The organism is Bradyrhizobium sp. CAR08, from assembly GCF_052871955.1.
This window is the reverse complement of the sequence record NZ_JBIXJX010000015.1, coordinates 115344-172471: the sequence shown is the minus strand read 5'-3', so window position 1 is coordinate 172471 and position 57128 is coordinate 115344. Positions and strand designations below refer to the sequence as shown.

Genomic DNA, 57128 nt, shown 5'->3' with positions numbered 1-57128 from the left:
CAACTGTTCATGCAGGAGAGCGCGGATGCTGCCCGCTGGCATGAACATCCACGGTGGAGAAAGCCGTAAAGACAAGGAGGCGATCCCTTGCTCAACCTGTCACATGACTTCGACGCAAGTAAACGAACCGGCTCCCGCTCCGCCCCGCGCCGGCATCGACTGGCAACTCGCTCCCGTTGACTTCATCCGGTTCGGAAAAAGCGGCGCCGAGATCTGCGCGCAAATGAAGGATCCCAAGCGCAATGGCGGCCGCGATGCCGCCGGGCTGGTCGAACATCTGCGCCATGACGCTTCGTTGAACGGCTTCATTCCGCGCGGCTGAGCGCCCGGCACAGGTCGGACGACGCCACCAGGCAGCTTCGAGAATCGTGTCAAGGACGTCGCCTTATGGGGGACGGCCTGACAACCTTGTCCGAATTGATTAGATTCGTTTTGCCGCATGCGAAGGCTGGATACGAACATATGACCGGCATGATCTGTGGACTTGAGACGGCCGTCGCGCCGCGCGCACGGGCGCCATAGCTGAGCAGCAACGCGTTGAGTCCGATCAGATCAGGCTCGACCTGCCGCGGCTGAGAATGTCGCCTGCGCCTTTGTCGCCGACGATCCTGCCGTGTTCGTACACCACCCGGCCACGGGCGATCGTCGTTACCGGCCATCCGGTGACGTCGAACCCTTCCCATGGCGTGTAGTCCGAACCGTGATGCAGATCGGCCTGCCGAATAGGCTTCTTCAATTTGGGATCCCAGAGCACGATATCCGCATCGAAGCCGACGCCGATCGAGCCCTTGCGCGGATAGAGGCCGTAGATGCGCGCATGGTTGGTCGCGGTCAGCTCGACGAATTTTTGCAGGCTGATCCGTCCCTTCGACACGCCTTCGGAGAACAGAATCGGCAGCCGGGTCTCGACACCTGGAATGCCGTTCGGCACCCAGCGGAACGAGGTGCGGCCGTTCGGCGTCAGCTTGCCCCTGGGATCGTCGTAACGGAACGGGCAGTGATCGGACGAGAAAGTCTGGAACACGCCCGTGGTGATGCCTTCCCAGATCGCCTGCTGGCTTTCCGCGTCGCGCGGCGGCGGCGAGCAGACATATTTCGCGCCTGACATGTCCATGTTCAGACCCTTCATGTCGTCAGCCGTCAGCGTAATGTATTGCGGGCAGGTCTCGGCATGAACAGGCAATCCGCGCTGCTGAGCCCAGCGCACCTGCTCCATCGCCTCGCGCCCGGAGACGTGCACGATCATGATGGGGACGCCGATCACCTCGGCATGACTGATGGCGCGATGCGTGGCTTCGCGCTCGACCGCCTGTGGCCGCGACACGCCGTGATAATAGGGCGCGATATGGCCCTCGCGTTCCAGCTTGGAGGTCAGGAAACGGATGGCGTCGTAACCCTCGCAATGGACCATCACCAGCGCCTCCTCGCGGCGCGCGACCTCGAAGACCTCGAGTAGCTGCTTGTCACTGAGCACGAGGTCGTCATAGGTCATGAACACCTTGAACGAGGTGTAGCCGTCCTTGACCAGGGCCGGCAGCTCCTGCCCGAGCACGACCGCGGTCGGATCGGAGATGATGAGATGGAACGCCGTGTCGATATAGCACTCGCCTTCGGCAAGCTTGCGGTAGTTCTCGACGCAGGTCCGCAGCGACGTGCCCTTCTCCTGCAGCGCGAACGGCAGCACCATGGTGTTGCCGCCGGCGGCTGCCGAACGGGTCGCTGAGGCGAAGTCGTCGGCCATCACCACGTCGGGGCCGGAGGCCTGCGAGATGTGGACATGGCTGTCGATCCCGCCCGGCAGGGCCAGCTGCCCGGTCGCGTCGATCTCGCGCGCTGCGCCTTCGAGATGATCGGCAATGCTGACGATGCGGCCGTCGCGAATGCCGATATCGGCGCGGAACTCGTCGCTGGCCGTCACGATGGTACTGCCGCGAATAGCAAGATCGAGCTGCGTCACAGGAGTCTCCATGACTTGATGACCGTCGATGTCTGGAAGATCCGCCCCCAGTCGGCAAGAGCCCCGGCATCGCCGCCGGCGAGCTCCAGGGTTCGCCACAGCGTGACCGCTACCGAATCGACCACCGCGACATTCAATTCCCGTTCGAGCGAAGCCGCCAGCGCGGCGCCGTCGAGGTTGGTGCAGAGGATGACGACAGCATCGGCGCCGTCAGCCGCCACAGCGCGGATCATGCCAGCAATCGTCGCAGGCGCGACCTCGCCGAAAGAGAAATTGTCGCGCAGTCCGAGGTGCCGCTCCGCGTGCGGGGCGATCCCCTCCTCGGCCCAGACGTGACCGATCCGCCGCTGCACGTCGTCGGTATAGGGCGAGACCAGGCCGACACGTTTGGCGCCGAGCGCGCGAGCGGCATCGATGCAGGCGAGCGTGGAGGTCGTCGCCGGCACGCCGGTGCGCACCGTGATTGCCTCGCAAAGGCTCCGGTCTCTGCCGATGCCGAGCCAGCTTGCGGACGTACCGTTCCAGGCGATGGCATCGACCTTCGCATCGGCCAGCAGGTCCGCCGCAGGCAGCATCACCGAGGCGTCGAACTGGTTCAGCGCGGCGGCGTCGAGTGCGATCTCGGTGACGCGGAAACGCGAGAAATGCGCGGTGACATCGGCCACGCCGGCGAGCATCGCACTGGTGACGGGCTCCAGCACCGAATTGGAGGACGGCGTGATCATGCCGAGGCGTTTGCGCACAATTGACATCGATCGCAGTCGCTCCGTTGCGGCGAAAGCGCTCCTCCGCTTCCTCAAAAGGATCATCCGCGTCCGCATCGGTCCACGCAACCCGCAATCTGCATGCTGCATACGATTTATTCGATATGCACGTGTTTTGAGCCACATACGTCTTCTATTTGGGCACCTCACGTGAAGGAAATTAGCTACGATCGCACGTCAGCAGGAAGGCCGGCGTGCCGCAAAAATCCGAACCGAACCCGGGCCGAAAGTCGCCCAAACTCAAACGGATGGGCCTGCATGAGCGCGCCGCCGCGCGGATGCGGACGATGATCATTCGCGGCGAGCTGCCGCCGGGATCGCAGACCCAGGAAACCAGGCTGTCGAAGGAGCTGGGCGTATCGCGCACTCCGCTGCGCGAGGCGATGAAAGTGCTCGCGGCCGAGGGATTGATTGAGCTCCGCCCCAACCGCAGCCCGCGCATCGCCGACCTCGCCGTCGACGGCATCTCGGAATTGTTCGAGGCGCTGGCCGGCATCGAGCGGCTGGCCGCCGAGCTCGCCGCCGAGCGCGCCACCGAGCGCGATCTCGCCCGCCTGCGCACGCTTCAGACCCGCATGGAAGGTCATCATCGCAACGGCAAGCTCGACGAGTACTTCGCCATCAACGGCGAGATCCACGACACCATCGTCCGCATGGCGCGCAACACGCCGCTGCGCGAGGCGCACGTGACGCTGATCTCCCGCGCCGAGCGCGCGCGTTACCTCGCGCTCGGCGCCGACCGGCGCTGGAGCAATTCGGTCGACGAGCACGCCGGCGTCCTTGCCGCGCTCGAGGCGCGCGATAGCGAAACCGCAGGACGCCTGCTCGGCGCCCATGTTCGGCGCACCGGCACGGCGCTGCTCGAAGTCATCGCGGCCTCTCAAGCCAAGCAGACGGCGGCGCAATCATGAAGCTGCTGCTGCTCAACCCGAACACCAGCACCGCAGTCACCCAGTTGATGACGGATGTCGGGCAGCGCGCGGCTGCGCCCGGGACCGAGCTGATCCCCTGCACCGCGACCCGCGGCGTGCCCTATATCTCGACACGCACCGAGGCACAGATCGGCGGTGCCATTGCGCTGGAGATGCTGGCCGGGCAGCATCGCAAGGTCGACGCCGCGATCATCGCCGCCTTCGGCGACCCCGGCCTGTTCGCCGCGCGCGAAACCTTCGACATTCCCGTGGTCGGCATGGCGGAAGCGGCGATGCTGACCGCCTGCATGGCCGGACGGCGTTTCGCCATCGTCACCTTCGCCCAGGCGCTCGGCCCCTGGTACGAGGAATGCGTCCGCGCCCACGGGCTGTGGGAGCGCTGCGCCGGCATCCGCATGCTCGATACGCCGTTCCAGGCGATCTCCGAGGTCGGCACCGAGAAGGAGGATGTGCTGGTCGATCTCGCCCGGCGCGCGATCGTGGAGGACGACGCGGACGTCTTGATTTTTGCAGGTGCGCCGCTCTCGGGCCTCGCCGAGCGCGTGGCCGACCGGATCCCCGTCCCAGTCGTCGATCAAGTCATCGCGTCGGTGAAGCAGGCCGAAGCCCTGGTCGCGCTTCGCCTGCGCAAGGCAACCGCAGGCACGTACCGCCGGCCCGCCGCCAAACCCACCCTTGGTCTTGCCGATGCGCTCGCCGCCCGGCTCGAGCATCGCGATAACTAGGGGAGCTGCGGCCAGCGATGCGAAAAACCAAGCTTGTTCTCAATCGCACGGCCGAAGGCAAACAGGCGGGATTCGCATCCCAGCGGTGCAATGATCTGGATACCGAACGGCAGCTCGTTCTCCGCTCGGGGGGCCGGCAGGGTCAGCACCGGGAAACCGACCAGCGACACGATGAAGGTGACGGCGAGATAATCGATCGGCGTCTCCAGCGCCGCGCCATCGATCGTGGTGACGTCGCTGATCTCATTCGGCCAGGGCAAAACGGACGCCGCCGGCGCCACCAGGAAATCGGCGCGGCTGAACAGCTCGCGAAAGCTGCGGTAGATCGCGGTGCGGCGCTGCTCGGCGTTGAGATAGTCCTCCGCGGAGAGCTTTGCGCCCGCCTCGATATTCCAGATCACGGTGGGCGTCAGCTCGGCGCGGCGCGACTTCAGCAGCTCGCCATAGCCGTTGGCGATGTGCGCGGCGCGCAGCGTCCGAAATGCCTCGATCGCACCGCCGCAATCGGGCGCGGACGGCACCACATCGGCCACGGCTCCGAGCGCCTCGCAGGCCGCGGCGAAACGTGCACGGACATCGCGCGAAACGGCCGCGATCCCGAAATCGGGCGTCGCTGCGATCCGGGGACGCACTGCAACCGGCCGATCCTCATTGACGACACCGATCGAGAGTGGGTCGTGCGCATCGCCTCCCCCACAGATCGACAGCGCAAGCTCGGATCGTCGACGCCGCGGGCGAGAAAACCGTGGGTGGCGAGCATGTCCCAGCCGAGGGGGCGATGCGGCGCCGGGATGCGACCGGGCGTCGGCCGGATCGAGGCGACGTCGCAAAAACTTGCGGGCGTGCGCACGGAGCCACCGAAATCGGTGCCATGGGCCAACGGCACCATGCCGGCCGCGACCGCAACCGCGGAGCCACCGGAGGATCCACCCGAAGTCAGTACCGGATCGAACGGATTGCGCGTCGGCCCGCACAATTTGTTGGTACAGACCGCGCCGAAGCCGAATTCGGGTGTGTTGGTCTTTCCCAGAATGATCGCGCCAGCGCGCCGCAATCGCGCGACCACGAGATCGTCTTCGGCCGGAATATGATCGCGGAACAGAGCCGATCCGTACGTGGTCGCAACCCCCGCAGTGTCGGTGAGGTCCTTGATCCCTATGGGCCCCCATGCAGCGGGCCGACCCGCGTTGGCGCGGCGTCGCAGATATCAGCGGCACGGCGGGCCCCCTCCGCATCGACAGTCACGAAGGCCGCCAATTGGCTATCAAGACTCGCGATCCGCGCCAGATGCGCCTCGACCGCGTCGCGCGAGGAGAGTTCGCCCTTCGCGAGGGCGCGTGCGAGGGCCGTGGCATTGAGGTCGCAAACCGATCGATCCGACGTCATCACCCCACCATGCCAAACCTCGCGGCGAAAAGCGACCGGTGCGGGCATGAGACTTGCTTTCTACTCCGGGACAACGGGAGGCAACACCATGGCTGAAGCGCAAGGCGGCCGATCGCTCGTCGTCGACGCCGTCACCCACCGCTATCCGAGCGGCGCGCTCGCGGTCGAGAACATCAATCTCGACATCAAAGGGGGCGAGATCATCGCCTTGCTCGGCCCCTCCGGCTGCGGCAAGACTACCCTGCTGCGCATCATCGCCGGCTTCATCGCGCAGACGCAGGGGCGGATCATCATCGGCGACGACATCGTCGACGCACTACCGCCGAACCGCCGCGCGGTCGGCATCGTGTTCCAGAACTACGCACTATTCCCCCATCTCAGCATCAGCGAGAACGTCGCTTATGGGCTTGCCGCGCGCGGGATCGACAAGGCGGCCCGCCAGCGCGAAGCACAGCGCTTGCTGGATCTGGTGCAGCTGCCGACCATGTCGGAACGGTTGCCACGGCAGCTCTCCGGCGGCCAGCAGCAGCGCGTCGCGCTGGCCCGCGCGCTCGCGATCAAGCCGTCAATCCTGTTGCTCGACGAGCCCTTTGCCGCGCTCGACAAGAATCTGCGGCTCGACATGCAGATCGAGGTCAAGCGGCTCCAGCGCGTCTCCGGCATCACCACGCTGATCGTGACCCACGACCAGGAAGAAGCGCTGTCGATGGCCGACCGCGTCGCCGTCCTGAGCCACGGCAAGCTCGAGCAGTTCGGGTCGCCGTCGGACGTCTACGACCGGCCGCAGACCCTGTTCGTCAACACGTTCGTCGGCGCCAGCAACCGCATGCCCGGCGTGGTCGTCTCGGCAGACCGCACGGCCGCAAAAGTCCGCCTCGATGCCGGCGCGGAAATCATTGCGCGTCCCGCCGGCGGCGCTCTCACCGAGGGCGGCCGCGTCACCGTGTGCATACGCCCCGAGCATCTGCAATTCGTTGGCGACGAGACCGGCTTTGCCGGCGTGGTCGGCATGTCGCTGCCGTTAGGAGCCACCGTCGTCCACGAGGTCACCACCGCGGACGGCTCCGGCGTCAAGATCTCCCAGGCGCGCATCGGCGAGACGCGCACCCTGGAGAGCGGCGCCGCGGTGCGCCTCGCGCCGCTCGCCCCGTCGCTCGCAAACGCTTTTCCTGCAACGCTTTGAATTCAGTTTTTGTCCAGAGGGAGTTCGACCATGATCATGAACCGCCGAAGCCTGATGACGACCGCACTCACACTCGGCGCCATGAAGGCGTTTCCCGGACTGAGCTACGCCCAGGCCCGCCCGCTGGTGTTTGCGACCTTCACCGGAAGCTGGGAGGAGGCGCACAAGGCCGTGCTGGTGCCGGCCTTTCGCAAGGCGAACGCCGATGCCGCGATGGTGCTCGACCCCATGCTCTCGGTCGACCAGATCGCCAAGGTGAACGCCGCCAAGGCCAATCCGCCGATTGACGTCATGCTGCACGATCCCGGCCCGGCCCTGGTCGCAATCGGCCAGGATCTGGTCGAGCCATACCCCGTCGAGAAGAGCGCCTATTACAAGGACCTGATCGCCGAGGCCCAGGAGCCGATGGGCCCTGCCCCCTTCTTTCAGGTCGTCGGCCTCACCTACAATCCGGAAGCCGTCAAGACGCCGCCGACCTCCTGGGCCGATCTGTGGAAGCCCGAGTTCAAGGGCCGCGTTGGCATCACCAACCTTAACTCGACGCTCGGCACCGGCTGGCTGGTCGAGATCGCCAAGATGCGCGGCGGTTCGGAAGCCAATGTCGATCCCGGCTTCAAGGCGATCGAGGAGCTGAAGCCCAACCTCGCCGCGGTCGCCGCCAATCCCGGCGCGCTCGCCACCCTGTTCCAGCAGGGCCAGATCGATATCTCGCCCGGCAATTTCAACGCCATCCAGATCCTGAAAGCGCGCGGCGTGCCGGTCGAGTTCGTGGCCCCGAAGGAAGGTGCCATCGCCTTCAAGACCACGATCCACATCGTCAAGAACTCGCCCAACCGCGAGCTCGCCTTCAAGCTGATCGAGGCGTCGTTGACCCCGGAAGTGCAGACCACGCTGATGAACCCGCCCTACCTGATCGTGCCGACCAATTCCAAGGTGGCGATGGGCGGCGAGATCGCGCGCGTGCTCGCCAAGGACACGGCCGAGCTGAAGCAGAAATTCGTGTTCCAGGACTGGAAGAAGATCAACGAGCAGCGCTCGGCCTGGATCGAGCGTTTCAACCGCGAGATCAAGATCTAGAGCTTCAATGACTCATGATGGGCACAGCACAGGCATCACGAGACGTCACGTCCTACGGGATGGGATTGGCAGCGCCGCTGGCGCTGTTCTTCCTAGTGTTCTTCGTGGCGCCGCTGCTGCAATTACTGTGGCTCTCGTTGCACAACGACACGGCCGCGCTCCATTGGGGACTCGGCCAGTATCTGCACTTCCTCACCGATCCCTTCAGCCTCAGCGTGCTCGGCTCGACGCTGCTGCTTGGGGCCGAGGTGACGGCCGTCTGCCTCGTGCTCGGCTTTCCCATCGCCTGGCTTTACCAGCGGGTCGGGCCGCGGCTTCAGACCATCATCATCCTGATCGTGCTGCTGCCGCTTTTGACCAGCGTCGTGGTCCGTACCTTCGCCTGGATCGTCATCCTGGGCCGCCAGGGCATCATCAACGCGACGCTGCAATCGCTCGGCATCATCGAGACGCCCCTGAAACTGCTCTACACCCAGTTCGGCGTCGTCCTCGCGCTGGCGCAGGTGCAGATGCCGCTGATGACGCTGCCGCTGATCACCGCGCTCGGCCGGATCGATTCCAATCTCGACGACGCCTCCTGCTCGCTCGGCGCCGGAAGCTGGCGCACGTTCTTCCGGATCGTGCTGCCGCTGTCGCTGCCCGGCGTGATCGCCGGCTGCACGCTGACCTATGCCGCCGCGATCACGGCCTTCATCACCCAGTCGCTGATCGGCGGCGGACAGATGCTGTTCATGCCGATGTATCTTTACCAGCAGGCTTCGACCCTGCAGAACTGGCCGTTTGCCTCCGCAATCTCGATCATCTTTTTGCTCGCGGTGCTCGCGGTCGTCTCCGTCTTCACCACGCTCGGCCGCCTGTCGCGCGGCTATGGAGGTGCGTGATGAGCGGGCGCAAGCGCACCCTGGAGGCGTTCAGTTTCGAGCTGGTCATGAGCCTGATCGCCGCGATTGCGCTGATCATCATCATCGCGCCGTCGCTGGTGGTGCTGATCGTCTCGTTCACCAGCGGCTTCTCGCTGCGTTTTCCGCCGCCGGGCTATTCGCTGCGCTGGTACGCCGAATTGTGGAACGCCTGGCAGCTGCACTTCGCAGCCAAGAACAGCCTCATCGTGGCACTGTGGGCGACGGGCCTGTCCGTGGTGCTCGGCGTTGCCGCCGCGCTCGCGATCTCGCGCTCACCGACGCTGTCGGCGCGGCTGCTCGATTCCCTCTTCATGTCGCCGCTGGTTCTGCCGGCGCTGGCCTTTGGCCTTGCCGCGTTGATGCTGTTCTCGCTGGTCGGCCTGCCGGTGTCGCCGTTGACGCTGGTAATCGGCCACACCGTGGTCTGCGTGCCCTATGTCGTGCGCAATACGATTGCGGCGCTTGCCCAGCTGGAGCCGACCCTGCTGGAGAGCTCGGCCGTGCTGGGCGCCGGCCGCATCTACACGTTCCGGCGCATCGTGCTGCCGCTGATCCGGCCGGGCATCATCGCGGGCGCCTTCATCGCCTTCATGTCGTCCTTCGACAACGTGCCGGTGTCGCTGTTCCTGCGTGATGCCGCCACCGACATGCTGCCGATCCGGATGTGGCAGGACCTCGAGGGCAAGCTCGACGTCACCATCGCCGCGCTGTCGGGCGTGCTGATCATTGCAACCGTCGCGTTGGTCGCGATTATGGAGCGCGTCACGGGGTTATCGCGGCGGCTGACCAACTGATCAGGCGCCGCGGAACAGCGAATAGCCCCAGCGCGTGAATTTCAGCGGCAGGTGAAAATGCTCGTCAACATTCTTGATGCGAAAGCGGAACGGCGTCACCGTGAGAAACCCGTCGCGCTCGCCAAAGAACTCGCCGAGATGAAACAGGACCTCATACTCGCCCGCCGTCACGCCCGCCCCCTGCGCAACGGGATGATCGAGCACGCCGTTGACACCAAGCCGTCCGTCGGCGACGCGCAGCGAGTCCGGATCGATCCGCCAGATCTCGACGCGCAGACCCTGCGCCGGGCGTCCGCTCGCCACATCGACCGCGTGAATGGAAATGCCACCTGCCACAATGTTCCCCCCGAGAGCGCTGCACCATGGTAGACGCAAACACGGCCGTTCGACCAGCGCCCGCATTGCTGCCCGCGCTTGGCGCCACGACCTCATTGCAGGCGCTGGTGGCTCTGGCTCTGTTCGCGCCGGGCGTGGTGGCACCGCGCGCCCATATCGAGGTCTGGCAGCTCTCGATGTTCTCCTGCGCCGTGTTCGCGGTCGGCATTCCCGCCTCGTTCTGGGGCGGCGGCTTCATCGCCCGCCTGGGCTCGATGCGGATCGCGAGCCTCTGCGCGGCGGCGATCATCGCCAGCATGGCGCTGGCTTCGCTCGGCTCGACGGCGGCCCTGCTCGCAGCCGGCCTCTGTCTTGGCCTCGCCTTCGGACCGGAGACGCCCGCAAGCGCGGTGCTGCTGGCGCGGCTCGTGACGGCCGAGCGGCGCGCGTTCGTGTTCTCGGTTCGCCAGACCGGAAACCAGATCGGCGCCGTCTGCGGCTCGCTGGTTCTGCCCGCGATCGCAATCTCGCTCGGGCCCGCCTGGTGCTATGCCGCCGTGGGCGCCTGTGCGCTGCTGGCGATAGCGTGGTTCGAGCGCCTGCGGCCCGCCTACGCCGTCAAGGTCGTGCCACTGCCGGAGCTTAGCCTTCGCACGCGGCTGGCACTGGTGACCGCGGACCGGCGCATCGCAATGCTGGCGCTGGCCTCGATGCCCTTCAGCGCGATGCAGGTGTCGCTCAATACGGTCTTCGTCACGCTCGGCACCCGCGAGCTCGGCCTCAGCCATGTCGAGGCCGGCATGGCGCTTGCCTGCGCCCAGGCCGGCGGCCTGATCGGCCGGCTCGGCTGGGGCTTCGTCGCAACGCGCCTCAATGCCTCGCGCGGAGTTCTCGTCGTCATCGGCCTCGGTATGACGTTCTGCGCCGCGCTGCTGGGTCTCGATGGCGTATCGCTCGGGCGGACCGGCCAGTTCGCGATTGCAACTCTGTTCGGCCTGACGGCCTCCGGGTGGAACGGTGTCTTCGTCGCCGAGATCGCACGCCTCGCCCCGCAGGACAGGATTGGCGAAACCACCGGCGCGGTGCTGACCGCATCCTACGCCGGCCTCTTGGCAGCACCGGCGCTGGTGTCCTTCCTGGACAGCGCAGCCAGTCTCGGTGCCGCCTTCTTCGCCTTGGCTTGCCTCGCCCTCTGCGGCACATTGGCACTGGTCTGGGGAAGCCATGACAAAGGGAAGAAGTAGCGCGTGCGAGATTGCGGCCGACGTCTCCGCCGGACGAACGAGTGCGGTCGAGACCGCCAAGGCCGCGCTTGCGCGCATCGAGGCCGCCAAGGCGCTGAACGCAGTGGTGACGACCGCTCCTGCGCGTACGCTTGCCGACGCCGCAGCGGTCGATGATCGCCTGCGTGCCGGCGAGACGATGCCGCTCGCCGGTGTCCCCGTCGTCGTCAAGGACAACATCTGGGTCCGTGACTGGCGTGTGACACAGGGCTCGCGCCTGTTCGCCGAATTCGTCGCGCCGCAGGATGCGATTGCGATCGAGCAGCTGCGCAAGGCCGGCGCCGTCGTCGTCGGCATCGGCGCAACGTCGGAATTCGCCTGCAAGGGCGTGACCACCTCACCGCTGTATGGGCCAACGCGGCATCCGCTGGATCCCACGTTGACGCCCGGCGGCTCGTCGGGCGGCCCTGCCACGGCGGTTGCGGCCGGCCTCGTGCCGCTAGCGATCTGCACCGATGCGGGCGGCTCGAGCCGCAGGCCGCCGGCCCATGTCGGCGTCGCGGGGTTCAAACCGTCCTATGGCGCGATCCCCTATGGGCCAGGCTTCGCCGAACCGTTTTTCGGCCTCTCCGTCATCGCGCCGATCGCCACTGACGTTGCCGATATCGCGCTGGCGTTCGAGGCCATGGCCGCCGTCGATCCGCGCGATCCGGATTCAGCCGGCATCGCTCAAGAGGCCAAAAACATCGCCGGTCTGCGCATCGCGTTCTCGCCGCGCCTTGGGCTCGACGTCGCCGTCGACGATGTTGTCGCTGAAGGGCTCGCTTTCGCCATCGCGCGTCTCTCCGCCGCTGGCCTCAGCATCGCGCAGCGCGATCCCGTCTGGCCGGCGGGCGCGACGGAAGAGGCTATCATGCCGCTTCAGCAGGCCGGCCTCGCCGCACTCTATCGAGATGCCTTCCGCGAGGATCCGACCGTGTTCGATCCTGACATCGCCAGACAGATCGAGCGAGGGCTGTCGTGGTCGGGCGCCGACGTTGCCGGTGCGCTGCTGGCAAGCGCCGCAATCGCCAATGCTTTCGCGGCATTCTTCACCGAGGTTGATCTGCTGCTGGCGCCAACCGTTCCCTGTGTCGCCTGGCCATTCACCCAGCTCGGACCCGACATGATCGGTGGCCGCGCGGCGAGCCCGCGCGCGCACGCGGCGTTAACGCCCTTTGTCAATCATGCTCGTCTGCCGGCGATTTCGCTGCCGTGCGGAACGGATCGGTGCGAACTTCCATTCGGCCTTCAGGTCATCGCCGCGCGCGGACAAGACCGCACGCTGCTTGAAGCAGCGCAAGAGATCGAGGCCATATTGCGAACATAATCCCGAGAGGCGGGCGGTGGGCTAATTGCCCGCTCAGTCTCCCAGCGGCCCTTTGGCGTCCCCGTCGCTCCCCTTCAGCAACTCGTATTTGATCCGCCGCATGCGCGCCTGGGCTTCGAGCGGTTTGCAATAGGCAGTTGACGCCGCAAGCAGATCGATGGTGGCGAGAAATGCATAGCGCGACGCCGTCGGCTTGAGCGCGTCGGGCGCTTCGGGCACGTGTACGCCAAGCGCAATATCGGCGATTGAGGCCAACCTGCTTTGCGGCTTGGTAATTGCGACGACCAAGGCGCCGTATTGCTTGGCGATACTGGCTGCCTCGATCACCTCGTTCGCTGCACCGGTGGTCGAGATGGCAACGACGACATCATCCCGTCCGAAGGTCGCGGCAATCATGCGCATCAAGCTCGGATCGGAGGCATGCGAGACGGCAATCCCAAGACGAAAGAACCGGTTCTGAACCTCCGCCGCCGCAAGAGTGGAACCGCCCCCCACCCCGAACGCTGCAAGCTTCGAACAGCGGGAGATAGCTTCGGCAGCCCGCTCGATGTCCTCCTTGCGAAGTCCCTCCTCGGCAGCGGCAATTGCACGGCGAATTTCCTGAAACATCGACCGCCAGAGCGCGGGGCGCGCCAGATCGGTCCCGACATGCGGGGGAAGCTCAACGTAAATCCGCCCGACCGCCATTGCTTGAGCCAGCCTCACCTTGAGGTCGCGGACGCCCCGGCAACCGACGGAGCGGCTGAACCGGGTTACCGTCGGCTCGCTGACGCGCGCCCGACGGGCCAACTCGGAATTGCTGGCGTGAACGGCAAACTCCATATCGGCCAGCAGCACCGTGGCAACGCGTTGCTCGGACGGGCTGAGGCTTAGAGCGCTCTGCCTGATGAGGGAGATGATGTCGCCGGCCACGACATTGTCGTCGCCGGGCGGCTTCGAGATTGCTGCACCAACGGCTCTCGCCGGGTGATTTCGCTTTGCACGCGCCATTGCCCGCCCTTTCCCAGGTCAGATCAACCTGCGCCCTTGGCAAGAAGCTGCCGTAAGAAACCTTCAGCATCGACCAAACGTATATCGGCATGCCACATCAATAACAGCATTTTCTGCTTGATAATTGCCAAATTGTGTATGTAACTTTCAAACAAGCAATAGCGTGCCGTCAGCCCAACAGCTGAAAGGCACATCCCTGCACCGGGAAGCAGGCGGCTCAACAAGGCGGGAGGGCGATCATGAGATACGGTCCAAGTGTCTTGATGCGTGGCGTCGTGGGGCTGGCCACCGCGTCATTTTTGATTGCGCAGGCCAATGCCGCCACCCTGCTACGCGAAGCCACCATCGGAGAACCGCCGCCGCTCGATGTCATGCTGACGACCGCCGACGTCGCATCGGTCATCGGCCGCCACATCTTCGAGACCCTGTATGCGCTAGACTCGACCTATACGCCGCGTCCGATGCTGGCCGAGAGCGATCGCACGGAAGACGGCGGTCGGACCATCGTCATCAAGCTCCGCGAAGGAGTCCTCTTCCACAACGGCAAGGAGATGACCGCCAAGGACGTAGTCGCCTCGATGACGCGATGGGGCAGTTTCGGTGCACGCGGCAAGCTCCTGATGGCGGCGGCTACGTCGGTCGAGGCGACCGGAAAGTATGAAGTCACGCTGAAATTGTCCGCGCCGAACGGCGCCTGGAAGGCTCTCATTGCGGACGTCAATGGCGGTCTTGCGATCTATCCGGAAGACATAGCCGCCAAAGCGGGGAACCGGCCGATCGAGCAGAAGGACTATATCGGCACCGGGCCCTACAAGTTCGTGGAGTGGCGGCCGAACCGCTATGTCGAGGTGGAGAGGTTCGAGGGCTACAAGCCGGTGAAGGAAAAGGGTGACGGCTTCGCCGGCGCCCGCGTTGCGAGCTTCGACAAGATCCGGTTCATTCCGGTGCCTGACGTCGGCACGCGCGTGAGCGGCGTGCAGGCGGGTGACTACGACTATGCGGAAATGATCTCCGGCGATCTGTACGAGTCCCTGAGCAAAGATCCATCGGTCCAGGTGCAGCGTACCAACGCGCCGATCTTCGGCCTTTTCTTCATGAACTCGAAGCAGGGAATCCTGAAGGACAATTACAAGCTCCGCCGCGCCATCCAGACCGCGCTGGACAAGTCGCAGGCGCTGCGCGTCGCCTTCGGTCCCAAAGACCTGTGGAATGCCGAAGGATCGATCTTTCCCAATGGCACCCCCTGGTACTCGACGGAAAGCGCCTCAAATTATAGTGCGCACGATCCGAAGAAGGCCAAGGAGCTCGCAAAGGAGGCGGACTACACGGGGACGCCGATCCGCCTGCTGGTCTCGACGAACTATCAGGCACACTATGACGAAGCCTCCGTCTTCACCCGTCAGCTGGCCGACGCCGGAATCAATGTTCAGATGATGGTCGTCGATTGGGCGACCCTTCTGAAGATGCGCGGCCAGCCGGAACAGTGGGACATCTTCGTCACCCACCATTCCTTCGCGCCGGACCCGCTGCTGCTCACGTTCCTGAATGCGAGCTATCCCGGCTGGTGGGACAGCCCGGAGATCGGCTCGCTTCGGGCCGAGTTGATCAACACGACCGATCCAGCCGCGCGCAAGTCGACATGGGACAAGATCCAGTCGCTGATCTATGAGCAGGTACCGGTGATGAAAGTAGGTGATGCCTACACCTACGACATTGCTTCTCCCAAGCTCAAGGGGCTCAACCCTAACGGTCCCGTGTTCTGGAATGTGTCCACGAAATAAGGACGGGCAATGAGGCCGCGAGGACTGTCGAGCGCCGGCGCCGGCGCGCATCGTTGCCGCTGACAGGCGCCCAATCACATGTGGTCTTACGCATTCAAGCGCGCAGGAACGACGGCGGTGACGCTGCTGGCAGCGTCCATCATCATCTTCGCGTTCATCCATATCGTGCCGGGTGACCCGATCTATGTTTTGCTCGGTGATACCGCGACTCCCGACCAGATCGACGCCTTGCGACACCAGCTCGGTCTCGACCAACCGATCATCCTGCAATATCTCACTTGGGCCGGCCATGTGCTCGAGGGCGACCTCGGGCGGTCGATCTTCTTCCAGGCGCCCGTGCTGTCGGTGATTGCCGATGGCGCCGAGACCAGCACCTTGCTCGCCACCATGACGATGATCTGGGTTGCGGTCATCGGCGTGCCGATCGGAATGATTGCGGCGGTCCGGCACGGCACGTGGCTCGATCAGGGATTGTCCGGTGGGGCGATGCTGATGGCCTCGATACCCACGTTCTGGGTCGGGCTCTATCTGATCCTGATCTTCGCCGCGTGGCTCGGCTGGTTTCCGAGCTCCGGCTATCCGTCGATCTTCGAAGGCGGTGTCGTCAATCTCCGCTATCTCGTCCTCCCCAGCCTGGCGCTTGCGGCTCCGAATGCTGCTTTGATCCTGCGGCTGACGCGCGCCAGCATGCTCGACGTCTCCCGGGAGGACTACGTGCGCACGGCGCGGGCAAAGGGAATCCGGCCGTGGCAGGTCGTGCGCCGCCACATCTGGCGCAATGCACTCCTGGCGGTCGTCTCGGCCTTCGGCTTCACCTTCGCCGCGCTGCTGTCCGAGGCGGTGGTGACCGAAACCGTGTTTGCCCTGCCCGGCATCGGCCGCCTCGTCGTTCAGTCGATCCTTCGCCGAGACTACCCTGTGATCCAGGGGGTCATCCTGGTCATCGTGGTGGTTTATCTCCTGATCAATCTGATCGTCGATCTGAGCTATCGTCTGCTCGATCCGCGGGTTGAACTTCAATGAGCAGCAACAGCGTGACATTGTGGCTCAAGCCGTTCATCGCCCGCCCGATCGCGCTGGCCGGGCTCGGCGTCCTTCTGGCGACTGTGCTCGCCGCGGTCTTCGCACCCTGGCTGTCGCCTTACGATCCGTATGCCATCGATCCCCTGATCCGCCTGACGCCCCCGAACATGCCCCACTGGTTCGGCACCGACCAATTCGGCCGGGATACCCTGTCGCGCACCATTCATTCAGCACGCATGGCACTTTTGATCGGCTCGGGCGTGGTCGTCTTCGCTCTCGCGACAGGCGTTCCGGCCGGCGTACTTTCCGCACTGTTCCCGCGGCTGGGTCACCTGCTGATGCGCATGGTCGACGTGCTGATGGCCTTCCCGACTCTGCTTCTCGCACTTGGCCTGATTGTCATCTTGAGCCCGAGTGTGGCCACCGTCATTCTGGCCATTGGGATCGGCTACATGACGACGACGACCCGCATCGTCTACGGACTGACGCTGCGCTTGCGCGCGGAAACCTATGTCGAGGCGTCCCGCAGCATGGGCGCCGGAGCGGCATGGCTCATCAGTCGGCACATCTTGCCGAACCTGGTCTCGCCACTTCTCGTGCAGGCCAGCTTCGTCTTCGCGTTCGCGCAGCTCGGCGCGGCTTCACTCGATTTCCTGGGCCTCGGCGCCCCTCCGGACATTCCGAGCTGGGGCAATATGCTGGCGGAGTCACGGACCTTCATCACCCGCGCGCCGTGGCTGCTCTTCTTCCCGGGCATGATGATCGTGGCGACGGCATTTTCTCTGAACCTGGTCGGCGATGCATTGCGCGATCGACTCGATCCGCGGTTCCGTCAATTCTTTGGTGAGAAGGGTTAGGCCGTGCTGACAGTTTGCGACCTTACGGTGTCAGTGGGGCCGGAAACCGCGCCGGTCGACATCGTCGCGGGCGTGTCCTTCGGCTTGGCCAGGGGCGAAATCCTCGGCCTCGTCGGCGAGTCCGGCTGCGGAAAGAGCATGACCTCGCTTGCGGTCATGGGATTGCTGCCGCAGCCCGGTCCCCGAGTCCGGGCCGGGCGCGTCCTGTTGGAGGGCTGCGACGTAACGCAGCTGCAGCCCTGGCAACGTGTCGAAGCGGGCCACGGCCGCATGGCAATGATCTTTCAGGAGCCGATGACCTCACTGAACCCTGTTCGTCGGATCGGCGATCAGATCGCCGAAGCCGTACGCGTGCATGAGGGAATTTCGGGCGCAGCGGCGCTGGTCCGTGCGCGCGAACTGCTCGAACTGGTACGTATGCCCGACCCCAAAATGCAGCTGTCCGCGTATCCCCATCAGTTGTCCGGAGGCCAACGCCAGCGGGTCATGATCGCGATTGCGCTGGCCTGCAGGCCACAGGTGCTGGTCGCCGACGAACCGACCACTGCGCTGGATGTCACCATACAGGTTCAGATTCTCGGGCTCTTGCGCGAGCTCTGCAATCGGCTCGATATGGCGATATTGTTCATCACTCACGACATGGGAGTCATTGCGCAGCTCGCCGATCGTGTCGCTGTCATGTACGCCGGCCAGATCGTGGAAACCGCTTCAGTCGATGCGCTGTTCGGCGCACCCCGTCATCATTACACCCGCGGACTGATGGATTGCATGCCGTCGCGAAATTCCGGCGCGCGCCGGCTGCCGACCATTTCTGGTCAGCCGCCGCTGCCAGGTTCGGTCGCCGCTGGCTGCGTGTTTGCCTTGCGTTGCGCAGCGGTGCGCGATGAGTGCCGCGTGGCGACCCCGCCCCGCCTGGAGGCTTCCCAAGGGCACGAGGTGCTCTGCGCGTTTCCGCTGGCCGGCGGAGAGCTGCCATGAGCGGCAATGTAATCCTCGAGGTCCGGGACATGATGGTCTCGTTCAGTGCCAGGCGGGCCGGTCGGAAATACCGGGTGCAGGCGGTGGATGGTGTATCGCTGTCGCTGGCCGAAGGCGAGGTCCTCGGGATCGTGGGCGAGTCCGGCTGCGGCAAGACCACGCTGGGCCGAGCCCTCGTCGGGCTGGTCCAGCCCGACAGCGGCAACTTCAATTTGAAGGGAACCGAAATGATCGGAGCCCGGGGCTCCGGCCTCCGCGAGATGCGTCTGAGCGTCCGGATGGTTTTCCAGGACCCCAATGCATCGCTCAACCCGCGGCGCGCAATTGGAGATTCGGTGGCGGAGGCGGCCGACATCAGCGGCTTCTTCAAGAACCGCGCCGAGCGCAGCGCGGCCATAGCTGCCACCTTGACGGCCGTCGGGTTGAACCCGTCTTTCGCCGCTCGCTACCCCTACGAACTGAGTGGCGGGCAACGGCAACGGGTCGGAATCGCACGCGCCATTCTTCCCACGCCGTGCATCATCGTCGCCGACGAGCCGGTCTCGGCCCTCGACGTGTCCGTGCAGGCCCAAGTGCTCAATCTGATGATGGATCTGCGTGACCAATTGAGACTGTCGATGCTCTTCATCTCGCACGACCTTGGCGTGATCGGGCAGATCAGCAGCCGCGTTGCTGTCATGTATATGGGCCGCATCGTGGAGCAGGCCGGGACGCGGACGGTCCTGGATCATCCGCTCCATCCCTATACGCGCGCGTTGGTGGCGGCAATTCCGAAGCCCGATCCATCGAAACGGATCCAGGGCGCGATCGAAATGGGTGAACCGCCAAGCCTCTTCACGCGACCGCACGGCTGTGCATATGCGCCCCGCTGCCCTATGGCCAGCGATCGCTGTCTCGTCGATGTGCCACAACTTCGATTTGTCGGTGCGGACGGTCGGACGATCGCCTGCCACAACGTATAACCAGCGAGTGCCGCGCGCCGCGAAATGACGCAACGCCTACGATTGATTTCTCCTCTATTCGAGCGATCCAATTCAAGCGGCGGCAGTCCGCGGCCGCCATGCGGCTGGCGGGTGCAAATCGGGAAGCCTGACGCCTGTTGCACCGCGATGTTAATCGCGACGCAACATTCAAAATGAGACTGCCCGTTAAGCCGCGCACGGCTCCAGCACGTGCGCTGCATCGGAGTTCGGTTAGCCTCCGTTTCAAGCACCGTTAGCCTTGTCCGAACGCCGCACCGCGCGGCGGGCGCGTCAAGGCGCGGTGAAAAACAGTGACAAGAACGCCCAGGGAGGAGAGCAATGTTGAAAGGCAGTCTAGGACTGATCGCGTTGAGCAGCCTGTTACTTTCGGGCACCGCCTTCGCACAGGAGAAGATCAAGGTCGGCGTCACCGCGACGCTCGAAGGCACCTACACCGTACTCGGCGAGGACGGCATCCGCGGCTTCCAGACGGCCCTCAACGTCCTCGGCAAGAAGGTCGGCGACAAGGAACTCGAATTTGTCATCGCCTCGACCGACGCGACGCCGGACTCCGCCGTACGAGCCGTGCGCAAGCTGATCGAGCAGGACAAGGTACAGATCCTGCTGTCGCCGCTCTCTGGTGACGAAGGCATCGCGGTCAAAAATTTTGCAAAGACCCATCCCGAACTGACCTTCATCAACGCCGCCTCCGGGGCCCAGGAAACGACCTATGTCGATCCGGCTCCGAACTTTTTCCGCTACAACATGGACGGTGCGCAGTGGCAGGTGGGCCTCGGCAAATATGCTTATGACGAAAAGAAGTATCGCAAGATCGCGACCGTCGGCGAAGACTACTCCTTCATCTATACGCAGGTGTTCGGCCTCGTGCTCGAGTTCTGCGGTGCCGGCGGACAGGTCACCAACCGGCAATGGGTGCCGCTCGGCACCAAGGACTTTGCCTCGGTCATCGCCGCACTGCCCGACGACGTCGACGCAATCTATCTCGGCCTCGGCGGCGCCGACGCCGTCAACTTCCTGAATCAGTACCAGCAGGCCGGCGGCAAGGCGCATCTGATGGGCGGCTCGATCATGATCGACCAGACCATCCTGTCGTCCAAGGGAAACGCCAAGAATGCCCTGATCGGCACGCTGGCCGCGAGCGGCCAGGCCGACACTTGGGAGAACCCAAGTTGGCAGAAGTTCGTGAAGGACTATCAGGACGCCTTCCCGCCCAACAAGCGCTTCCCGAGCCCATCGCTGCTCGCCACCAACTATTACGGCTCGACCATGGCGCTGATCCAGGCGCTCCGCCAGGTCAATGGCGATCTCTCCAACAATCAGGCCAAGTACAAGGAGGCCCTTGCCAAGATCGAGATCGACGCACCCAACGGCAAGATCAAGCTGGACTCCAACCGCCAGGCGATCGGCACCAACTTCGTCACCGAGGTTGTCGACGACGGCAAGGGCGCGCTGTTCTCGAAGGTCGTGAAGGTGATCCCGGACGTCAACCAAACGCTGGGCTACGATCCCGCGGTGTTCGCCAAAATCGGTTTGCCGAGCCGCACAGTACCGGAATGTAAGAAATACTGACCTAGTCTCATTCGCGAGCGATGACCGGCCGGGGAGAGATTTGCCAGAAGCGCGACACGTGCGCCCTTGCATTCTCTCCTCGGTTGTTGAACGCTACCAAAAAATACCAAGAGCTTTTGGGAGGAGAGGCATGAGCCGGGCGCTCGCCGTCTTCCACGGCCGCTTTGGTCGGGCGACGGTCTATCAGTTGAACCGCCCTTTCAACATCCACGCACATCGCGAAGGTCATTTGATCTTCCATGTCGGCGGGCGTTCCGCATGCATCGATGTCAGTGACGGACGTTACGAGCTCACCGAAGGTTCCGTCGTCGCGGTCAATCCGTGGGAGCCGCATAATTTCCTGCCGTCCGATCTCGAAGGCGGCGCCGTTTTCTTCGTGCTCTACGTCAATGCGGAGTGGTTTGCGCCCGACGCGCCCGGCGCCGACCGCCTGCGCTTCGGCCGCACCCAGTTCACGCGGTCCGTTGCGCTGGACAAGCACATCAGGCACGCAGCCGCCCTCGTGTGCGGCGCTCCCTCGCTCAACAGCCTCGATGGCGAGCTGAGAAGCCTGATCGACATCTGTTATGACGAAAGCTGGCAACAGGCGGCGACCGCGCGCGATCCGCGCGCAAACGGTTCCGTCACGGATTTTCGTGTGCGCAAGTGCATCAAGATGATGTCGGAGAGTCCTGGCGCCGAGATCGAGCTCGATACCATCGCGCGCGAATCTGGCCTTTCCCGGCCGCATTTCTACCGGCTCTTCCGCACCCAGACCGGCGTCACGCCACACCTCTATCTCAACACGCTGATGATGGAGCAGGCGCTGGAGGCGCTGGTAGCGAGCGAAGCGCCGATCGCCGATATCGGCTTCGATCTCGGCTTCTCGTCGCAGAGCGGATTCACCCGCTTCTTCGCTGCCAATGTCGGCATGGCGCCGACCGATTATCGCCGCGCGGCCAAGGTTTTGCGCGCCTGAGGTCACGCGAAAAGATACTCACGATCAAGCGCCTCCGTTACAGCCGCATTAGGATGCGACAAACGCGATCCCGAAACGAGGATCGCGCGCGATAGGGAGCGCACGTTCATGGCAGGGCTTGCGGCCGGCGACGGTCTGCGTGCCCCTCCGCCCCGCTTGCGGGGTGAGAGATGGGGTGACGCGAAGACGGAGCGGCGATCATGACCCGCTTTGTCGAACGCCATCCCGCCTGGGCACTGATTGTCATCATCGCAATCGCGGTAGCACTCTGGCTAATTTTCGCAGTGTGGCCGCAGAGCGTCGAAGATGCGTTCGGCCGCAAGCGGGTCTTCCTCAACGCGCTCTTCAACGGCATCACGCTCGGCGGTCTCTATTTCCTCGTCGCCAGCGGCTTTACGCTGATCTTCGGCTTAATGCGTAACGTCAACCTCGCGCACGGCTCGCTCTATTTGTTCGGCGGCTATGTCGGCTACGCCATCAGCGTCGCGACCGGTTCATGGGTCCTCAGCTTCATCGTCGCTTTCATCCTTACGGCGCTGGTCGGCGTCCTGCTCCAGGTCCTCGTCTTCCGCCGCATGGAGGGCCAGGACCTGCGCCAGACCATGGTGACGATCGGACTCTCGATCGTGTTCGCCGATTTGATGCTGTGGTCCTGCGGCGGCGATTTCTATCAGATCCAGACCCCGAACTGGCTGATCGGACCTGTGGAGCTGCCCCTGGTCACCGCGGTCAAATCCTCAGGCGAGCCGGTCTATCTCCGCTATCCCATGGTCCGACTCGTGATCTTCGCCGCCTCCGTCGTGATCGGCGTGGCGATGTGGCTGGCGCTCAACCGGACGCGGATCGGCATGATCATCCGCGCCGGTGTCGACGATCGCGACATCCTGGCTGCGACCGGGGTGAGGATCCAACTCGTTTTCGTGGTGGTGTTTGCGCTCGGCGCCGGCCTCGCCGGCGTTGCAGGCGTCGTCGGCGGAACATTCCAGTCGCTCTCGCCTGGCGAGGATATCCGCTTCCTGCTCGCCTCGCTCGTCGTCGTGATCGTCGGTGGCATGGGCTCGATCCCGGGGGCGGCGCTGGGGGCGCTCATCATCGGCCTCGCCGAACAGCTCGGCTCGGTCTATATCCCGACCTACGCCATCGTCGTGACCTTCCTGATCATGGTTCTGGTGCTGGCGATTCGGCCGCAGGGCCTGTTGGCGAGGCGCTGACATGTCCCTCGCTCATGACGCCCGCGTCACGGTTCGTCCCGCCGCTGTGGTGCAGCGCTCCAGATTGCGCGGATGGCCGGAGATCGACAATCCGGCGGCCTGGACTGTCGCGGCCATTCTCCTAATCATGCCGCTGATCGCCAGCGGCTTCTTCCTGATCGAGATCTTTGCGACCACGCTGATCCTCGGAACCATGGCGCTGAGTCTGATGTTTCTTGCCGGCTATGCCGGCATGGTCAGCCTGATGCAGCTCACCATCGCGGGTTTCTCCGCCTATATGGTCGCGGTGTTTGGCGTCAGCGGCAACGCCAATATCAGCCTGGGCTGGCCGTGGTGGCTTGCCGTCCCGATGGCGCTCGCGCTCGCGACCATCTTCGGCACGCTCGGCGGCGCGCTGGCGGTGCGCACCGAGGGCATCTACACCATCATGATCACGCTCGCGATCGGCGCAGCGTTCTATTATTTCACCAACCAGAACTGGGCGATTTTCAACGGTCATACCGGCATCAATACCGTTGCCACACCGCATTTCTGGGGCGTCAACTGGCGCGCCGACATTCCCTTCTATTATATCGTCCTTGCGGTAGCCGCGCTGTGCTACTTCGCGGTCGACTACATCTCCCGCGCGCCGTTCGGCCTCGCGCTGCAAGGTGTCCGCGACAATCCCCGCCGCATGGCGGCGCTCGGCTTCAACGTCAATGCGCATCGCGTCGCGGCCTACGCTTTCGCGTCCTTCGTCGCGGCGCTGGCAGGGGTGCTCCAGGTCTGGAATTACCGGCAGATTTCGCCGGGTTCCGTGAGCGTTGCAGCCTGCATCGATATCCTCATCATCGCAGTCGTCGGTGGCATCACGCGCCCCGTCGGCCCCTTTATCGGCGCGCTGATCTTCGTGCTGCTGCGCACCTTCGCACTCGACTTCCTGGTCAAGCTGGGGCTCGACGGCAACCGCTTTCGGCTCCTGATCGGTCTCGGCTTCCTCGCCATCGTGTTCTGGTCTTCGGACGGCGTCATCGGGCTCTGGCAGAGCTGGCGGCGCCGCCAACGCTCCGGCGCGGCAAGTTCGAGCGGACGACGAGACCGAGAATCCGGCCGAGGATCCAGCCAAGGATCCAGCCATGGATAGCGTCGCGCAACGCCTCTCTGTCGTGGGCGCCGGCGCCGCGCTGGAGCTGCGCGGCGTGACACGTCTGTTCGGCGCGCTCGCGGCACTCACCGACATCACCATTACCGTCCGCCCCGGCGAACGGCGCGCCGTGCTTGGCTCAAACGGCGCCGGCAAGACTACGCTGTTCAATTGCATCACTGGCGATTTCCCGCCTTCTTCCGGCACCATCCGCTTCTTCGGCGAGGACGTCACGCACTTCCCGCCTTATGAGCGCATCCGCCGTGGCTTGCGCCGGACTTACCAGATCTCCGCGCTGTTTCCCGGCCTCACCGTCCAGGACAATGTCTACCTCGCCTGCCGTGGCGTCTCACGGGGGCGCTTCTCGTTTCTTCGCCCCGGTCAGAACGATGTGTTGATGCACGCGGCCGAAAATCTCGTACACGCCGTCCATCTCTCAGGCGTGAAGGATCAGCGCGTTGCCGAGCTCGCGCATGGTCAGCAGCGCCAGCTCGAGATCGCACTTGCGCTTGCCGGAGCGCCGCGATTCGTCCTGTTCGATGAACCGGCCGCGGGACTATCACCGACCGAGCGTGCCGAGCTGATCGAGATATTGACCTCCCTGCCCGCGCATATCGGCTACATCATCATCGAGCACGACATGGACGTGGCCCTGCGCGTCGTCGAGAGCGTCACGATGATGCACAACGGGCGGATCTTCAAGGAAGGCCGTCCGCAGGAGATCGAGTCCGATCCTGAAGTGCAGGAGCTATACCTCGGAGGTGGCCATGAATGAGGTCCGCCGTACCGCCCCCGCGCTCGAAGTTCGCGGCCTGGACGTCTATTATGGCCATTCGCATGCGCTGCAAGGCGTGGACCTGACGCTTGATGCCGGCGTGTTCTCTGTCGTCGGCCGCAACGGCATGGGCAAGACCACGCTATGCAAGGCCATCATGGGGCTGGTGCCGGTCAGCGGCGGCTCGATCCGCATCCGCGGGGATGAGATCACCCGACAGCCGCCTGCCCACATAGCCCGACTCGGCGTCGGCTACGTTCCGCAGGGACGGCGGCTGTGGCGTTCACTCAGCGTCGATGAGCATCTGCGGCTTGCCGCCGGCTTGCGCCGCGGCGCCTGGACGGTCGAGCGCATCTACAAGACGTTTCCGCGGTTGGCCGAGCGCAAGGATCACGGCGGCGGCCAGCTCTCCGGCGGCGAGCAACAGATGCTTGCGATCTCGCGCGCGTTGCTCACCAACCCGCGGCTCCTGATCATGGACGAGCCCACTGAGGGGCTCGCGCCCGTCATCGTGGCCCAGGTCGAGGAGATGCTGCTACGACTTGGCGAGGACGGCGACATGTCCGTGCTCGTGATCGAGCAGAATATCGGCGTGGCGACCGCCGTGTCGCGCAATGTCGCGATCATGGTCAACGGCCGCGTCAACCGCATCATCGATTCGGTGCGGCTTGCCGCCGATCGCGAACTGCAGCAGCGCCTGCTCGGTGTCGGAATGCACGCCGGACTCGAGCTCGACCTCGACGTGCCACCGGCGGATACGGAAGCGAAGCCTCCTCCGCAGCAGACGCGTCCAGGCGGCGCGATCCGCATCTACATGTCAAACCCGACGCCGCCGACACGGTGGTCGCAACCTGTGCCGATCGCCCGCATCGAGGCTGCGGCCCGCATGTTCTCGACACAGGTGATGCGACTCGACGAGACGGCACGGCGACGGCGCGAACCGGTCGCCGCACAAACGCAGGGCCCTCCGGTCGTCCTCGTCGTCGGTACGCTCGACACCAAGGGCACGGAGCTCCGCTTCATCCGCGACATCATCGCCGGGACCGGCCTGCGAACCCGATTGGTCGATGTCTCCACCAGCGGCAGGCACGCGGCCAGCGACGTCTCCGCCCAGGAGATTGCCTTGAACCATGGTCGCGGCGGATCGGCGGTATTCGGACCCGACCGCGGCGCCGCCGTCGCCGCGATGGCCGAGGCCTTCGCCAGCTGGTTGCGACGCCAGAACAATGTTGCCGGCGTGATTTCTGCCGGTGGCTCGGGCGCAGCGTCGCTGGTCGCGCCCGGTATGCGGATGCTTCCTGTCGGGGTGCCGAAGCTCATCGTCTCGTCCGTCGCCTCTGGCGACGTCGGGCCCTATGTCGGCCCCGCGGACATCACCATGATGCATTCGGTTACCGACGTTCAGGGCCTCAACTCGATCTCGCGCGCCGTGCTGGCCAACGGCGCCAACGCGCTGGCCGGCATGGTCAAGGCGCGCCTTGATCAGCATTCGCGGAAGGATCGCGGCGACAGCGGATTGCCGTCGGTCGGCATCACCATGTTTGGTGTCACCACGCCGGCGGGGCAGAAGATCGCGGCCGACTTGCGCGAGGATTTCGAGTGCCTGGTCTTCCACGCCACCGGCGTCGGAGGACGCTCAATGGAGAAGCTCGTCGATTCCGGACAGCTCGCAGGCGTCATCGACCTCACGACCACGGAGGTCGGCGATCTCCTGATGGGCGGCGTGTTCCCGGCCATCGACGACCGCTTTGGCGCCATCATCCGCAGCCGGGTGCCTTATGTCGGCTCGGTGGGCGCTCTGGACATGGTGAATTTCGGCGCCCCCGAGACCATCCCGGAGCGCTACCGCGGCAGGAAATTCCACGTCCACAACCCGCAGGTCACGCTGATGCGCACCACTGCAGAGGAGAACGAGCGCATGGGGCACTGGATCGCCGACCGGCTCAACCGGATGGACGGCCCGGTGCGCTTCTTCCTGCCTGAGGGCGGTGTCTCCGCGCTCGACGCGCGAGGACAGCCATTCTGGGATCCGGACGCCGATGCGGCGCTGTTCCGCACGCTGGAGCGCAACGTGCGGCAGACCGCCAACCGTCAGCTCATCCGCATTCCCAAGAATATCAATGACCCCGAGTTCGCCTCCACCATCGTCAGCGCGTTCCGAACATTGTTCGGCCGCATTGGGGCGCGCCGGAGACTAACGAGGTGACCGATGGCCCGGTTTGAACGCGCTGCACTGTTGAATCGCTTCCGCGAGATGGCAAGGCGCGGCGAGCCCATCGTCGGCGGCGGCGCCGGCACCGGCCTGTCGGCCAAGTGCGAGGAGGCCGGCGGTGTCGACCTCATCGTCGTCTACAATTCCGGCCGCTACCGCATGGCCGGCCGAGGCTCGCTCGCGGGATTGATGGCTTACGGCGACGCCAACGCCATCGTGCTGGAGATGGCCGGCGAAGTGCTGCCCGTGGTGACCAGGACGCCAGTGCTCGCCGGCGTCAATGGCACGGATCCGTTCCGCGACATGGATCTTTTCCTGGACCAATTGAAAGCGCTCGGATTCGCTGGCGTACAAAACTTTCCGACCGTCGGCCTTATCGACGGCGTGTTCCGCGCCAATCTCGAAGAGACCGGTATGTCCTATGCCCTCGAGATCGACATGATCGCAAAGGCGCGCGAGAAGGACCTGCTGACGACGCCCTACGTCTTTAGCGAGAAGGAAGCTGCCGCGATGGCGATCGCAGGCGCGGATATCATCGTCTGTCATCTGGGCCTGACGACCGGGGGCAGCATCGGCGCGCAGACCGCACTCAAGCTGACCGATTGCCCAGCGCACATCGACACCTGGGCCTCCGCCGCGCTCGGCGTCAATCCGGACATTCTGGTGCTCGCTCACGGCGGACCAATCTCCGATCCGGACGATGCCGATTTCATCATGAGGAACACACGCAACTGCCACGGCTTCTACGGCGCCTCCTCAATGGAACGGCTGCCGGTCGAGCGGGCGCTGACGGATCAGGTTCGCAAATTCAAGGCGATCGGCGCGCGATAACGCCGAAAGGTCGAGGGAGAGAAACATGTCAGGGACTCTGGTCGGTGAATTGATCCTCTGGCTGATCGTCGCCGTCGTGGTGATCGTGGTCGGCGTCTACATCGTGAACTGGCTCTATCACCGCTCGTCCAAGGAGACCTCATTCGTCCGGACCGGCCTGCTCGGCGAGCGCGTTGTGATCAACGGCGGCGCCTTCGTGCTGCCGTTCATCCACGACTACACGCCCGTCAACATGAACGTGCAGCCGATGGGCATCGTGCGCTCCCGCCAGGACGCCGTGATCACCCGTGACCGCATGCGCGTCGACATCGAGGCCGATTTCTATGTCCGCGTGCAGGCGACCCGCGAAGCCGTGTCTATCGCGGCCGCCACACTCGGCCGCCGCACCATGGAGCCCGAACAGCTCCACGCCCTCCTCGCCGGCAAATTCATCTCGGCCATTCGTTCCGTTGCCTCGGAGATGACCCTCGAGCAGATGCACGAGCAGCGCGGTGAGTACGTCGCCCGCCTCAAGGCGAACGCCGCAGAGGCCCTCGCCCAGAACGGGCTCGAGCTGGAATCAGTCGCGATCACCGATCTCGACCAGACCGATCTCGAATTCTTCAACCCCTCGAACCGCTTCGACGCCGAAGGTCTGACCCGCCTGATGGAGGACATCGAGGCCAAGCGCAAACTGCGCAACGACATCGAGCAGGATTCGATGATCAAGATCCGCTCCCGCAACCTGGAGGCCGAGCGGCAGGCTCTCGAGATCGAACGCGAAAGCGAGACGGCGCGCCTCGAACAGGAGCGTGACATCGAGATGCGCCGCGCCCTGCAACGCACCGAGGTGGCACGCGAACGGGCCCTGCGCGAGACCGAAGCTGAGCAGGCGCAGATTTCCGCCCGTGAAACCATCGAGAAGGCGCGAATCGCCAACGACCAGGCGATCGCCGAAGCCCGTATCGCCTCGGAGCGTGAGACCCGCCAGCGGGAGATCGAGCGCACCCGCACCATCGAGGAGAAGGAACTGCTCGCACGGGAGGAAATCGAAAAAGCCCGGATCGCCAACCAGCGCTCGATCGATACCAGCCGCATCGCTTCCGAGCGCGAGGTGCGCCAGCGCGAAATCGAGCGGATGCGGACCGTCGAGGAAGCCGAGATCACCGCCCGCGAAGCGATCGAGAAAGCGCGTATCCAGCAGGACCGCGTCGTGACCGACGCCCGCATCGCTAACGAAGAGGAGACCCGGCGCCGCGAGATCGACCGGACCCGCGCCGTGGACGAAGCCGAGATTGCTGCCCGCGAGACGACCGAAAAGGCCCGCATCGCCCAGACCATGATTGTCAATGTCGAGCGCATCGCATCCGATGAGCGCACCCGTGCGCTGGAGATCCAGCAGGTGCGTAACATCCAGGAAGCCGAGATTGAGGCGCAGCGCGCGGTCGAGGCGGCGCGCATCGACCGGGAGCACAGGCTCGCCGTCGAGCGCATCGCGGTCGAGCAGAATACCCGGCAGTTGGAAATCGACCGAAATCAGACGCTGGAAGTCGCAGAGGTCGCGGCGCGCGAAGCCACCGAAGCTGCCCGCATCACCCAGCAAGAGCGCGTGCGGTCGCTGGAAATCGCCCGCAACCGCGCCGTCGAGGAAGCCGACATTGCCTCGCGGGAAGCCATCGAAGCCGCCCGGATCGCGCAGGAGAAGTCCGTTGCAGCCGAGCGTATCCAGGCCGAGCGTGACACACGCGCGCTCGAGATCGAGCGCTCAGCCGTGCTCGAGGCGGCCGAGTTGAAGCGCCGCGACGCCATCGAGCGCCAGCGCATCGGCGTCGATCTCGCGCTCGAGGCCGAGCGGATCACGTCCTCCAAGAAGCGCGAAGTCCTCAATATCGAGCACAAGAAGGCGATCGAGATCGCGGATGAGGACCGCGTCATCGCGCTCTCGACCAAGAAGTCCGAGCGCATCGACGCCGACCGCCAGGTCAGGCAGGCCGAGATTGTCGCGCGCAAGGAGGTCGAGACCACCGACGTCTCGCGCGAGCATGCGCTGGAGGCGGCGCGAATCGAGCGCCGCCGTTCGATCGAACAGCTCGAAGTCGCTCGCGTCCAGTCGCTCCAGGAAGCCGAGATTGCCGCGCGGGAAGAGGTTGAGCGCTCCCGCATCGCCTCCGATCGCGGCCTCGACGAGGCCCGCATCGGCCGCGAGCGCGAGTTGCGCAAGCTCGAAATCAATCGCGAGAAGGAGGTCGAGACCGTCTTGATGGAAAAGGCGATTGCTATCCACCTCAAGTCGCTGGAGGAATCCGCGGCCAAGGCCTCGGCTGAGGAAGCGCGGGTGCATGCCACTGAAGCCACCGAGCGCGTCATAACCGCGCGCGAGAGCGAGATCGCGAAGCGTCGCAAGACCGTGGAGATCCTGATCGCCGAGAAGCAGGCCGAAGAGACGCGAATTGCCGCGGAAGCCGAACGGATCCGCGCTGCAGTCGAGGCCGAGGCGCAGCGTATGCTCAACGAGGCCGAGAACGTGCTGACCGACCAGGCGCGCTACTCGCTATTCCGTAGAAAGCTGCTCGACCGCATCGAGGGCATCGTCCGTGAGAGCGTCAAGCCGATGGAGAAGATCGAGGGCATCCGCATCCTGCAAGTCGATGGTCTCAACGGCAACGGCCATGGCGGCAATGGCGGCCGTAGCGCCACCGACGAGGTGATCGACTCGGCGCTGCGCTACCGCGTCCAGGCGCCGCTGATCGACTCGCTCCTGGCGGACATCGGCGTCGAAGGCGGCAGCCTCGCCAAGATGCCAGGCCTGATCCGGGAAGCTCGCGACATGCAGGGCATCAAGGACTCCGCGCGCAAGAGCGGCGGCGATGGCGAGAAGCCAGCCGCTGCACCCTCGCCTTCGGCCGACGGCGAGCCGCCCGCCGAGCGCAGCCCCCGGAAGAAGAGTTGAGGTCGCACCATGGCCCGCGTCTACGTCTCAACCGTCGTCAACGCACGCAACGATCGCGTCTGGGCGCGGGTACGCGACTTCAACGGTCTGCCGAACTGGCATCCCGCGATTGCGGAAAGCCGCATCGAGGGCGGCGAGCCCTCCGACAAGATCGGCTGCGTCAGGGATTTTCGCCTGCGCAACGGCGATCGAATCCGGGAAAAGCTGCTCGGCCTGTCGGATTACGACATGTTCTGCACCTACTCGATCCTCGAATCCCCGATGGGGGTCGAGGACTACGTCGCGACGCTTCGGCTGACGCCGGTCACGGATGGCGACCAGACCTTCATGGAATGGACCGCGGAGTTTGACTGCGCACCCGAGCGGGAGGCGGAGCTCGTCGCGAATATCGGCGGCGGCGTGTTCCAGGGCGGCTTCGATGCCCTCAAACGCCAGTTCGGAGGCTGAGCGCCGTGCCCCACATCGTCAAGAGCACGATCCTGGATGCGCCGACCGGCTCCGTGTGGGGCGTGCTGCGCGATTTCAACGGGCACGATCGCTGGCATCCGGCGGTCGCGACCTCCACGATCGAGCGCGCGCAGGCTTCGGACAAGATCGGCTGTGTCAGGCGCTTCAAGCTGCAGGACGGCTCGGAGCTGCGCGAGCAATTGCTGACGCTGTCGGATCTGGAGCAGGCCTTCAGCTATTGCCTGCTCGATACGCCTCTCCCGATGTTCAACTATGTGGCCCATGTCCGCCTGCTGCCCGTGACCGACGGCGACCGCACCTTCTGGCACTGGGAATCCCGCTTTTCGACGCGGCCGGAGGACAAGGACCGGATCACCCACATGGTCGCGGAAGATATCTACCAGACGGGATTCGAAGCGATCCGCCGGTACCTCAAGGAGGCTGTGTCAACATGACTGTGACGGTGAAGACCTTCACGAGCTCCAGCGAGGCCGCCGCCGCGCTGTCGTCCGATCGCACCGCGCGCTATCTCGGTGGCGGCACGCTCGTGATGCGCGCGCTGAACGAAGGCGATATCTCGCTCTCGACCATCGTGCGCGCCAATGACCAAGCCTTGACGCGCATCGACCCATCTGGTCCGCGGATCACCCTGGGTGCTGGCGTAACTTTCGCCCGGATTCTGGGCGAGCGCGACCTCGCTTTCCTGCACGCCCCTGCCCGCTCGATTGGCGGCCCGGCGGTGCGCAACATGGGTACCGTGGGCGGCAATCTGTTTGCGCCCAATCCCTACGGCGATTTCACCGTCGCCCTGCTTGCGCTCGATGCCACGGTGGCCCTGCAAGGCGGCTTTGGATCGCGCGACATTCCAATTGAGGAGTTCTTGCAGTCACGTGAAAGGCAGGCGGGCGCGCTCGTGCTGTCGGTGTCATGCACGCGACCGACTAGCGCGGAGGCTTTTCGCTACCGCAAGATCGCACGGATCAAGCCCAAGGGCGGCTCGGTCATCACGCTCGCCGCACATCTGCCCATCAGTGGCGGGCGGGTCGCCGGGGCACGAATCGCATTTGGATCGATGGCCCCGACGCAAATACGTGCGCGGGCGGCCGAACGCGCTCTGGAAGGTCGCTCGCTCGATGCCGCGACCGTTGCGGCTGCAGCCTCCGCAGCGGCGGAAGGAACATCGCCCTCCGACAACGCGCTCGGCAGCGCCTGGTACCGTCGCGAGATCGTCGGCGTCCATCTGCGTCGTCTTCTCTTGGGTCAGGAATAGATCGTATGGCCAAGACTGCCCTGCAGTTTCGTCACAATGGCAGCGATGTCGCCATTTTTGTCGATGGCGGCACCAACCTGCTCGTCGCGCTTCGCGAATTGATCGGCGACATGACGCCGAAATTCGGCTGCGGCCAGGGGGGGTGCGGCACGTGCAGCGTCCTGATCGACGGCGAGCTCCATCTCTCCTGTCTGACGCTGGCCGAGACCGTCGCTGGCCGCTCCGTCGAGACGCTGGATAGCCTGAAGCAGGGACCGAACCTGCATCCGCTGCAGCGCGCCTTCGCCGAGAATTTTGCCGCCCAGTGCGGCTATTGCACGCCGGGCATGCTGATGGCTGCCAAGGCGCTGCTCGACCGCAATCCCTCCCCGAGCCGCGCCGAGATCGTCGAGGCGATCTCCGGCAACATCTGCCGCTGCACCGGCTACGAGCCGATCATCAACGCCATCCTCGCCGCCTCCGGCGGCAGGGTGAGCGCCTGAAGGACCAGATCATGCTGGAACTACGCAAGGACATCTTCGCCGACGAGCGCGACGATAATCTCAACGAGATCGGCAAGGGCACACAGCGCCAGGACATGCTCGGCCATGTCACGGGCACCTCGAGCTATTTCAACGACCACAAGCTCCAGGGCATGCTGCACCTGAAAGTCGTTCGCTCGACCCATTCGCATGCAAGGATCCGGCGGATCGATACCGCGGACGCCGAGCGCTCAGCCGGCGTGCGCCGGATCATCCGCGGCTCCGACGTGCCCCGCAACCTCAACACACTTTTGAGCCTGATCAATTTCGGCAAGGACGACGAACCATCGCTGGCCGTCGACAAGGTCCGCTACAAGGGTGAGCCGATCCTGGCCATCGTCGCCGACAGCGAGCGCGAGGCGTTCGAGGCGATCGCAAAGGTGCGGATCGACTATGAGCCGTTGCCAACCGTGTTCGACGTGGAAGATGCGCTGAAGGCCGGCGCGCCCGTCGTCAACGATACCTATCCGAAGAATGCCTTCATTTATCACGACACATACGACCACCAAAAGCTCCGCTTCGGCGATGCCGATGCCGCACTCGCGACCGCCGATCACGTGCTTGAACAACGCTACCAGATGTCACCAATCGAGCACGCGCCGACCGAAACCAATGGGTCGATCGCGGCGCCCGACACCAACGGGCGCTATGTCGTCTATACGTCGACGCAGGCGCTGTTCTTCTCGGTCGACACCTGCGCCAAGATCCTCGACGTCCCTTCCAACACCTTCCATTTCATTGGCGGCACCGTCGGCGGCGGCTTTGGCGGCAAGGTCGACACGCTGACCGAACCGTTATGCATCCTGGGTGCGATGCTGACGGGACGTCCCGTGCGCTACGTGTTCGGACGCGAAGAAGAGATGCAATACGGCCCGCCGCGCGGCGCCGAGCGCATCTACATCAAGGACGGCGTGATGCGCGATGGCCGCGTCGTCGCGAGAAAGATCCGCGCATATTTCGACAGCGGCGCATATACGCGGCTCTCCAGTTATGCAGCGGTGAAATGCGCAGCCCATCTGCCAGGACCCTACACCATCCCGAACGTCTATGGCGACGTCTACTGCGTCTTCACCAACCGTACGCCTGCAACCGCGATGCGCGGCTTCGGCGTCACCGCCATGGACTTTGCGATCGAATGCCAGATGGACAAGCTCGCGAACCTCGTCGGCATGGATCCGATGGAGTTCCGCATCCTCAATGCCTATCGCGACGGCGACATGAAGGCGCATCGGCGCGAGGCCAAGAACACGGCGCTGATCGAGTGCGTCCAGGTCGCGGCCGAGAAAGCCAAATGGCCGATCCGCGACGAGTTCAAGCGCGCCTCCTCCCGCAAAGACGGAGGCGGCAGCCGCGCTGCCATCCCGCGGACGCCTGCCGACATCCACGCACGGACGACCGCGCCGGCGCAGCAGCGCACGAGCTATGATCGCCTGCCAACGGCCGCGTCGCGCGAACCCCCGCGCGAGCCCCCACCGCCCGCGCCGCCACCGCCATCGCCGTCGCCACCGCGACCAACATCGCCCTCGCATGGGGCGGGCCGATTCTCATCCGTGTTCGGCACCAGGAGGCGTTGAGATGACGCGACATCGCGGACGCGGCATCGCGTCGGTCAACTATCCCATCGGCATGAACCTCGGCGGCGATCCCAGCCAAGCCCTGGTTCATTCCAATCCAAGCGGCAAGTTCACCGTAGCGCTGTCCTCGATCGACCTCGGCCAAGGCATGAAGTCGGTCACGCGGCAGATTTGCGCAGAGACGCTCGGCGTACCCGTCGAGGACGTCTATGTCGATACCGCCGATTCCGATACTGGCCCGCATTGCATGGGCTCGTTCGCCTCGCGCGGCACCCATCGCGTCGGCAATGCAGTGATGGCGGCGGCGCGCGAGGCGCGCGGCGTGATGATGGAGGCGGCCGCAGAAGAACTCGAGGTCAACGCCGCCGATCTCGAAACCGACGGACGTGGCAACATCCACGTCAAGGGCGCGCCGCACCGCTCGATCTCCACCAAGGACGTCGCCGTCGCCGCGCAGTTCAAGCAGGGCAAGACCATCGCCGGCCGCGGCATCTTCCTGGTTCCTCTGTCCAATGTCGATCCGGAAACCGGCGAGATGTCGCCGGCGACCTGTTACGCCCATGCCTGTCTCGTCGCCGAGGTCGAGGTTGACGACGAGACCGGCGAGGTCACGATGATCCGCATGGATTCTGCCTATGAGCTCGGCCGTGCGCTCAACCCGCGCCTGGTCGAGCAACAGCTCGTCGGCGGCGCCTGGATGGGCGTCAGTCACGCGCTCTACGAGACGCCAGAACCCTATTATCCCGACCCGGTCCACGGCCCTCGCGACTTCGTCGAATATGTCATGCCCGGTCCTGGCGATATCTGCCCGCACGACATCGCCGTATTGGAACGCCCCGCTCCCGATGGCCCCTTCGGCGCCAAGGGGCCCGGCGAAATGTGCGCGAATCCCGTATTGCCGGCCGTTGCGAACGCCATCTTCAACGCCGTCGGCGTGCGCATCGACGATCTGCCGATTACGCCGGAGAAGGTGCTGCGCGCGATCAAGGCCGAGGGCGGCGCGCGCCCTCAGGCGCGGCGCTGAGGTCTCGATGGCCGTCCGCAGCAACATCGTCGGCATCGACAGCCCAGAGGCACTGGAGAAAGCGCTTCGGGCAGCCTATTACCTTGCCGACGAGGGGCTGGCGACCGCAGCCTATCTCGGGCTGGCACTCGGCAAGCCATTGCTGCTCGAGGGCGCGCCGGGCGTCGGCAAGACCGAGGCCGCCAAAGCCATTGCCGCGGTCCTCGGCCGCCGCCTGATCCGCCTGCAATGCTACGAAGGCATCGACGCATCTGCCGCACTCTACGAATGGAACTATCCGCGCCAGATGCTCGCAATCCGCCAGGCCGGCGATGAGAGCGTCGACATCTACGGCGAAACGTTTTTAATCGAGCGACCGATGCTGGCGACGCTGCGCGCACCTGACTCAACTGTGCTGCTGATCGACGAAATCGACCGCGCCGACCAAGAATTCGAAGCCTTCCTGCTCGAGTTCCTGTCCGACTTCCAGATCTCGATTCCGGAGCGCGGTACGGTTCGCGCCTCTGAGCGCCCGGTTGTCGTCCTGACCTCGAACCGCACGCGGGATCTTCATGAAGCGTTGCGGAGGCGATGCGTCTATCACTGGATTGACTATCCCTCCGCCGAGCGCGAAGCGCGCATCGTGATGATGCGGGCCTCCAGCGTCGCCGAGGGGACCGCGCGGGCCGTCGTCGCCGCCGTCGAGAAGCTGCGACGCGAACCACTCAGCAAGGCGCCCGGGATCGCCGAGGCCGTCGACTGGGCCGAGGCCGCCACGCTGCTGCACAAGGGCGGCGCACGGTGGCCTGATGCCTTCAGGCGCTCGATCGGCGTTGCCTTGAAAGACGAGGAGGATCTGCACTTCATTTCGCCGCGCCTCGATGCCCTGCTGGCGGAGGCCTCTGCATGAGCGCCGAACCCGAACTGCCGCGCGCTGCGCGTGTATTCATCTCGTTCGTCGGCTTGTTGCGAACGAACGGATTTGCCGTCGCACCGGAACAGACGACGTCGTTCCTGGCCGCAATCCAGTTGCTCGGTCCCCGCAGCCTGGAGGACATTCGGCAGGCAGCCCTCGCAACACTGGCTCCTCCACCGGAGCGTCGCGCAACGTTCGACCGGCTGTTCGATCTGCACTTTCGCGGAAACGAGGCAATCGAGCGCGTCGATGACGGTGAGGACGACGAGACTGTTCGGCTGCAAGAGGAGGCCCGTGGAAACGACGAGCCGCTGTTGTCGGACGAGGCCAACGAGTCCGGTCTCGCAGCTGCGCGCGCCGAAGCCCTGGTCGAGCGCCGCTTTGCGCAGCTCTCGACCACCGATGCGCTGCGCCGGCTGTCCCGCGAGGCGCCGAGGCGCCTGCCGAAGCGGCGCGGCCATCGCCGCATGCGGGCTCGCAGCGGACCCTACGCGGATTTGCGCCGCACCCTGCGCGACTCCGTTCGCAGCGATGGCGAAATTCTCCGGCTGGGGCGTTTGAAGCGGCGGCAGCGCCCACGCAAGATGTTGCTTCTGATTGACGTCTCCGGCTCGATGAAGACCCGCACCGAAGAGAATATGAAGTTCGCGCACACGTTGGTGCAGGCGGCGCCCAGCGTCGAGGTCTTCACCTTCGGCACGCGGCTGACCCGCATCACCCGCCCGTTGCGACTCAAACGCCGAGAGCAGGCGCTCAGGGCGGCGGCCCATGCGGTCAGCGACTGGGACGGCGGCACCCGAATCGGCGATGCGCTTCAGGCGTTTCTCGCCGTGCCCCGCTTCGGTGGATACGCGCGGGGCGCTGCCGTGATCATCGTTTCCGACGGCCTGGAACGGGGCGAACCCGATGCGCTGCGCGATGCGGTCGCGAAACTATCGCGCCGTGCGTGGCGCGTGAGCTGGCTGACACCGCTCGCGGCTGGTCCCGACTTTCGCCCGCAGACCGAAGCGCTGGTCGCGATCGAACGCTTCGTCGACGACCTCGTCGATGGTGGCTCGAGCGCGTCGATCGTCGCGCATGTGCTGGCGCTGGGACAAAGGAGAGTTGCGTGACCGACGTCGTCGATGGGCACCATCATATCTGGCGCCAGACCGACCTGCCCTGGCTGGTGGGTCCGATGCAGCCGCGCATCTTCGGTCCGTACGAGCCGATCCGGCGCGATTACCCGATCGAGGAATATCTCGGCGACATCGAGGGCAGCGGCGTTACCCGGTCGGTCTATGTCCAGACCAACTGGGCCAATGACCGCTTCGAGGACGAGGCCGCTTGGGTGCAGCAGACCGCCGAGGAGCACGGCTGGCCGCATGCCATCGTAGCTTACGCCGACTTTTCGGTGGACGACGTGCGTCCACAGCTCGACCGCCTGAAGCGTTATGCCCTCGTACGCGGCGTTCGCATGCAACTGCATTGGCACGAGAACCCGCTTTATCGCTTTGCCGCGCGGCCGGACCTTTGCACCGATCCCGTGATCCAGCGCAATATCGCCCGCCTTGCGGATTATGGCTGGAGCTTTGACCTTCAGGTGTTCACGCCACAGATGCCTGACGCTGCGCGCCTTGCGGAATCCTGCCCTAAGGTGACCTTTATCCTCCAGCACGCCGGCATGCTGGAGGACCTTTCACCGGCAGGCCGCGCCGCGTGGCGCGCCGGGATGGCCCGCCTCGCCGCATGCCCGAACGTCGTGTCGAAACTATCGGGGCTCGGAACCTTCATCCACCGCAACGACCCCGCGCATATCGCATCCGTCCTGACCGATACGATTGCGATCTTCGGCGCCGAACGCTGCCTGTTCGGCTCGAATTTTCCGATCGAGAAATTGTGGACCAGCTATCGCGCGTTGATCGATGCATTCCGTGCCGCCGCGGCGCCGCTACGCGATGATCAACGCGAAGCCATTTTCAAGACCACCGCTATGCGCGTCTATCGGCTCTGAGCGCCGAGGAAACAACGAGAACGGACACAGGGAGGGACGGAATGCCGCTGGAGATCAAGATTTTGGACTATGGCGATATTGAGCTGGAATCGAGCTTTTTGGTTCTCGGCCGCGATTGCGGCCGCACCCGCCGCGTCCTCACCCTCGGTTTCCTGATCCTCGGCGGCAAGTATCCGGTCGTGGTAGACACCGGTTACCGTTCCAACCAGATCATGGAAACGCTGGGGATGCGCGGCCTGCAGTATCACGAGCACATGATCGAGAACCAGCTTGCGCGGCACGGCGTGCGGATGGGCGATGTGCGTTTCGTCTGCCACACCCATCTGCACATCGACCACGCCGGCAAGGACGATCTGTTTCCGATGAACACGACCGTCGTCCTCAACCGTCGGGAGCTTGAATATTCTGTGTCCGGCCTGATGCATCCGCAATATCCGGCACCGGATATCAAGCATCTGATCGACCGTCTGCACACCAAGAGTGCGCTGCGCTTTCTCGACCTCGAGATCACAGGTCCCATCGAGTTGATGCCGGGTGTCTACTGCGACGCCGCGAATGCGCATACCGAGGGATCGATGAATATCATCGTCGAAACGGCCGACGGCATCGCCACCATCTGCGGCGACGTCATCTATGATTTCAACGACCAGATCGTGACGCCCTTCAACGAGATCCACGACTGGGAGCCGCGCACCACTGGCAACCACGGCACCACCAAGCGGGCCGAGAAGGCCGCCATCAAAAAGCTGCTCAGCAATTCGCGCTATCTGCTGCCGGTCCACGACCGCCCCGCCAAGATCGAAGGCGGCAACGTCGTCGGCCGGCTGCACGACCAGGTGCCTGGGCCGGTCGTGCAGTCTCTGCCCCAGCGCAACTGGTTTCCGGCCTAGACGCCAGAGGATCGACCGATGACCCACGTCACCTTGCGCTCCGAATTCGAGACCCTGATCGATCCCTACGCACCAGTCGCGCAAATCGGCACCGGTTTTGACTTTACGGAAGGACCGATCTGGCATCCGGTGGATCATTATCTGCTGTTCTCAGACATGCCGGGCGACGTGCGCCGGCGCTGGGATGCGCGGCGCGGCGTCGCCGAGGTCAAGCGTCCCTCGAACAAATGCAACGGCATGACCTATGACGCCGAGCTCAATTTGATCGTTTGCGAGCACGCGACATCGTCGTTGATCCGCGAGCGGCCGGACGGACGGCGCGAGGTGCTGGCCTCGCACTTTGGGGGACAGGAGCTCAACAGCCCCAACGACGTCTGCGTGCACTCCTCCGGCGCGATCTATTTCTCGGACCCCTGGTATGGCCGCATGCCGGTCTATGGCGTCGAGCGGCCGAGGCAGCTCGGTTTCCAAGGCGTCTATCGCGTCGTGCCCGGCGCCGACCCGAAGCTCGTCGTGGACCGCAATCTGTTCGACCAGCCGAACGGGCTGTGCTTCTCGCCCGACGAGAAACTGCTCTATGTCAACGACACCGTGCAGGCACTCATCCGCGTGTTTGATGTCAATTCTGACGGTTCCCTGTCGACCGCGCGGGTGTTCGCGAGCGGCATCCGCTCCGAGCTCGAGCCCGGCTTGCCCGACGGCATGAAGTGCGACCAGCACGGCAACGTCTGGGTTACGGCACCCGGCGGGGTCTGGGTCTATTCGCCGCGGAGCGAGCTGCTCGGCAAGCTCCGCCTGCCCGAACTCGTCGCCAACCTTACCTGGGGCGGGCCGGATTTCCGCACGCTGTACCTGACTTCGACGCACTCGGTCTATGCAATTCCCACCAGGGTCGGACCGCGCCACGAGCCCTATATGAGCGGCAAGCGAGGCAGCGGCACTGCGGCCGCGGGCTCTGCTTCCGCTGCCCCCATCCTTGCCGACGGCGAAATGCAGCTCGACCCGCGACGCTGCGCCATGATCATCCAGGATCTCCAGAACGACGTCATCATGGATGGCGGCGCCTTTGCCGATTCCGGCGCGCCAGGTCACGCGAAGCAGCAGCGCGTCGTCGAGAATGTCCGCCGCCTAGCCGAAACGGCGCGGGCGCGAGGCGTGGCCATCATTCATGTCTGGTTCGTCGTCGAGCCCGGCGCGCCCGGCGTGACGCTGAATGCGCCGCTGTTCGAGGGTCTCGTCGACAGCAAGGCGATGGTGCGCGGAAGCTGGGGGGCGGCACCGGTGTCAGGTCTCGAACCACGGCCCGGCGATTTCGTGGTCGAGAAGGTACGAATGAGCGCCTGGGAAGGCACGAGGCTCGAAACGATCCTGAAAGCCACCGGCCGCGACATGATCATCAACACCGGCGCCTGGACCAACATGTCGGTCGAGCACACGGCGCGGACCGGTGCCGACAAGGGCTACTTCATGATCGTTCCCGAGGATTGCTGCTCGACCATGAACGCCGATTGGCACGCCGCGTCGATCGATTTCGCCATGCAGAACGTCGCCGTCGTGACCAAGGCCGATGCGGTCATCAAAGCGCTGGGATGAGCGGTGGCGAAGCTCCTGCACCTGTCTTGCTCGCCCCGCGGCGACTCCTGGTCAGGCGCCGGCGCACGCGTTTTCCTCGACGGCTTTCGCCGAGCTCGGCCCGACTGGGACGTGGACGTTATGGATCTCTGGCGCGAGCGCTTGCCGGAATTTTCAGGCCCCATTGTCGAAGCCAAATATGCACGGATGAAGGCGCAGGCCTTCAACGACGCGCAGCGGGACAGCTTCGCGGAAGCCGAGCGGATGGCGGTGCGCTTAGCGCTCGCCGAGCGGGTGCTGATTTCGACGCCGATGTGGAACTTCGGCATTCCCTATAAGCTCAAGCAATGGTTCGACATCATCGTCCAGCCCGGGCTCACCTTTCGGTTCGATCCGTCGCTGGGGTATATCCCGTTGCTGAAGGACCGGCCGACCATCGTCATCATTGCCAGTGGCAGCGATTTCGCCACCGGAATGAATCGCGGGCGCATCGACATGGCAGCGCCTTACCTGCGCGAAATTTTGCGTTTTGTCGGTATCAACAATGTCCGTTTCATTCCGATCGGACCAACCACCGGACCGCAACAGCCCATTGAGGTGGCTCGCGAACGAGCCCATCGACGCCTGGCCGCAATGGCCGAGAGCTTCTGATGCGCCCCGCAGGTCAGTCGAGGCTACGGCAGATTGTCCCGCAGAAAAATGTCGATGCGGATGCGCTCCTGGTCGGGGCTGATCGGCTCACCCGAACAATGCGCGAGCAGGACTCGCGCCGCAGACCGTGCCTCGTGGCCGGGATCCTGGTTGATGATGGCATCGAGCGTGCCGCGGACCAGGAAACGCCGCGTGTATTGGGTCAGCTCATGGGCAATCCAGACCACCTCGCGCGCCCGTCCCGAGGCCTCGAGCGCGTCGGCGATGCCACGGTTCCCGGCGCCGCAGCAGTATATGCCGCGCAGATCGGGCTGGCGCGCGAGCAGTGCCGCAGTGAGCTCCCGGGTGCGCTCGCTGTCGTCGCGGCCCTCGATCACGGGCAGCGCGTGCAGGTTCGGATACTCGCTGGACAGGATCTGGTGGAAGCCGAACTGCCGCTCGGTGTGATCGCGCAGCGACAACGATCCCGCGATGACGGCCACCGTCCCCTTGCGACCAGTGAGGAACCGTCCCATCAGCGTTGCAGCGGTGCGGCCTGCCGCCGGGTTGTCGATGCCGACATAGTGCAGCCGGCGCGAGCTCGGCGCGTCCGACACGAGGGTCACCACAGCGACCCCGCGCGCAGTGAGTTCGTCGATCGCGGCGCGCACCCTGGGATGGTCGAGCGCGATCACGGCGACGCCCTGATAGGCAGGCGAGAGATTTTCCAGCGCGGCGGCGAGTACGTCCGGATCGAACACGTCGACACGCAGGATATCAATGAAGCCGCGCTGGCCGGCGAGCCAGTCTGCGGTGCGCTGGACCTGCTCGGTCAGGTTGGTCATGAAGCTGTTGCTGCCCGTCGGCAGCACAAAGGCAAAGCGGAACGTCTGCCCGCGGGCAAGCCGCGCGGCCGCGACGTCGGCTCGATAGCCGAGTTTTGCCACCGCGGCCTCGACCCGCGCGACGGTCTTGGCGCGCACGCCCTCGCGCCGGTTGACGACGCGGTCGACCGTGGCGAGCGAAACACCCGCCGTGCGCGCAACGTCCTCAAGCGTGGCACGAATCACCGGCTGGCTCGCACCAGCATTCATTCGCGCGCCGCCCACAGCATGCCGCGGGTCATCAACGTTCGGATTTCCGGTACGTCGAGTTCGTAAGCGCGGTGGCCGAGCGAGGAATAGAACACCCTGCCCGCGCCGTATCGCTTCTTCCAGACCACGGGCATTACCACGCCCTCGATCCAGGGCGCGTGCTCGCCGGTGAAGGTCGTCGTCGCCAACACCTCGTTGGCGGGGTCGACATGCATGTAGTACTGCTCGGAACGATGCTCGAAACTCTTCACGCCCTTCATGATGGGATCATCCGGTTTCGTCAAGTCGACCTTGTAGTCGATGATGTTGCCGGGATGCGCAACCCACTGCCCGCCGCACAGGAACTGGTAGTCGACGGAATCGCGGAACGCGTCGCCCATGCCGCCATGATGGCCGGCGAGCCCGACGCCGCTTCGGACCGCAGCGCAGAGATTGAGCACTTCCGCCTTCTCGATCTTCGACATGGTGTAGATCGGGATGATCAGTGACAGGTCGTGAATCGCGGGATCGGCGAACGCGGCGGTGGTGGTTTCGATCCGCACCTCGAAGCCTTCAGCCTTCAGCCAGCCGCGGATCATCGAAGCGCAGAGATCGGGATCGTGTCCCGGCCAGCCGCCCCATACAATTAATGCCTTGCGCATGGTCATTCCCTCAGTCGATCTGTCCGGTTTCGCGCCCGGCCGGCAGCATCGCCGGCCGCTCGACGCGGCTCTCGATCTTGACGCGCCGGCCTTCGTCGGCAGAGATCTGGAACGCCTCCATCACCTCCAGCACGTGGAAAGCGAGCGCGCCGCTCGCACGATGCGGCCGGTTGCTCAGTATCGCGGAGGCCATATCGGCGGCGCCAATGGAACGGAACTCGCCATCGACATGACCGTGGGTCAGCGGGACCGGCTCCCAGTCGCCGCCAGCCTTGGCGACCTGCACCTCGCCGCCGAAGCGGTTCGGGTCCGGCACCAGCATGCTGCCCTTGTCGCCATAAATCTCGATTGGCGCGTGCCGGTGCTTGGGCACGTCAAAGCTCATCGCGATCGAGACGATCGCCCCGCTCTCGAATTCGAGCGTGCCGGCGACATGGGTCGCAACTTCGACCGGGATCAGCGTTCCGTTCATCGGCTGGCTGGTGACCAGCCGTTCGGATTTCGGGCGCGCGGTCGAACCCATCACGCTCGCCACGGGGCCGAGCAGCTGCACGAGATCGGTGATGTAGTACGGGCCCATGTCAAGCATAGGCCCGCCGCCGCGCAAATAATAGAAACCCGGCGCCGGATGCCAGCGCTCGTGGCCGGGGCAGCCGAAGAAGGCGCTGCCGGCCACGGGCGTGCCGATCGCGCCATCGTCGATCAGCTTGCGCGCGGTCTGGTGCCCACCGCCAAGGAACGTATCGGGTGCGCAACCGACGCGAAGACTCTTCTGCGCAGCGAGCTCCATCACCTTGCGCGCTTCCGTGACGTTGATGCCGAGCGGCTTCTCGGAATGAACGTGCTTGCCGGCGTTCAGCACTGCGAGACTGACGTCGGTGTGGGCGAGTGGCACGGTGAGATTGATGACGATCTCAACGTCGTCTCGCTTGAGCAGCTGATCAATCCGCAGCGCCGGCAACCCGAAGGCGGCGCCCTGCCGCTCTGCTGCATCGCTGCGCATATCGGCGAGCGCCTTGATTTCCATAACGGGGAAGCGCTGGGCCGCCTTCAGATAAGCGGTGCTGATATTGCCGCAGCCGATGATGCCGATGCCGACTTTTCTCATTGTGATCTCCGTGAGGTGCCGTTCATCCCTTGACCGCGCCGGCGGTGAGACCCGCGACGATGTGTTTCTGCGCCAGGAGGAAGAGAATGATCGTCGGCAGGATGGTCAAGGTGATGAAGGCCAGGATCAGATGCCACTCGGACGAATACTCGCCCTGATAAACCATGATACCGAGCGGCCAGGGATAGAGCGCGTCGGTGTTGAGCATCACCAGCGGCAGCAGATAGGCGTTCCAGCTGTTAACGAAAGTGATGGTACCGACGGTCGCCAGGATCGGCCGGGACAAAGGCAAGGTCACATAGCGGAAGAATTTGATATAGCTGCAGCCGTCGACCAGCGCGGCCTCCAGCAGTTCGTACGGGATGTCCTTGAAGAAGCGCCGCAGCAGCAACACGCTCATCGCAAGACTGAAGGCCGTCTGCGGCAGGGCAACGCCAAAATATGTATCGAGCAGCCCGAGATCGCGTACCTTGATGAAGAGCGGCAGCACCGCCGTCGCGGCCGGAAACAGCAGGCCCAGCGTCAGGTAGCTCAGCAGCATCGAGCTGCCGTAGAACCTGATATGGGCGAAGGTGAACGCCGCCATCGAGGCGACGATCAGGGTCAAGGCTACCGTGAGGGTCGAGATGATCAGCGAGTTGCGCAAGAGCTGCCAGTAGCGTGCCGAGAACAGGATGTCGGCATAGTTCTGCCACTCCCAGTGACGTGGCAGGCCGAACGGATTGACGCGCAGTTCGCCGAGCGACTTGAAACCACCGAACAAGGTCGCGAGCAGCGGCACCATTACGATGATGGCAACAACGGCCAGGAACACCAGCTTGAACAATACTGAGGGATCGAACGGCGCTCGGATGGTCCTGACGTTACTCATCGCGCATGAACCATCGCTTGTACGTGAAGGCAAAGGTCACGCAGATCGCAAACAGAATGACGCCGATGGCACTGCCGTAGCCGACCCGCATGCGCGAGATGCCATTGTTGTAAAGAAAGCTCACCATCGTGTTCGAGGCGTCCGCGGGCCCGCCGCGCGTCAGGGGCATGACGAGATCGAACAGCTGCAACGAGCCGACGATGGCGAAGAACACGGAGAGCCGGATCGTCGGATAGAGCAAGGGGATGACCACATGTCGCAAGGCTTGCGATCGGGTCGCGCCGTCGATACGCGCCGCCTCGACCAGGCTCTTGTCGAGGCCCTGGAGCGCTGCGATGAATAGCATCATGTGGAAGCCAAAGTACTTCCAGACGACCACGATCAGCACCGCCAGCATGGCCGTATCCGTCGATGCAAGCAGATGCGGCGGCTCGGCGCCGAAGCTGCGCCAGATCGAGGCCACAAGGCCGTAGTCGCCATCATAGACGAAGCTGAAGATCAGCCCGGTTGCGATCTCCGCCAGGATATAGGGCATGAAGAACAGCATGCGCAGCGCCACCGCCCCTCGAAAGCGTTCGGCGAGCATCAAGGCCAGGGTGAGCGCAAGCGGCAGCTGGATGGCGAGCGAAACAGCGATGATCAGGCCGTTGTTGCGCAGAGCGAGCCAGAAGGCGCGGGTCTCCAGCACAAAGCGGTAATTGTCCAGGCCAATCCAGTTGGTCGGCCTGCCGAATCCGTTCCAATTGAAGCCCGAGTACCAAGCTGCTTCGCCGATCGGCAGCACAACGAACAACGTGAACAACAGCAGCGCCGGCGGCAGGAACAGGATGAGCACCGTCAGCCTGCCGTCCCAACTCGGGCCACGGACCGTGACCTGCGGTATCATCTCGCCAGCAGCGCCGATCGCCGACACGCTCGCGGTCCGCCGCGTCACCGTCAGTTGCCCTGTTTCCAAGCCGCCTCGATCGCCTTGGCGGCCTCTTGCGGGCTCATGCTGCCGCCGGCGATCTCGGCGGTGACGTCGTTGACGACGCGGCCCACCGACGGACCCAGGCTCTGGTCATAGAAGTTCTGGTGGTAGTTCGACTTCGCCAGATTGGCGGCGATCAGCTTCATGAAGGCGTTGTTGAGGCCGACATCCGCACTCTGCACCACCGGGATGATGAAGTTGCCCGCGGCAAGCCGCGTCTGCACCTCTTTGGAGACGAAGTATTTCAGGAAATCGACAGCCTCCTTCGGCGAGCCTTTCGTAATCAGCCAACCGGTGATGCCCCCGAGCGTATCGGTCGGCGCGCCCTTGCCGCCGGTCACGACAGGGAAGTCGAACCAGCACATCTTGTCCTCGGTCAATCCGATCTTGTCGGCGGCGAGAGCGCGCTGCAAATGATAGACCGTGCTGATCGCGAGCGTCATCGCCGCCTTGCCGTCGCCGAAATAGCCGACCGCCTGCGGGTTCTTGAAACCCAGGAAGCCATTCTGGAACGGTTGGAGATCCACGAGTTGCTTGAACAGCTCGCCGGATTTCTGGAAGGTTTCCCCGGCAAAGCCGCCGTTCTCGCCACGCAGCGCCGCATCGAACGCCGCCTTGCCGCCGATGCGCACAGCAAGATGCGTCCAGTAGAAGTGCAGTGGCCATTTGTCGGCTCCGCCGACCACGATCGGGGTCACGCCGGCGGATTTCAACGTCTTCACGGCAGCAAGCAGATCGTCCCAGCTCTTGATCCCGGCAGGGTCGACCTTCGCCTTGGCCATCAGCTCCTTGTTGCAGAGGAAGCCGACCTGCGAGAGCGCCGTGGGCAGACCATAAACACGGCCGTTGCTGGTGAAGGCGGCGAGCGCCGCCGGTGTGAGACTGTCGCTGTAGCCCTTCACAGAATCGGTGATGTCGTCGAGCACACCGGCCTCGATCTGCGTCTTCAGGACACCGCCGGCCCAGCTGTAGATGATGTTGGGCCGGTCTTTGGATTGCAGGATGGTCGGCAGCTTGGCCTTGTAGGCCTCGTTCTCGAGGAACTGCATCTCGACCTTGACGCCGGGATGCGACCCCTCATAGGCGCGCGCAACCTCCTCCCAGATTTTGACCTGGGCCGGGTTGGCCTCGATGTGCAGCCACTTGACCGTCGTTTCGGCCGCAGCGAGTTTCGCTCCGAACAGGCATGCGACAACGGCTAGTCCCAGTTTCCCGAGCAGTCTCATCACATTCCTCCCAGAGGGCTCTTATTCTTTGATGCAATCCTGCCTTCGATTTTTGAGGTACGCAACTGAAATTCTGACCTATGCACCTCACGAGGGAGGTCGCTAAGATGAGCGGGAGAGTCGGGCCGCGTCGCGCTGCCCCCAACGCAAATCGAGGGATATCCATGGCTGCCGTTTATTCCGACCTCGCCGGCAAGGTCGTTCTCGTCACCGGAGGCGCATCGAATTGGCGCTGCGATCGTGCGGCGCTTCGCACAGCAGAAATCCAATGTCGTGTTCTTCGACATCAATGTCGACGCGGGCCAATCGCTGGCACGCGAGCTCTCGGATCAAGGTCTTAGCGCGCGTTTCATGCGTGTCGACTTGACCGATATTGCCGCGTTACGTGCCGGTGTCGCGGAGGCGCGCAATGTGCGCGGCGCGATCAACATCCTCGTCAACAATGCCGCGCATGACGAGCGGCACAGCACCGAGGAAATGACACCGGAATATTGGGACGACCGCATCGGGGTCAACTTGAAGCACCAGTTCTTTGCTGCGCAGGCCGTGTTGCCGGACATGAAGGCGGCGAACGCCGGCGCTATCATCAATTTCGGCTCGGTATCGTGGATCGCCGGACAAGGCGGCATGGCCGCCTACACCGCCAGCAAATCGGGTGTGATCGGTCTCACACGCTCTCTGGCGCGCGATTACGGCGCCTACAATATCCGCGTGAACGCGATAGCGCCGGGATGGATCATGACTGAGCGCCAGCTCGATAAATGGATGACACCCCAGGGCGAGGTCGAGCTCATGCAACGACAATGCCTGAAGCGCAAGCTCATGCCCGACGAGGTCGCGAAGTTCACCATCTTCCTCGCTTCCGACGAGGCTTCTGCCTGCACAGCCCAGCACTACATCGTCGATGGCGGCTGGGTCTGAGGCGGACCAGACCAGATCGTGCATCGGCGCGCCGCTACTTTGCCAGGCGGAACTTCCCGCCTTCGACCTTGATGAGAAAGGCCGAGCGCTCATCATAGCCGTTGTGATCGGCCTTGCTCATGTTCGACAGCCCATTGTTGAGATAGATGTTCTGCCCACGCTCGAGTGCGTCCCGCAGCGCCGCGCGAAATTCGATTGTGCCAGGCTTTGCCGTCTTCAGCGCATCCGGTGCAGCTTTTCCGATCAGTGCCACGACATCCCAGAGGTGAGCAGCGAACATGTTGGGCTTTTGTCCGTTGGCCGCTTCATACGCGGTCACGAACTCCTCCGTCGAACGACGGAACGGATCTCCTGCGGGAAGATCGGCGGCAATGGTAAAAGCTTCGCCCGCGAATACCGCACCTTCGACGTTCGCGCCGCCGAGCTTGATGAACTCCTCACTGGCCACGCCGTGTGTCTGAAATATCTTCCCGGCGTATCCGCGCTCGCGGAGCGCCTGCTGGGGCAGGACGGCCGGAGTTCCTGCGGACGCGATGAAGACGGCATCGGGATTGGTCGACATCACCTTCAGCGCCTGACCGGTGACGCTGGTGTCGGCGCGCGCGTAGACCTCATGTGTGGTCACGGTCAGCCCCAACGCAGGCGCGAGGCGGCTCACCTCCTTGTAGTAGCCCTCGCCGTAGCCATCCGAAACGCCGATATAGCCGAGCGTCTTCACGCCTGATGTCGCGATATGCTTGAGGATGGCGGCCGCCATGAGGTCGTCATTGGGAACGACCTTGAAAGCCCAGGCACGCTTCTCATCCATCGGTTGAACGATGGCCGTAGCGGCAGCGAGCGACAGCAGCGGCGTCTTCGATTCGAGCGCGACATCCAGCATCGGCATGGTCACCGGGGTCAGAGAGGAGCCGACCAGCACGTCGACCTTATCCTGGATCACCAGCCGGCGTGCGTTCTGGACCCCTTTGGTCGAATCCGACTCGTCGTCCAGGACGATATAGGTCACCTTCTCTCCACCGATCTCTTTCGGAAGAGCTGCAACCGTCTTGAGCTGCGGCTGTCCCAGAGCGGATCCCGGGCCGCTTGCCGAAATCACAATTCCAATTTTGATGTCCGCGTGAGCAGCATTTCCAAAAAGGACGCATGCCACAAGAAGCGAGGCTCGCGCGAAACCGATCTTCATGTCCCGTTCCTCCCTGTCCGCTTTGATGACTCCGCCGGCTGCATCGGGCGCCCCGGCTCGAGCTTGCACTGCTCTCCGGGACGCACCGACGCTGCCCAGAAGGCACGTCGTCCGACATACGCGTTCCCTCCTGCGGTCCCGAGCAAGCGGGCGGATCATGCTAAGCGGATCGCGGCAACGTGTCTGTCCCTAGCGTTAGGGACAAGACATCGGTGCTCGAACCGGAATCTCGAGGTAGACGGACACGCCTTCGCGTTCTCGCGGCGCATTTCGCCCGAGCTTTGCTTGGTCATTCCGCCCCTTTATCCAAGAGGGCGCAGGGAAGGCCGGGTGCCGGCTGGCACCCGCGGTCCGCTGCGCGAAAAGCACACGCAGGAAAACCGCACAGCAGCATACAGGTGTAGCCAATCACTCGGCCTTCCCTGCGCGATGGTTGGACGGCTTATGCCGTGCTCTCCCGGGAGCCGAGTTCTCTTTGGCCTCCCTCGCCCCAACGAAAGTCACCGGCACCCGCGCCGGTTGACGCAGATGCCGCATTCGCCAGGGCTTGACCGTAGCAACGACGGCCAGGACCACACGGTTTTGCCGTACGCACGGCTCGCCATTTCGCCGCAGTTTTCCCAGCCCTGTCGACGGAGCCGGAAACTTACAGACGAGACGAAGCCTAGCAGCGCCGCTCGTCGGAACGCAGCCTTGGGCTCACGGAGAGCAATCCGCCCTGCCCTTGGCCTCTCGCACCCGAACGCTGCCGCGTCCACCGCAAGCCCGGCTCGCGAACATGACGACCACAAGATCGCCCTCAAGGATGAGCCGGGATGGACGACACATACGCTAAAACCGAATTTCGGTAAAGTGGAATATTTCTGACGAGGGGGGGGTGACCGCGGTCGTGGCTGTTTCGGCTGCGAGGCCGCTCGATGAGGAATTAGCGGTTTGGTAACCATACGCGCCTCGCTCGAAGGATTAATGCAAATCATACGCCGCCGGTGTCTCCCCCGTAACGACCCTGCTATAGAGCGTAGATCCGGCTCCATCAATCGTCCCGAGCCATCTGCTTTCTTGGTTGCGTATGAACAGACCTAGCAACACATTCGACATCGCCATCGAGCAGGGATTCGACTTCCTGTCGCCGGACTACGCGGAGCTGTTCGACAACTCGGCCGCCACCGCGTTCCAGCATCCGCTCTGGCTCGACACCCTCTACACCAGGCTCGCGTCTCATGTGGGCGCAACTCCTCTGGTTGTCGTGGTCCGCCACCGCGCGACGGGCGCCCTTGCGATGGTGTTGCCCTTGCTGCGGATCCGGCGCGGCCCGATACGGACCGTCGAATTCGCCGACCTCCGCGTTTCCGACTACCTCGCGCCCGTATGCAGCCCGCAGGTATTTTCCGAGCTGCTCAAGGACGAGAGTGCCTGCGCAGAAATCCGGTGCCTCGTCCGCCCGTTCGATCTGCTCCGGATGACCAAGCTGCCGGATGGACGGCTTCCGATCGAGAACCTGCTGGCTGCGCCCCGCCGCATAGCGATGGACACCAATGCCTATGCGACCGTTCTGGTCGCGCCGTTCGAGCAATGGCGCGCCAGTGCGCTGGACCGTTCCTACCAGAAGGAGCTCGCAAAGAAAGCCCGGCAGCTCCAGAAGAAGGGGGACTTGAGTTTTTCATGCTGCCGCGACAGTGCCGCTGTCTTGGAGGTGCTGGACGTGATGAAGAAATTTCGCGGGCCGCGCTTTCAGGCACACGGCGACGGAGATCTGCTCCAGCGCCCCGAATATTACGGCTTCTATTCCGACGTGGCGCAGCGCGGCCTCGGCTCCTTTGTCCGGCTCTATGCGATGAAGATGAACGGCGAGGTCATCGCAGCCGTGCTCGGACTCAGCCATCACGGCAGCTTCCTCGTGATCATGGGCGCCTTCGACATTGCCGGATACAAAAGCCAGTCCTTGGGCGCGCTGATGTTCGAGCAGGTGGCGAAGGATTGCATCGAGCGCGGGGATCAGATGCTCGATTTCACCATCGGCGACGAACCCTACAAGAAGCAGTTCGGCGCTCAGCCTTCACCGATGTGGACGGTCACGCAGGCGGGCAGCACCACGGGCGCCATCTCCTTGTTCGCACTGAAACAGGCGCCTTGGCTCAAGCTGGCCGCCAAGCGGATGTCGGAGTTCAGGTTCCTGCCGACCCGGACCTCAACGCCGACGCGCTGACCGGTGCGAGGGGCCGACCGGGTGCCGCTCTCAGGCGCGTAGCGCGCTTCGAACCTGCGCGAGCCAGCCGGGCCGCATCTGATCGAGCCGGTGGGTGATACTGCGTCGCAGGAAGTGCAGCCGCCGCCGCACGTCCCAGCCAATATCGTTGCGGGACGTCAGGGCCTGCCGGAAGCGCGCCATCTTCAGTGACTGCTGGTCCGCCGCGACCTTGTCGGGATCGGAATAGAATTCAGAAATCTTCTCCCGGCCCATGCCCTCGGTCCCGAGCCAACGCGGCGCATATTCGGTGCAGAGGCGCTCGACGTCGACCAGCAGACGGGCGACGCCCGTGCCGGCGGCCGGACAATTCGTTTGGAACGCATCACCGATGAGCACGACTCCGGGCTGGAGATGTCCTTCCACGACGGACAGGTGCATCACCCAATTCTGCACCCGGTCGATCACGTGGAAATCGCCAAGGTAGGGCCGCAATCCCGGAAGCAAGCGCAAGACCGTCGCCTCCGGTTCACGGCGCAGCTCGCGCATGATCGGATCGGTCGGGTCTCGGAACATGAAGAGATTTGCCCGCATGCCGGCACGCACGGGAAACAGGCTGAGATAATCGATGCCGTCCGCTGTGCGCTCCCCATAACAGGTCAACGCCTCGAAATCGAACGGCGCGTGGTCGCGGCGGGCGATCGTGAAGCCGAACGAAACCGAATGGCGCTCGGCCAGCACGCGCCGCTTGATGCCGAGCTTGTAGCCGAGCACGCCCGCCATGCCCGTGGCCAGCACGACGAGGCGCGCAGTTATGCGCCCCCCTGACGCGAGCTCGACATGTTGGAGATCGTCGCGACAATTGACCGCAGTGACCTCATCGACAATGAGGCTGGACGGATCAGGCAGCTGGCTGCGCGCCATGGCGACGAGATCGGCATATGGAAGCCCGTAAGCCCGGCCGACGCTGACATCGACCACCTTGCCTTCCCTGATGTTGAGCACCTGATCATATCGACAGGCCACGTTGTCGAGCGCATCGAGGAAGCCCAGCTTGCGCAACATCTCCAGCTGACGGCCGCCTATTTTTTCGACCCGAAACTCGTCCGGATGGACCGCGCGCTTGTCGACGAGAGCGACACGATGCCCTGCCCGCGCGAGCACGGCCGCCGCGAGCGAGCCCGCAAGGCCGCCGCCGACGATCGCGATGTCGACGACGATCGCCGCGGTCGCAGATCCAGCGCTCGGCTCGGTCACGTTGCTATCCGCCGTCATGGTCCAGGCTCCCACGGTCAACGATGGTTGCCCGTGCAATTCTCTCGCCTGATGTCGCATCGTAGGACCAAACGCGATCATTTCTCGATATCTCGGTTAACGCAGCGGAGACCTGCCCGGCCCGATGAGATCCGGCACGCGCCTTGCTCGGGATGGCCATTCCCGCCGAGCCGGTCCGCATTCCAACGGCTCATCTCGCCTCATCGGCCGTCGATGCGGCGCTCTGTCGCCACGCGACCGGGCCGCACTTTGCTCTATCTGGGACAATGGGGTCAGCGATGTTCCATAGTGAAGCAACAGGCATGGCCGCGACGTCGCCGCGGCCGGCGGGATCATGGAGGCCGTCCATTAACACTCGCGGTTTTTCGGCATGCTAGGCTGTCGCAGGTAATCGGAAAATGTCTCTTCAGGGGAAGTTGCCCCTTAAATCTCCATGATCGAATCCATCGTCCAGTTCATGCGGCGCGACGTGACGCGCGGTGTTGCCGGAACCATCCTTCTCAAGGTTGGTAGCGGCGCGCTTGCGTTCGCGTTGTTCTCGCTTGCGGCACGAACGATGTCGCCCAATGGGTTTGGCATCTTTGCGACCTGGCTTTCGGTCGCCCAGATGGCAGCGGTCGTCGGTCTGGTGGGCCAGGAATCGCTGCTGGTGCGATTTCTGAACGAGTATCGGGTGGGAAATCAGCCTGATCTCACCAAGGGCGTGCTGCTATCGAGCTTCAAGATTTCCTCCGTCGCGATGCTGATTGCGATCGGCGCAATCGCGATCGGCGCGAACATCAAAGGCGCCTCGTGGCTGCTGGTTGTCGCGGTGTCGGCCTACACAGCCGTGAATGCCGGACTGATGCTTGGCAGCCAGATCGCACGCTCGCTGGTCAGCATTCTCATGGGGGAAGGAAACAGGGAGTTCTTCTGGCGAGTCAGCGTGGTGCTGTTTCTGCTCGCAATCATGTTCGGCCATCGGCAGCTTGATCCCGCCGAATTGATCGCCGTGATGACGATTGCCATGTCGGTCGGGCTGGTCGCACAGATCATCGCGATTGCGCGAGTTCTACCGGATTTCCGCGGCACGGCGGTGCGTTCCGAGCCGTCGCGCTGGAGATCGAGCGCGCTTCATTTCTGGGTCGCATCCATTCTCGAAGCCGCGAACCAATATTTCGACGTCATTCTGGTCTACTGGATGCTGGACCCGGCAACCGCCGGAATTTATTTTGCCGCTTCGCGCCTGGCCAACATCTTCGCCATGCTGTCGGCCGCATTGTACAGCTTTGGCGCACGTCGGCTCCCCTCGCTGTACTTCAGCAAGAACCATCAGGAATTCGAGCGAACGTTGCGGCTCATGGCGGAAGTGACCGCGGTGTGCGTGGTCAGCGGACTCCTCCTGATCTGGGTTGGAGGTCCCCATCTACTCAACTTGTTTGGGCCACATTTCGCTGCGCAGCACTGGGTCCTGATCGTGCTCGCGATCGGAACGGCGGTCCAGGCGGCGGGCGGTCCGTCTGCGGCGATATTGCAACTGACCGGCCATGAGCGCGAGTATGTCCCCGTGATTGCCGGGAACGTAGCGCTACGGCTGGTTGGATTTCTCGTCCTCATTCCCTGGCTCGGCGTTCTTGGCGCAGCGATCTCGGCCACTGTGTCGCTGGCGCTCGCGACCATCGTCCTCAACATCCTCTGTCGCCGACGAACCGGCGTCGATCCTTCGATTCTGGGGCTTCTGCGTTTCTCGGCATCGAAGCGCAGCGCCTACGCGGTCCGTGGCGCGGACTCCGGCGAATAGAGCGTCAGCATATGTCGCGCGTGTCCCGCATGAAGGAGAGCGCACCAGCAGCCGTCGGCGCACCGGTAGAATGTGCGTCGTTTTCGTATGCTTTAGTGGGCCCGCTCCAACCCAAATATCGATGGTTAATCGGCGGTTGCCCGCGTCCTCTGCACTTCGTCGGGAACCAGCGGAATTCCCTCACGAACGATGCCCTTGCGGCAGGGCGCATTAACTCCGTTTATTGCTAGTCGGTGTCCGCGCGATGCCCGCATGGTAGATACGGAGTTAAGAAGGTGAAAAATTCGCTTCTCTAATGGGTCGGGATCCGTGCTGCATTACCAGCCAAACAAGGCGTTGGGCGAGACGACTGCGACAGCACTCCCGTCGCCCAACGGTGGCGGACGCAAGCCGCACGTGCTGCTCGTACAGACCCAGGCTGAGAACGCCGGTGCGCAGGAGATCTCGCGCCTGCTTGGCGCCGGGCTGACCGCCCGCGGCTATCGCGTCACCAATCTTTTCTTCTTCCGCAAGTCGGATTCGTTCGATGAGCCGCCCCACACGGTCTATTGCGCGTCGAGCCGGCCGGGAAATCCGCTGGCGCTGCTGCAAATGCTGTGGACGCTCGGCCGCCATATCAGGGCCACCAGGCCTGACGCCGTTCTGACCTTTCAGCACTTCGGCAATGTCATCGGCGCCGGTGTGGCGCGCCTGATCTGCCGCGCACCTGTCATCGCCAATCAGGTTTCATCCGCGCTGTCGATGAGCTGGCCGGTCCGTATGGCCGACATCATCATGGGCAGCCTCGGCTTCTTCGACCGCATCACGCTCAACTCGCTGGACATGCAGCGCGAGTATTCGCGCTACCCCAGGGCTTATCGCGCGCGCATGGTGCATGTCCCGCACGGCTTCGACGACAAGGCGCTCATCCTGTCGAAGCAAGCTGCGCGACAGAAGTTCAATCTCCCGCCGGATAGCCCCCTGCTCGGCTGCGCAGCAAGATTACACCCGCACAAGCGGCTCGACGCGGCGATATGTCTGTTGCCGGATCAACCCTCCTGGCACCTCGCACTGGCCGGGCAGGGAGCCGACGAGGCCCGGCTGCGGCAGTTGGCGGATGACTTGAAAGTATCGGACAGGCTGCATCTGCTCGGCGAAATCACCCCACGCCAGATGGCGGAGTTTCTCGCCGCTCTCGACGTGTTCGTATTTCCGACGCAGGCGGAGACCTTCGGCCTCGCCGCTGTGGAGGCTGCAAACGCCGGCGTTCCCTCGGTCGTCACCGATCTTCCGGTCTTGCGCGAAGTGTTGTCCGTCGAAGGGAAGCCGACAGCGCTGTTCGTCGATGCCTCCGATCATACCAAGCTGTCGGCCGCCGTCTCCAGGCTCCTGACGGACCAAAAACTGAGCGACGAACTGCGGCAAAACGCCAAAGGCCTGAAGCTGCGCTATTCAGTGGACGCCATGGTGGAGGAATACGTTCGAATTCTCGGCCAGGTCATTTGATCGGGGCGCATGGAAACGGATCGGCTCGACATGACCATCGAGTTTCGCTGTGAAATTGAGAATGCGCGGCGGTGGATGGGCCGCGAGACGCTGTCGATCGACGGGCGGGATGTACCGGTCCAGATCGCGTGGACGGCAACGGCGGAGCCGCGGCCGGCGGGTCTCGACATGCTGTTCGAGCTCGAACGTTTGGTGTTGCACAAGGGCAAACACAGCGGCACCGAAAGGCTGAAGATCAGTCCGGACCGGATGCAGGCTCGCGCCAGCACGGCAGACGTCATCGTCGATTTCACCGGTGGCGCGCGGGATCCGAACTGCTCCGCCCGGCAGTATCTCCGCCCGCTGTTCAATGGAGTGGCAGGCGAAAACGCAGCTCTTGCCGCCATTCTCGCCGGCGATCTGCCGGTGATCGAAATCGTCGACGAGGTCGACGGTGCAGTCCTCGATCGTGGCCATCCCTCCGCCGAAATCGCGGCCGGTCTGAGCGGGGGCCTGGAAACGGTCATGGCGCGAACCCTGACCATGGTGGCCGCCATCCTGTCGGGACGACCGCGCATCGTGCCGCAGCTGGCACGACCGGCCCGAGCGGACAACGGCCGCCCGCCAACGGCTTATGTCGCGCGCGGCCTCACCATATCGATCGCCAAGGAGATCTATCGCCTCTGCTGCTATGCCCCGCATTGGCATGTCGGATGGCGCATCAACAAGGGCGCAGGCGTCTGGCAG

At 64.2% G+C, this 57128-nt stretch carries 53 protein-coding genes and 2 pseudogenes (1 of these 55 only partly in view); 39 read left to right on the top strand and 16 right to left on the bottom strand.

Going from position 1 to position 57128, the window contains the following annotated elements:
• Nucleotides 1–25: 25 nt before the first annotated feature.
• On the top strand, nucleotides 26–322 hold the full coding sequence (locus ACIPUD_RS28820) for a hypothetical protein (protein WP_247337509.1): 297 nt from the start codon (nucleotides 26–28) through the stop codon (nucleotides 320–322).
• Nucleotides 323–547: 225 nt separating this feature from the next.
• On the opposite strand, the gene hydA is transcribed toward ACIPUD_RS28820, so the two are convergent.
• Both hydA and ACIPUD_RS28810 read right to left on the bottom strand, forming a co-directional pair.
• Nucleotides 548–1969, bottom strand: coding sequence for a dihydropyrimidinase (gene hydA, locus ACIPUD_RS28815; protein ID WP_201263813.1), 1422 nt, complete (start codon nucleotides 1967–1969; stop codon nucleotides 548–550).
• Entirely contained in the window at nucleotides 1954–2709 is a 756-nt protein-coding gene (locus tag ACIPUD_RS28810) for a maleate cis-trans isomerase family protein (RefSeq protein WP_085394736.1), read from the bottom strand. The genes hydA and ACIPUD_RS28810 overlap by 16 nt, the downstream gene beginning before the upstream one ends.
• 206 nt (nucleotides 2710–2915) lie before the next feature.
• Between ACIPUD_RS28810 and ACIPUD_RS28805 the strand changes: the two genes are divergently transcribed.
• Together ACIPUD_RS28805 and ACIPUD_RS28800 are read left to right on the top strand one after the other, a co-directional pair.
• Nucleotides 2916–3632: a GntR family transcriptional regulator gene (locus ACIPUD_RS28805; RefSeq protein WP_018458757.1), complete on the top strand. Its 717-nt coding sequence runs from the start codon at nucleotides 2916–2918 to the stop codon at nucleotides 3630–3632.
• Nucleotides 3629–4378 carry an aspartate/glutamate racemase family protein gene (locus ACIPUD_RS28800; RefSeq protein WP_018458756.1) on the top strand — a complete coding sequence of 250 codons (750 nt, stop codon included), beginning with the start codon at nucleotides 3629–3631 and terminating at the stop codon, nucleotides 4376–4378. Before ACIPUD_RS28805 ends, ACIPUD_RS28800 begins: the two co-directional genes overlap by 4 nt.
• Here the strand turns inward: ACIPUD_RS28800 and ACIPUD_RS28795 are convergent.
• From ACIPUD_RS28795 to ACIPUD_RS28785, 3 genes and pseudogenes are all read right to left on the bottom strand, one after another.
• On the bottom strand, nucleotides 4375–5010 hold the full coding sequence (locus ACIPUD_RS28795) for an amidase family protein (protein ID WP_446481983.1): 636 nt from the start codon (nucleotides 5008–5010) through the stop codon (nucleotides 4375–4377). The two genes, ACIPUD_RS28800 and ACIPUD_RS28795, sit on opposite strands and share 4 nt — an antisense overlap.
• Before the next feature lie 110 nt (nucleotides 5011–5120).
• A pseudogene (locus tag ACIPUD_RS28790) lies at nucleotides 5121–5480 on the bottom strand (amidase family protein); the annotation flags it as partial.
• A gap of 53 nt (nucleotides 5481–5533) precedes the next feature.
• The gene (locus tag ACIPUD_RS28785) at nucleotides 5534–5812 is read right to left on the bottom strand and encodes a hypothetical protein (protein ID WP_446481982.1); all 279 of its coding nucleotides are present in this window, start codon (nucleotides 5810–5812) and stop codon (nucleotides 5534–5536) included.
• Between the two features lie 40 nt (nucleotides 5813–5852).
• Here ACIPUD_RS28785 and ACIPUD_RS28780 point away from each other — a divergent pair, with 40 nt between their 5' ends.
• Genes ACIPUD_RS28780 through ACIPUD_RS28765 form a run of 4 tightly spaced genes read left to right on the top strand, consistent with a single transcriptional unit; the run spans nucleotide 5853 to nucleotide 9720 of the window.
• Entirely contained in the window at nucleotides 5853–6947 is a 1095-nt protein-coding gene (locus tag ACIPUD_RS28780) for an ABC transporter ATP-binding protein (protein WP_446481981.1), read from the top strand.
• A gap of 30 nt (nucleotides 6948–6977) precedes the next feature.
• The gene (locus ACIPUD_RS28775) at nucleotides 6978–8024 is read left to right on the top strand and encodes an ABC transporter substrate-binding protein (RefSeq protein ID WP_007608710.1); all 1047 of its coding nucleotides are present in this window, start codon (nucleotides 6978–6980) and stop codon (nucleotides 8022–8024) included.
• Nucleotides 8025–8041: 17 nt separating this feature from the next.
• Nucleotides 8042–8905, top strand: coding sequence for an ABC transporter permease (locus ACIPUD_RS28770; protein WP_446481995.1), 864 nt, complete (start codon nucleotides 8042–8044; stop codon nucleotides 8903–8905).
• Entirely contained in the window at nucleotides 8905–9720 is an 816-nt protein-coding gene (locus ACIPUD_RS28765; protein ID WP_018458752.1) for an ABC transporter permease, read from the top strand. Before ACIPUD_RS28770 ends, ACIPUD_RS28765 begins: the two co-directional genes overlap by 1 nt.
• Here ACIPUD_RS28765 and ACIPUD_RS28760 read toward each other — a convergent pair whose 3' ends face one another.
• Complete coding sequence (locus ACIPUD_RS28760; RefSeq protein WP_026233653.1) at nucleotides 9721–10056, bottom strand: hydroxyisourate hydrolase; 336 nt, start codon at nucleotides 10054–10056, stop codon at nucleotides 9721–9723.
• A 26-nt stretch (nucleotides 10057–10082) separates the two neighbouring features.
• Between ACIPUD_RS28760 and ACIPUD_RS28755 the strand changes: the two genes are divergently transcribed.
• Complete coding sequence (locus ACIPUD_RS28755; RefSeq protein WP_446481980.1) at nucleotides 10083–11279, top strand: MFS transporter; 1197 nt, start codon at nucleotides 10083–10085, stop codon at nucleotides 11277–11279.
• The gene (locus ACIPUD_RS28750) at nucleotides 11260–12627 is read left to right on the top strand and encodes an amidase (RefSeq protein ID WP_446481979.1); all 1368 of its coding nucleotides are present in this window, start codon (nucleotides 11260–11262) and stop codon (nucleotides 12625–12627) included. The genes ACIPUD_RS28755 and ACIPUD_RS28750 overlap by 20 nt, the downstream gene beginning before the upstream one ends.
• A gap of 33 nt (nucleotides 12628–12660) precedes the next feature.
• On the opposite strand, the gene ACIPUD_RS28745 is transcribed toward ACIPUD_RS28750, so the two are convergent.
• Together ACIPUD_RS28745 and ACIPUD_RS28740 are read right to left on the bottom strand one after the other, a co-directional pair.
• Complete coding sequence (locus ACIPUD_RS28745; protein ID WP_446481978.1) at nucleotides 12661–13617, bottom strand: MurR/RpiR family transcriptional regulator; 957 nt, start codon at nucleotides 13615–13617, stop codon at nucleotides 12661–12663.
• A 23-nt stretch (nucleotides 13618–13640) separates the two neighbouring features.
• Nucleotides 13641–13841 carry a hypothetical protein gene (locus tag ACIPUD_RS28740; RefSeq protein WP_157643066.1) on the bottom strand — a complete coding sequence of 67 codons (201 nt, stop codon included), beginning with the start codon at nucleotides 13839–13841 and terminating at the stop codon, nucleotides 13641–13643.
• A gap of 15 nt (nucleotides 13842–13856) precedes the next feature.
• Between ACIPUD_RS28740 and ACIPUD_RS28735 the strand changes: the two genes are divergently transcribed.
• The 25 genes from ACIPUD_RS28735 to ACIPUD_RS28615 all read left to right on the top strand — a co-directional run bounded on the left by ACIPUD_RS28735 (nucleotide 13857) and on the right by ACIPUD_RS28615 (nucleotide 41684).
• Nucleotides 13857–15398 carry an ABC transporter substrate-binding protein gene (locus ACIPUD_RS28735; protein ID WP_446481977.1) on the top strand — a complete coding sequence of 514 codons (1542 nt, stop codon included), beginning with the start codon at nucleotides 13857–13859 and terminating at the stop codon, nucleotides 15396–15398.
• 78 nt (nucleotides 15399–15476) lie between these two features.
• Nucleotides 15477–16421 (top strand): ABC transporter permease, encoded by a 945-nt coding sequence (locus ACIPUD_RS28730; protein WP_007608695.1) that lies wholly within the window; start codon nucleotides 15477–15479, stop codon nucleotides 16419–16421.
• An 11-nt stretch (nucleotides 16422–16432) separates the two neighbouring features.
• Entirely contained in the window at nucleotides 16433–17278 is an 846-nt protein-coding gene (locus tag ACIPUD_RS28725; protein ID WP_317246450.1) for an ABC transporter permease, read from the top strand.
• A gap of 3 nt (nucleotides 17279–17281) precedes the next feature.
• Nucleotides 17282–18256, top strand: a complete 975-nt coding sequence (locus tag ACIPUD_RS28720) for an ABC transporter ATP-binding protein (protein WP_446481976.1) — start codon at nucleotides 17282–17284, stop codon at nucleotides 18254–18256.
• A complete protein-coding gene (locus ACIPUD_RS28715; protein ID WP_018458743.1) occupies nucleotides 18253–19218 on the top strand; it encodes an ABC transporter ATP-binding protein in 966 nt (321 codons plus the stop codon). Before ACIPUD_RS28720 ends, ACIPUD_RS28715 begins: the two co-directional genes overlap by 4 nt.
• Nucleotides 19219–19557: 339 nt before the next feature.
• Complete coding sequence (locus ACIPUD_RS28710; protein WP_026233649.1) at nucleotides 19558–20808, top strand: ABC transporter substrate-binding protein; 1251 nt, start codon at nucleotides 19558–19560, stop codon at nucleotides 20806–20808.
• Between the two features lie 130 nt (nucleotides 20809–20938).
• Nucleotides 20939–21766, top strand: a complete 828-nt coding sequence (locus ACIPUD_RS28705; protein ID WP_027569321.1) for an AraC family transcriptional regulator — start codon at nucleotides 20939–20941, stop codon at nucleotides 21764–21766.
• 200 nt (nucleotides 21767–21966) lie between these two features.
• Nucleotides 21967–22977: a branched-chain amino acid ABC transporter permease gene (locus ACIPUD_RS28700; RefSeq protein WP_446481975.1), complete on the top strand. Its 1011-nt coding sequence runs from the start codon at nucleotides 21967–21969 to the stop codon at nucleotides 22975–22977.
• Between the two features lies 1 nt (nucleotide 22978).
• Complete coding sequence (locus tag ACIPUD_RS28695; RefSeq protein WP_446481974.1) at nucleotides 22979–24100, top strand: branched-chain amino acid ABC transporter permease; 1122 nt, start codon at nucleotides 22979–22981, stop codon at nucleotides 24098–24100.
• Nucleotides 24093–24875 carry an ABC transporter ATP-binding protein gene (locus tag ACIPUD_RS28690; RefSeq protein WP_317244680.1) on the top strand — a complete coding sequence of 261 codons (783 nt, stop codon included), beginning with the start codon at nucleotides 24093–24095 and terminating at the stop codon, nucleotides 24873–24875. Before ACIPUD_RS28695 ends, ACIPUD_RS28690 begins: the two co-directional genes overlap by 8 nt.
• Complete coding sequence (locus tag ACIPUD_RS28685; RefSeq protein ID WP_446481973.1) at nucleotides 24868–27081, top strand: Tm-1-like ATP-binding domain-containing protein; 2214 nt, start codon at nucleotides 24868–24870, stop codon at nucleotides 27079–27081. Before ACIPUD_RS28690 ends, ACIPUD_RS28685 begins: the two co-directional genes overlap by 8 nt.
• Nucleotides 27082–27084: 3 nt before the next feature.
• A complete protein-coding gene (locus ACIPUD_RS28680) occupies nucleotides 27085–27918 on the top strand; it encodes a phosphoenolpyruvate hydrolase family protein (RefSeq protein WP_018458736.1) in 834 nt (277 codons plus the stop codon).
• Nucleotides 27919–27943: 25 nt separating this feature from the next.
• The gene (locus ACIPUD_RS28675) at nucleotides 27944–30847 is read left to right on the top strand and encodes a flotillin domain-containing protein (RefSeq protein WP_446481972.1); all 2904 of its coding nucleotides are present in this window, start codon (nucleotides 27944–27946) and stop codon (nucleotides 30845–30847) included.
• Between the two features lie 9 nt (nucleotides 30848–30856).
• Nucleotides 30857–31294, top strand: a complete 438-nt coding sequence (locus ACIPUD_RS28670) for an SRPBCC family protein (RefSeq protein WP_007593021.1) — start codon at nucleotides 30857–30859, stop codon at nucleotides 31292–31294.
• 5 nt (nucleotides 31295–31299) lie between these two features.
• On the top strand, nucleotides 31300–31749 hold the full coding sequence (locus tag ACIPUD_RS28665; RefSeq protein ID WP_446481971.1) for an SRPBCC family protein: 450 nt from the start codon (nucleotides 31300–31302) through the stop codon (nucleotides 31747–31749).
• Complete coding sequence (locus ACIPUD_RS28660; RefSeq protein ID WP_446481970.1) at nucleotides 31746–32564, top strand: FAD binding domain-containing protein; 819 nt, start codon at nucleotides 31746–31748, stop codon at nucleotides 32562–32564. Before ACIPUD_RS28665 ends, ACIPUD_RS28660 begins: the two co-directional genes overlap by 4 nt.
• A 5-nt stretch (nucleotides 32565–32569) precedes the next feature.
• Entirely contained in the window at nucleotides 32570–33046 is a 477-nt protein-coding gene (locus ACIPUD_RS28655) for a (2Fe-2S)-binding protein (protein WP_007593025.1), read from the top strand.
• Nucleotides 33047–33057: 11 nt separating this feature from the next.
• Nucleotides 33058–34659: a xanthine dehydrogenase family protein molybdopterin-binding subunit gene (locus tag ACIPUD_RS28650; RefSeq protein ID WP_446481969.1), complete on the top strand. Its 1602-nt coding sequence runs from the start codon at nucleotides 33058–33060 to the stop codon at nucleotides 34657–34659.
• Nucleotide 34660: 1 nt separating this feature from the next.
• On the top strand, nucleotides 34661–35683 hold the full coding sequence (locus ACIPUD_RS28645; protein WP_085394197.1) for a xanthine dehydrogenase family protein molybdopterin-binding subunit: 1023 nt from the start codon (nucleotides 34661–34663) through the stop codon (nucleotides 35681–35683).
• Between the two features lie 7 nt (nucleotides 35684–35690).
• Complete coding sequence (locus tag ACIPUD_RS28640; RefSeq protein ID WP_018458729.1) at nucleotides 35691–36572, top strand: AAA family ATPase; 882 nt, start codon at nucleotides 35691–35693, stop codon at nucleotides 36570–36572.
• Nucleotides 36569–37690: a vWA domain-containing protein gene (locus ACIPUD_RS28635; protein WP_247370691.1), complete on the top strand. Its 1122-nt coding sequence runs from the start codon at nucleotides 36569–36571 to the stop codon at nucleotides 37688–37690. The genes ACIPUD_RS28640 and ACIPUD_RS28635 overlap by 4 nt, the downstream gene beginning before the upstream one ends.
• On the top strand, nucleotides 37687–38571 hold the full coding sequence (locus ACIPUD_RS28630; protein ID WP_085394194.1) for an amidohydrolase family protein: 885 nt from the start codon (nucleotides 37687–37689) through the stop codon (nucleotides 38569–38571). Before ACIPUD_RS28635 ends, ACIPUD_RS28630 begins: the two co-directional genes overlap by 4 nt.
• Before the next feature lie 41 nt (nucleotides 38572–38612).
• Nucleotides 38613–39461, top strand: a complete 849-nt coding sequence (locus ACIPUD_RS28625) for an MBL fold metallo-hydrolase (RefSeq protein WP_007593031.1) — start codon at nucleotides 38613–38615, stop codon at nucleotides 39459–39461.
• 18 nt (nucleotides 39462–39479) lie between these two features.
• Nucleotides 39480–41054: an isochorismatase family protein gene (locus ACIPUD_RS28620; RefSeq protein ID WP_446481968.1), complete on the top strand. Its 1575-nt coding sequence runs from the start codon at nucleotides 39480–39482 to the stop codon at nucleotides 41052–41054.
• 3 nt (nucleotides 41055–41057) lie between these two features.
• Entirely contained in the window at nucleotides 41058–41684 is a 627-nt protein-coding gene (locus ACIPUD_RS28615) for an FMN-dependent NADH-azoreductase (RefSeq protein ID WP_247821460.1), read from the top strand.
• 23 nt (nucleotides 41685–41707) lie between these two features.
• On the opposite strand, the gene ACIPUD_RS28610 is transcribed toward ACIPUD_RS28615, so the two are convergent.
• The 6 genes from ACIPUD_RS28610 to ACIPUD_RS28585 are packed head-to-tail and all read right to left on the bottom strand — an operon-like array spanning nucleotide 41708 to nucleotide 47573.
• Nucleotides 41708–42757, bottom strand: a complete 1050-nt coding sequence (locus tag ACIPUD_RS28610; protein ID WP_085352453.1) for a LacI family DNA-binding transcriptional regulator — start codon at nucleotides 42755–42757, stop codon at nucleotides 41708–41710.
• Entirely contained in the window at nucleotides 42754–43398 is a 645-nt protein-coding gene (locus tag ACIPUD_RS28605; protein WP_247455620.1) for a ThuA domain-containing protein, read from the bottom strand. Before ACIPUD_RS28605 ends, ACIPUD_RS28610 begins: the two co-directional genes overlap by 4 nt.
• 10 nt (nucleotides 43399–43408) lie before the next feature.
• Entirely contained in the window at nucleotides 43409–44506 is a 1098-nt protein-coding gene (locus tag ACIPUD_RS28600; protein ID WP_446481967.1) for a Gfo/Idh/MocA family protein, read from the bottom strand.
• Nucleotides 44507–44528: 22 nt separating this feature from the next.
• The gene (locus tag ACIPUD_RS28595) at nucleotides 44529–45377 is read right to left on the bottom strand and encodes a carbohydrate ABC transporter permease (protein ID WP_446481966.1); all 849 of its coding nucleotides are present in this window, start codon (nucleotides 45375–45377) and stop codon (nucleotides 44529–44531) included.
• The gene (locus tag ACIPUD_RS28590; RefSeq protein WP_446481994.1) at nucleotides 45370–46311 is read right to left on the bottom strand and encodes a carbohydrate ABC transporter permease; all 942 of its coding nucleotides are present in this window, start codon (nucleotides 46309–46311) and stop codon (nucleotides 45370–45372) included. Before ACIPUD_RS28590 ends, ACIPUD_RS28595 begins: the two co-directional genes overlap by 8 nt.
• Nucleotides 46312–46313: 2 nt before the next feature.
• Entirely contained in the window at nucleotides 46314–47573 is a 1260-nt protein-coding gene (locus ACIPUD_RS28585; protein WP_446481965.1) for an extracellular solute-binding protein, read from the bottom strand.
• Between the two features lie 164 nt (nucleotides 47574–47737).
• Here ACIPUD_RS28585 and ACIPUD_RS28580 point away from each other — a divergent pair.
• Nucleotides 47738–48494 (top strand): annotated as a pseudogene (locus ACIPUD_RS28580) (SDR family NAD(P)-dependent oxidoreductase).
• A gap of 34 nt (nucleotides 48495–48528) precedes the next feature.
• Here ACIPUD_RS28580 and ACIPUD_RS28575 read toward each other — a convergent pair.
• The gene (locus ACIPUD_RS28575; RefSeq protein WP_085352421.1) at nucleotides 48529–49677 is read right to left on the bottom strand and encodes an ABC transporter substrate-binding protein; all 1149 of its coding nucleotides are present in this window, start codon (nucleotides 49675–49677) and stop codon (nucleotides 48529–48531) included.
• A gap of 1069 nt (nucleotides 49678–50746) precedes the next feature.
• Between ACIPUD_RS28575 and ACIPUD_RS28570 the strand changes: the two genes are divergently transcribed.
• A complete protein-coding gene (locus ACIPUD_RS28570; RefSeq protein WP_204510800.1) occupies nucleotides 50747–51883 on the top strand; it encodes a GNAT family N-acetyltransferase in 1137 nt (378 codons plus the stop codon).
• A gap of 30 nt (nucleotides 51884–51913) precedes the next feature.
• Here ACIPUD_RS28570 and ACIPUD_RS28565 read toward each other — a convergent pair whose 3' ends face one another.
• Nucleotides 51914–53137: an FAD-dependent oxidoreductase gene (locus ACIPUD_RS28565; protein ID WP_018458716.1), complete on the bottom strand. Its 1224-nt coding sequence runs from the start codon at nucleotides 53135–53137 to the stop codon at nucleotides 51914–51916.
• 433 nt (nucleotides 53138–53570) lie between these two features.
• Between ACIPUD_RS28565 and ACIPUD_RS28560 the strand changes: the two genes are divergently transcribed.
• The 3 genes from ACIPUD_RS28560 to ACIPUD_RS28550 all read left to right on the top strand — a co-directional run.
• Entirely contained in the window at nucleotides 53571–54917 is a 1347-nt protein-coding gene (locus tag ACIPUD_RS28560; RefSeq protein ID WP_446481964.1) for a lipopolysaccharide biosynthesis protein, read from the top strand.
• A gap of 309 nt (nucleotides 54918–55226) precedes the next feature.
• A complete protein-coding gene (locus tag ACIPUD_RS28555) occupies nucleotides 55227–56402 on the top strand; it encodes a glycosyltransferase family 4 protein (protein WP_085352406.1) in 1176 nt (391 codons plus the stop codon).
• 30 nt (nucleotides 56403–56432) lie between these two features.
• Nucleotides 56433–57128: the 5' end (the start) of a glucosamine inositolphosphorylceramide transferase family protein gene (locus tag ACIPUD_RS28550; RefSeq protein ID WP_446481963.1), read on the top strand. The gene runs 840 nt beyond the window's last position; the window shows 696 of its 1536 coding nt (coding positions 1–696); its start codon is at nucleotides 56433–56435; the stop codon falls past the right edge of the window.

Coding starts and splice junctions, on each gene's coding strand:
- ACIPUD_RS28570 (WP_204510800.1), top strand. CDS start 50,747: ATGAACAGACCTAGCAACACATTCGACATCGCCATCGAGCAGGGATTC.
- ACIPUD_RS28750 (WP_446481979.1), top strand. CDS start 11,260: ATGACAAAGGGAAGAAGTAGCGCGTGCGAGATTGCGGCCGACGTCTCC.
- ACIPUD_RS28670 (WP_007593021.1), top strand. CDS start 30,857: ATGGCCCGCGTCTACGTCTCAACCGTCGTCAACGCACGCAACGATCGC.
- ACIPUD_RS28620 (WP_446481968.1), top strand. CDS start 39,480: ATGACCCACGTCACCTTGCGCTCCGAATTCGAGACCCTGATCGATCCC.
- ACIPUD_RS28785 (WP_446481982.1), bottom strand. CDS start 5,812: ATGCCCGCACCGGTCGCTTTTCGCCGCGAGGTTTGGCATGGTGGGGTG.
- ACIPUD_RS28575 (WP_085352421.1), bottom strand. CDS start 49,677: ATGAAGATCGGTTTCGCGCGAGCCTCGCTTCTTGTGGCATGCGTCCTT.
- ACIPUD_RS28780 (WP_446481981.1), top strand. CDS start 5,853: ATGGCTGAAGCGCAAGGCGGCCGATCGCTCGTCGTCGACGCCGTCACC.
- ACIPUD_RS28565 (WP_018458716.1), bottom strand. CDS start 53,137: ATGACGGCGGATAGCAACGTGACCGAGCCGAGCGCTGGATCTGCGACC.
- ACIPUD_RS28695 (WP_446481974.1), top strand. CDS start 22,979: ATGTCCCTCGCTCATGACGCCCGCGTCACGGTTCGTCCCGCCGCTGTG.
- ACIPUD_RS28635 (WP_247370691.1), top strand. CDS start 36,569: ATGAGCGCCGAACCCGAACTGCCGCGCGCTGCGCGTGTATTCATCTCG.
- hydA (WP_201263813.1), bottom strand. CDS start 1,969: ATGGAGACTCCTGTGACGCAGCTCGATCTTGCTATTCGCGGCAGTACC.
- ACIPUD_RS28715 (WP_018458743.1), top strand. CDS start 18,253: ATGAGCGGCAATGTAATCCTCGAGGTCCGGGACATGATGGTCTCGTTC.
- ACIPUD_RS28660 (WP_446481970.1), top strand. CDS start 31,746: ATGACTGTGACGGTGAAGACCTTCACGAGCTCCAGCGAGGCCGCCGCC.
- ACIPUD_RS28680 (WP_018458736.1), top strand. CDS start 27,085: ATGGCCCGGTTTGAACGCGCTGCACTGTTGAATCGCTTCCGCGAGATG.
- ACIPUD_RS28745 (WP_446481978.1), bottom strand. CDS start 13,617: ATGGCGCGTGCAAAGCGAAATCACCCGGCGAGAGCCGTTGGTGCAGCA.
- ACIPUD_RS28810 (WP_085394736.1), bottom strand. CDS start 2,709: ATGTCAATTGTGCGCAAACGCCTCGGCATGATCACGCCGTCCTCCAAT.
- ACIPUD_RS28755 (WP_446481980.1), top strand. CDS start 10,083: ATGGTAGACGCAAACACGGCCGTTCGACCAGCGCCCGCATTGCTGCCC.
- ACIPUD_RS28595 (WP_446481966.1), bottom strand. CDS start 45,377: ATGAGTAACGTCAGGACCATCCGAGCGCCGTTCGATCCCTCAGTATTG.
- ACIPUD_RS28765 (WP_018458752.1), top strand. CDS start 8,905: ATGAGCGGGCGCAAGCGCACCCTGGAGGCGTTCAGTTTCGAGCTGGTC.
- ACIPUD_RS28705 (WP_027569321.1), top strand. CDS start 20,939: ATGAGCCGGGCGCTCGCCGTCTTCCACGGCCGCTTTGGTCGGGCGACG.
- ACIPUD_RS28775 (WP_007608710.1), top strand. CDS start 6,978: ATGATCATGAACCGCCGAAGCCTGATGACGACCGCACTCACACTCGGC.
- ACIPUD_RS28770 (WP_446481995.1), top strand. CDS start 8,042: ATGGGCACAGCACAGGCATCACGAGACGTCACGTCCTACGGGATGGGA.
- ACIPUD_RS28645 (WP_085394197.1), top strand. CDS start 34,661: ATGACGCGACATCGCGGACGCGGCATCGCGTCGGTCAACTATCCCATC.
- ACIPUD_RS28640 (WP_018458729.1), top strand. CDS start 35,691: ATGGCCGTCCGCAGCAACATCGTCGGCATCGACAGCCCAGAGGCACTG.
- ACIPUD_RS28655 (WP_007593025.1), top strand. CDS start 32,570: ATGGCCAAGACTGCCCTGCAGTTTCGTCACAATGGCAGCGATGTCGCC.
- ACIPUD_RS28650 (WP_446481969.1), top strand. CDS start 33,058: ATGCTGGAACTACGCAAGGACATCTTCGCCGACGAGCGCGACGATAAT.
- ACIPUD_RS28700 (WP_446481975.1), top strand. CDS start 21,967: ATGACCCGCTTTGTCGAACGCCATCCCGCCTGGGCACTGATTGTCATC.
- ACIPUD_RS28585 (WP_446481965.1), bottom strand. CDS start 47,573: ATGAGACTGCTCGGGAAACTGGGACTAGCCGTTGTCGCATGCCTGTTC.
- ACIPUD_RS28690 (WP_317244680.1), top strand. CDS start 24,093: ATGGATAGCGTCGCGCAACGCCTCTCTGTCGTGGGCGCCGGCGCCGCG.
- ACIPUD_RS28560 (WP_446481964.1), top strand. CDS start 53,571: ATGATCGAATCCATCGTCCAGTTCATGCGGCGCGACGTGACGCGCGGT.
- ACIPUD_RS28675 (WP_446481972.1), top strand. CDS start 27,944: ATGTCAGGGACTCTGGTCGGTGAATTGATCCTCTGGCTGATCGTCGCC.
- ACIPUD_RS28605 (WP_247455620.1), bottom strand. CDS start 43,398: ATGCGCAAGGCATTAATTGTATGGGGCGGCTGGCCGGGACACGATCCC.
- ACIPUD_RS28730 (WP_007608695.1), top strand. CDS start 15,477: ATGTGGTCTTACGCATTCAAGCGCGCAGGAACGACGGCGGTGACGCTG.
- ACIPUD_RS28610 (WP_085352453.1), bottom strand. CDS start 42,757: ATGAATGCTGGTGCGAGCCAGCCGGTGATTCGTGCCACGCTTGAGGAC.
- ACIPUD_RS28600 (WP_446481967.1), bottom strand. CDS start 44,506: ATGAGAAAAGTCGGCATCGGCATCATCGGCTGCGGCAATATCAGCACC.
- ACIPUD_RS28625 (WP_007593031.1), top strand. CDS start 38,613: ATGCCGCTGGAGATCAAGATTTTGGACTATGGCGATATTGAGCTGGAA.
- ACIPUD_RS28800 (WP_018458756.1), top strand. CDS start 3,629: ATGAAGCTGCTGCTGCTCAACCCGAACACCAGCACCGCAGTCACCCAG.
- ACIPUD_RS28735 (WP_446481977.1), top strand. CDS start 13,857: ATGAGATACGGTCCAAGTGTCTTGATGCGTGGCGTCGTGGGGCTGGCC.
- ACIPUD_RS28685 (WP_446481973.1), top strand. CDS start 24,868: ATGAATGAGGTCCGCCGTACCGCCCCCGCGCTCGAAGTTCGCGGCCTG.
- ACIPUD_RS28710 (WP_026233649.1), top strand. CDS start 19,558: ATGTTGAAAGGCAGTCTAGGACTGATCGCGTTGAGCAGCCTGTTACTT.
- ACIPUD_RS28820 (WP_247337509.1), top strand. CDS start 26: ATGCTGCCCGCTGGCATGAACATCCACGGTGGAGAAAGCCGTAAAGAC.